The organism is Microterricola pindariensis (assembly GCF_002936985.1).
Lineage (GTDB): Bacteria > Actinomycetota > Actinomycetes > Actinomycetales > Microbacteriaceae > Microterricola > Microterricola pindariensis.
Map to the genome: position 1 here is coordinate 1 of NZ_MPZN01000021.1, position 57,671 is coordinate 57,671.

47 protein-coding genes and 3 tRNA genes (1 of these 50 running past the window's edge) are annotated in these 57,671 nt (G+C 70.3%); 15 read left to right on the plus strand and 35 right to left on the minus strand.

The genetic code is table 11. The annotated features are described in order from the left end of the window. From GY24_RS08040 to GY24_RS08065, 6 genes are all read right to left on the minus strand, one after another. Positions 1-1,880: transglutaminase family protein (locus GY24_RS08040; protein ID WP_133161147.1), on the minus strand; the 1,880-nt coding region annotated here is incomplete at its 3' end. Then, positions 1,870-3,243 carry a DUF58 domain-containing protein gene (locus GY24_RS08045; protein WP_133161148.1) on the minus strand — a complete coding sequence of 458 codons (1,374 nt, stop codon included), beginning with the start codon at positions 3,241-3,243 and terminating at the stop codon, positions 1,870-1,872. The genes GY24_RS08040 and GY24_RS08045, both read right to left, overlap by 11 nt. A gap of 13 nt (positions 3,244-3,256) precedes the next feature. Further along, the gene (locus GY24_RS08050; protein ID WP_104475205.1) at positions 3,257-4,231 is read right to left on the minus strand and encodes an AAA family ATPase; all 975 of its coding nucleotides are present in this window, start codon (positions 4,229-4,231) and stop codon (positions 3,257-3,259) included. A gap of 77 nt (positions 4,232-4,308) precedes the next feature. Next, on the minus strand, positions 4,309-4,797 hold the full coding sequence (gene coaD, locus GY24_RS08055) for a pantetheine-phosphate adenylyltransferase (RefSeq protein WP_083363566.1): 489 nt from the start codon (positions 4,795-4,797) through the stop codon (positions 4,309-4,311). Positions 4,798-4,847: 50 nt separating this feature from the next. Then, positions 4,848-7,094 carry an ATP-dependent DNA helicase RecG gene (locus tag GY24_RS08060; protein WP_104475171.1) on the minus strand — a complete coding sequence of 749 codons (2,247 nt, stop codon included), beginning with the start codon at positions 7,092-7,094 and terminating at the stop codon, positions 4,848-4,850. After that, complete coding sequence (locus GY24_RS08065; RefSeq protein ID WP_104475172.1) at positions 7,091-7,870, minus strand: tetratricopeptide repeat protein; 780 nt, start codon at positions 7,868-7,870, stop codon at positions 7,091-7,093. Before GY24_RS08065 ends, GY24_RS08060 begins: the two co-directional genes overlap by 4 nt. 52 nt (positions 7,871-7,922) lie before the next feature. Here GY24_RS08065 and rsmD point away from each other — a divergent pair, with 52 nt between their 5' ends. From rsmD to GY24_RS08080, 3 genes are read left to right on the plus strand one after another with little or no spacing between them, the layout of a single operon-like run. Beyond that, a complete protein-coding gene (rsmD, locus tag GY24_RS08070; protein WP_104475173.1) occupies positions 7,923-8,495 on the plus strand; it encodes a 16S rRNA (guanine(966)-N(2))-methyltransferase RsmD in 573 nt (190 codons plus the stop codon). Positions 8,496-8,548: 53 nt separating this feature from the next. Beyond that, positions 8,549-9,988: an ATP-binding protein gene (locus tag GY24_RS08075; protein WP_233279266.1), complete on the plus strand. Its 1,440-nt coding sequence runs from the start codon at positions 8,549-8,551 to the stop codon at positions 9,986-9,988. Continuing rightward, positions 9,985-10,716 (plus strand): potassium channel family protein, encoded by a 732-nt coding sequence (locus GY24_RS08080; protein WP_104475174.1) that lies wholly within the window; start codon positions 9,985-9,987, stop codon positions 10,714-10,716. The genes GY24_RS08075 and GY24_RS08080 overlap by 4 nt, the downstream gene beginning before the upstream one ends. On the opposite strand, the gene thiL is transcribed toward GY24_RS08080, so the two are convergent. Further along, positions 10,717-11,784 (minus strand): thiamine-phosphate kinase, encoded by a 1,068-nt coding sequence (thiL, locus tag GY24_RS08085; RefSeq protein ID WP_104475175.1) that lies wholly within the window; start codon positions 11,782-11,784, stop codon positions 10,717-10,719. A gap of 24 nt (positions 11,785-11,808) precedes the next feature. Here thiL and GY24_RS08090 point away from each other — a divergent pair, with 24 nt between their 5' ends. Together GY24_RS08090 and GY24_RS08095 are read left to right on the plus strand one after the other, a co-directional pair. Next, complete coding sequence (locus GY24_RS08090; RefSeq protein ID WP_104475176.1) at positions 11,809-12,294, plus strand: DUF3515 family protein; 486 nt, start codon at positions 11,809-11,811, stop codon at positions 12,292-12,294. A 154-nt stretch (positions 12,295-12,448) separates the two neighbouring features. After that, positions 12,449-13,366 carry a hypothetical protein gene (locus GY24_RS08095; protein WP_145958840.1) on the plus strand — a complete coding sequence of 306 codons (918 nt, stop codon included), beginning with the start codon at positions 12,449-12,451 and terminating at the stop codon, positions 13,364-13,366. Between the two features lie 84 nt (positions 13,367-13,450). Here GY24_RS08095 and GY24_RS08100 read toward each other — a convergent pair whose 3' ends face one another. From GY24_RS08100 to GY24_RS08135, 8 genes are all read right to left on the minus strand, one after another. Beyond that, positions 13,451-14,539, minus strand: coding sequence for a D-alanine--D-alanine ligase family protein (locus tag GY24_RS08100; protein WP_104475178.1), 1,089 nt, complete (start codon positions 14,537-14,539; stop codon positions 13,451-13,453). Continuing rightward, positions 14,442-15,587 (minus strand): NAD(P)H-dependent glycerol-3-phosphate dehydrogenase, encoded by a 1,146-nt coding sequence (locus tag GY24_RS08105; protein WP_231919397.1) that lies wholly within the window; start codon positions 15,585-15,587, stop codon positions 14,442-14,444. Before GY24_RS08105 ends, GY24_RS08100 begins: the two co-directional genes overlap by 98 nt. Continuing rightward, a complete protein-coding gene (locus GY24_RS08110; protein ID WP_233279267.1) occupies positions 15,577-16,341 on the minus strand; it encodes a lysophospholipid acyltransferase family protein in 765 nt (254 codons plus the stop codon). Before GY24_RS08110 ends, GY24_RS08105 begins: the two co-directional genes overlap by 11 nt. A 23-nt stretch (positions 16,342-16,364) precedes the next feature. After that, positions 16,365-17,735: a UDP-N-acetylglucosamine 1-carboxyvinyltransferase gene (gene murA / locus GY24_RS08115; RefSeq protein WP_104475179.1), complete on the minus strand. Its 1,371-nt coding sequence runs from the start codon at positions 17,733-17,735 to the stop codon at positions 16,365-16,367. Positions 17,736-17,773: 38 nt separating this feature from the next. Further along, complete coding sequence (gene leuD, locus GY24_RS08120; protein ID WP_083363555.1) at positions 17,774-18,370, minus strand: 3-isopropylmalate dehydratase small subunit; 597 nt, start codon at positions 18,368-18,370, stop codon at positions 17,774-17,776. 2 nt (positions 18,371-18,372) lie between these two features. After that, positions 18,373-19,842 carry a 3-isopropylmalate dehydratase large subunit gene (gene leuC / locus GY24_RS08125; RefSeq protein ID WP_104475180.1) on the minus strand — a complete coding sequence of 490 codons (1,470 nt, stop codon included), beginning with the start codon at positions 19,840-19,842 and terminating at the stop codon, positions 18,373-18,375. 146 nt (positions 19,843-19,988) lie between these two features. Further along, on the minus strand, positions 19,989-20,786 hold the full coding sequence (locus tag GY24_RS08130) for a PP2C family protein-serine/threonine phosphatase (RefSeq protein WP_233279268.1): 798 nt from the start codon (positions 20,784-20,786) through the stop codon (positions 19,989-19,991). Positions 20,787-21,033: 247 nt separating this feature from the next. Beyond that, positions 21,034-22,056 (minus strand): TerC family protein, encoded by a 1,023-nt coding sequence (locus tag GY24_RS08135; RefSeq protein WP_202972929.1) that lies wholly within the window; start codon positions 22,054-22,056, stop codon positions 21,034-21,036. A gap of 301 nt (positions 22,057-22,357) precedes the next feature. On the opposite strand from GY24_RS08135, the gene GY24_RS08140 reads away from it, so the two are divergent. The 3 genes from GY24_RS08140 to GY24_RS08150 all read left to right on the plus strand — a co-directional run bounded on the left by GY24_RS08140 (position 22,358) and on the right by GY24_RS08150 (position 25,380). Next, complete coding sequence (locus tag GY24_RS08140; RefSeq protein WP_233279269.1) at positions 22,358-23,047, plus strand: TIGR00645 family protein; 690 nt, start codon at positions 22,358-22,360, stop codon at positions 23,045-23,047. A gap of 80 nt (positions 23,048-23,127) precedes the next feature. Continuing rightward, entirely contained in the window at positions 23,128-24,180 is a 1,053-nt protein-coding gene (gene tdh / locus GY24_RS08145) for an L-threonine 3-dehydrogenase (RefSeq protein ID WP_104475183.1), read from the plus strand. Between the two features lie 9 nt (positions 24,181-24,189). Next, complete coding sequence (locus tag GY24_RS08150; protein WP_104475184.1) at positions 24,190-25,380, plus strand: glycine C-acetyltransferase; 1,191 nt, start codon at positions 24,190-24,192, stop codon at positions 25,378-25,380. Here the strand turns inward: GY24_RS08150 and GY24_RS08155 are convergent. The 6 genes from GY24_RS08155 to GY24_RS08180 all read right to left on the minus strand — a co-directional run bounded on the left by GY24_RS08155 (position 25,377) and on the right by GY24_RS08180 (position 30,213). After that, the gene (locus GY24_RS08155; protein WP_104475185.1) at positions 25,377-26,732 is read right to left on the minus strand and encodes an MFS transporter; all 1,356 of its coding nucleotides are present in this window, start codon (positions 26,730-26,732) and stop codon (positions 25,377-25,379) included. The genes GY24_RS08150 and GY24_RS08155 overlap by 4 nt on opposite strands. A gap of 2 nt (positions 26,733-26,734) precedes the next feature. Beyond that, complete coding sequence (locus GY24_RS08160; RefSeq protein ID WP_104475186.1) at positions 26,735-27,583, minus strand: cytochrome c biogenesis CcdA family protein; 849 nt, start codon at positions 27,581-27,583, stop codon at positions 26,735-26,737. Between the two features lie 11 nt (positions 27,584-27,594). After that, entirely contained in the window at positions 27,595-28,341 is a 747-nt protein-coding gene (locus GY24_RS08165; RefSeq protein ID WP_104475187.1) for a DsbA family protein, read from the minus strand. 98 nt (positions 28,342-28,439) lie between these two features. Then, a tRNA-Glu gene (locus GY24_RS08170) sits at positions 28,440-28,512 on the minus strand. Between the two features lie 638 nt (positions 28,513-29,150). Further along, positions 29,151-29,223, minus strand: a tRNA-Glu gene (locus GY24_RS08175). Between the two features lie 87 nt (positions 29,224-29,310). Next, complete coding sequence (locus GY24_RS08180) at positions 29,311-30,213, minus strand: diacylglycerol/lipid kinase family protein (RefSeq protein ID WP_104475188.1); 903 nt, start codon at positions 30,211-30,213, stop codon at positions 29,311-29,313. 87 nt (positions 30,214-30,300) lie between these two features. Here GY24_RS08180 and GY24_RS08185 point away from each other — a divergent pair, with 87 nt between their 5' ends. Further along, a complete protein-coding gene (locus GY24_RS08185; protein ID WP_104475209.1) occupies positions 30,301-30,945 on the plus strand; it encodes an MBL fold metallo-hydrolase in 645 nt (214 codons plus the stop codon). On the opposite strand, the gene GY24_RS08190 is transcribed toward GY24_RS08185, so the two are convergent. From GY24_RS08190 to GY24_RS08225, 8 genes are all read right to left on the minus strand, one after another. Beyond that, the gene (locus GY24_RS08190) at positions 30,942-33,062 is read right to left on the minus strand and encodes a transglycosylase domain-containing protein (protein ID WP_161498709.1); all 2,121 of its coding nucleotides are present in this window, start codon (positions 33,060-33,062) and stop codon (positions 30,942-30,944) included. The genes GY24_RS08185 and GY24_RS08190 overlap by 4 nt on opposite strands. Before the next feature lie 170 nt (positions 33,063-33,232). Next, a complete protein-coding gene (locus GY24_RS08195) occupies positions 33,233-34,516 on the minus strand; it encodes an APC family permease (protein WP_104475190.1) in 1,284 nt (427 codons plus the stop codon). Positions 34,517-34,553: 37 nt separating this feature from the next. Continuing rightward, positions 34,554-35,909 carry a M20/M25/M40 family metallo-hydrolase gene (locus GY24_RS08200; protein ID WP_104475191.1) on the minus strand — a complete coding sequence of 452 codons (1,356 nt, stop codon included), beginning with the start codon at positions 35,907-35,909 and terminating at the stop codon, positions 34,554-34,556. 47 nt (positions 35,910-35,956) lie between these two features. After that, a complete protein-coding gene (locus GY24_RS08205; RefSeq protein WP_104475192.1) occupies positions 35,957-37,414 on the minus strand; it encodes an anaerobic C4-dicarboxylate transporter family protein in 1,458 nt (485 codons plus the stop codon). 189 nt (positions 37,415-37,603) lie between these two features. After that, positions 37,604-37,675: transfer RNA gene (locus tag GY24_RS08210), tRNA-Gln, on the minus strand. A 122-nt stretch (positions 37,676-37,797) separates the two neighbouring features. Beyond that, on the minus strand, positions 37,798-38,715 hold the full coding sequence (locus tag GY24_RS08215; protein ID WP_104475193.1) for an NAD(P)/FAD-dependent oxidoreductase: 918 nt from the start codon (positions 38,713-38,715) through the stop codon (positions 37,798-37,800). 15 nt (positions 38,716-38,730) lie between these two features. Continuing rightward, entirely contained in the window at positions 38,731-40,248 is a 1,518-nt protein-coding gene (gene gltX, locus GY24_RS08220; protein ID WP_104475210.1) for a glutamate--tRNA ligase, read from the minus strand. Positions 40,249-40,304: 56 nt separating this feature from the next. Continuing rightward, positions 40,305-41,267 carry a LysR family transcriptional regulator gene (locus GY24_RS08225; RefSeq protein WP_104475194.1) on the minus strand — a complete coding sequence of 321 codons (963 nt, stop codon included), beginning with the start codon at positions 41,265-41,267 and terminating at the stop codon, positions 40,305-40,307. An 81-nt stretch (positions 41,268-41,348) separates the two neighbouring features. Between GY24_RS08225 and GY24_RS08230 the strand changes: the two genes are divergently transcribed. Continuing rightward, complete coding sequence (locus tag GY24_RS08230) at positions 41,349-42,422, plus strand: aminotransferase class V-fold PLP-dependent enzyme (protein WP_193953541.1); 1,074 nt, start codon at positions 41,349-41,351, stop codon at positions 42,420-42,422. Positions 42,423-43,649: 1,227 nt separating this feature from the next. On the opposite strand, the gene GY24_RS08235 is transcribed toward GY24_RS08230, so the two are convergent. From GY24_RS08235 to GY24_RS08250, 4 genes are all read right to left on the minus strand, one after another. Then, positions 43,650-44,432 (minus strand): fumarylacetoacetate hydrolase family protein, encoded by a 783-nt coding sequence (locus GY24_RS08235; protein WP_104475195.1) that lies wholly within the window; start codon positions 44,430-44,432, stop codon positions 43,650-43,652. A gap of 37 nt (positions 44,433-44,469) precedes the next feature. Continuing rightward, positions 44,470-45,579, minus strand: a complete 1,110-nt coding sequence (locus GY24_RS08240; protein ID WP_104475196.1) for a branched-chain amino acid aminotransferase — start codon at positions 45,577-45,579, stop codon at positions 44,470-44,472. A gap of 8 nt (positions 45,580-45,587) precedes the next feature. Further along, positions 45,588-46,646 carry a 3-isopropylmalate dehydrogenase gene (locus GY24_RS08245; RefSeq protein WP_104475197.1) on the minus strand — a complete coding sequence of 353 codons (1,059 nt, stop codon included), beginning with the start codon at positions 46,644-46,646 and terminating at the stop codon, positions 45,588-45,590. Between the two features lie 87 nt (positions 46,647-46,733). Continuing rightward, on the minus strand, positions 46,734-48,242 hold the full coding sequence (locus tag GY24_RS08250) for an MFS transporter (RefSeq protein WP_233279270.1): 1,509 nt from the start codon (positions 48,240-48,242) through the stop codon (positions 46,734-46,736). Positions 48,243-48,395: 153 nt separating this feature from the next. Here GY24_RS08250 and GY24_RS08255 point away from each other — a divergent pair, with 153 nt between their 5' ends. Then, positions 48,396-48,953: a TetR/AcrR family transcriptional regulator gene (locus GY24_RS08255; RefSeq protein ID WP_233279271.1), complete on the plus strand. Its 558-nt coding sequence runs from the start codon at positions 48,396-48,398 to the stop codon at positions 48,951-48,953. A 14-nt stretch (positions 48,954-48,967) separates the two neighbouring features. Here the strand turns inward: GY24_RS08255 and GY24_RS08260 are convergent, their stop codons facing one another. Continuing rightward, positions 48,968-50,182, minus strand: a complete 1,215-nt coding sequence (locus GY24_RS08260; RefSeq protein WP_104475199.1) for a ferrochelatase — start codon at positions 50,180-50,182, stop codon at positions 48,968-48,970. Between the two features lie 96 nt (positions 50,183-50,278). On the opposite strand from GY24_RS08260, the gene GY24_RS08265 reads away from it, so the two are divergent. Further along, positions 50,279-51,772, plus strand: a complete 1,494-nt coding sequence (locus GY24_RS08265) for an SDR family oxidoreductase (protein WP_104475200.1) — start codon at positions 50,279-50,281, stop codon at positions 51,770-51,772. Between the two features lie 58 nt (positions 51,773-51,830). On the opposite strand, the gene GY24_RS08270 is transcribed toward GY24_RS08265, so the two are convergent. Beyond that, complete coding sequence (locus GY24_RS08270; protein WP_104475201.1) at positions 51,831-53,606, minus strand: proline--tRNA ligase; 1,776 nt, start codon at positions 53,604-53,606, stop codon at positions 51,831-51,833. A gap of 59 nt (positions 53,607-53,665) precedes the next feature. Between GY24_RS08270 and GY24_RS08275 the strand changes: the two genes are divergently transcribed. The 3 genes from GY24_RS08275 to GY24_RS08290 all read left to right on the plus strand — a co-directional run. Beyond that, positions 53,666-55,147: an RNB domain-containing ribonuclease gene (locus GY24_RS08275; RefSeq protein WP_104475202.1), complete on the plus strand. Its 1,482-nt coding sequence runs from the start codon at positions 53,666-53,668 to the stop codon at positions 55,145-55,147. Positions 55,148-55,191: 44 nt separating this feature from the next. Continuing rightward, positions 55,192-55,851, plus strand: a complete 660-nt coding sequence (locus GY24_RS08280) for a hypothetical protein (protein ID WP_104475203.1) — start codon at positions 55,192-55,194, stop codon at positions 55,849-55,851. Between the two features lie 1,565 nt (positions 55,852-57,416). After that, positions 57,417-57,671: part of a bifunctional transcriptional activator/DNA repair enzyme AdaA coding region (locus GY24_RS08290; RefSeq protein WP_233279272.1), annotated on the plus strand (this coding region is incomplete at its 3' end). Its footprint extends 231 nt past the window's final position; the window shows 255 of its 486 annotated nt.

Here is a 57,671-nt window from a genome sequence, read left to right on the forward strand (position 1 = left end):
TGCTGCTCGTCCAGCGCCCGCAGGTCGCGCCCGGGCGCCGCCGCACCGGTGGAGCCGGGGGTGGGCGTGAGCGGCGCCGTCACGGCGGCGCTCGGCAGCGAGTAGGACGGCACGGAGCCGCGGCCGGGCGTCGGCTCGAATGGCACCCACCCGACGTTCTCGAAGTAGAGCTCCGGCCACGCGTGCAGGTCCGAGCTCTGCACGTCGTAGCGCGCCTCCCCGTCCAGCCGCTCCCGGCTGCGCTGCCCGGGTGCGTAGCCGAGGGAGATGCGGGAGGGGATGTCCAGGGATCTGGCCATCACCGCCATGGCCGAGGCGAAGTGGATGCAGTAGCCCGAGCGCTTGATGAGGAACTGCTCGATGGCGCGGAGCCCCCCGCCGTCGAACCCGCTCTCGACGGGGGACTGCTCCGAATAGCTGAAGTCGCGCCCGCGCAGGAACTTCTGAATCGCCGCGGCCTTCAGGTACGGCGTCCCGGCCTCCGCTGTCACGGCGAGCGCCGTCTCGCGGATCAGTTCCGGCGTGTCGGATGGCAGCTCAACGTAACTGGCGATCTCGGCCGGGTATGCGCCGCCGGACGCGGCCAGGTCCTCCTGCGTCGGGGCCAGCTCCAGGGCGTTGACGACGTAGTTCTGGCCGGCGATGGAGGAGTGCGTGGTGGCCACCGTCAGAGCGGAGCTGTCCCAGTACCACTGCCCCCGCAGGCCCTCGATGCTCGTGGCCGGGTAGGGCACGGGCAGCCATTCGCTGCGCACATTCGCGATCTGCACGTTGGTGCGCACTTGCAGGGTGGACACCTGATCGCCGAGCCCGGGCGGAGCGGGGAAGGCATCCACGGTGTTCGACTGGTTGAACGCACTGTGCCCGGCCACCCAGCTCTCCCCGGCGAACGAGTCCAGCGTGAGCATTTTCAGGTAGACGGGGCGGTTGCCGTCCGAGCTGTACGAGAGGGCGGGCACGGATGTCGGCCGGCGCAGGTCCTGGCCGAGATCGATGAGCGGGTTCACCGCTCCCCCGAACAGCGAACTGCTCGGCGGACCGACGCCGAGCTGGGCGCCGAGCGAGACCAGCGGTGTGGCGGCCGTCAGGAACAGGGCGGCGACGATGCCGAACGCCCCCACGCCGACGGCGCCGCCGAGCGGCCCGAGGCCGGGCTGCTTCGTCGCCGCCACGACCCGCGGTCCCCCGCGGCTGCCGCCCTCCAGAGCGGCGCTGGCCTGCTCCTCGAAGCGCCGCGTCCGCACGTCCACCCGGAGCAGCAGCAGGTACGCGCCGGCGGCGAACACGAGCACCCAGAGCTGCTCCGGCTGCCGCAACACCACCGTCGGCACCATCAGCAGCACCGCCACCGGGATCCCCGCGAGCGCGGGCAGCCGCACCGCAATGCCGAGGGCGTCCATCAGCAGGACGAGGATGCCGCCGCCGATCGCCAGCAGGAACACGATGCCCGGCGTCGCCTCGGCCGGCACGGCCTGCGTCTGAATCGACAGCTGCCCCTCGGCCAGCAGTGAGCCGAACACCGCGAAGGTGTCCGGCGTCGGGAGCAGGAGCAGCAGCCCCGTGCCGGCACCGAATGTGAGCGTCAAGACGACGAGCATGCACGCGCTGGCGAGCACCGGCACGAGGGCAGGCGGAACGCGCCAACCCCGCAGCACCGCGGAGGCGCAGCCGACGACCCCGATCATGGCCGCGCTCGCCCACCACCAGTCAAATCTGGCCAGCAGCGGCGCGATGGCGAGAATGCCGGTCGCCGCCAGCAGCATCACCGCCCCAGCCAGCAGCCAGTAAGGCTCGCCGCGCAGGGCGAAGCGCTGGGACGACGGCCGCCGGAGCGACGGCCGCTGGAGCGCGGGGCGCTGCGCGGCGCGTTCACGCGACATCCTGCACCCGGCCCCTCTGCGCCTCTGCCCAGGCGTCGGGCAGTTGCTCGGGGCCCCGCAACTCGATGCAGTGCCAACCGGCGTCAACGAGACGCTCGATGGCGGATCGGCGCATCGTGTTCAGCACGAACGCGACCGCGGGCTCGCAATAGGGGCGGAGCGCCGCCAACTCCTCGGTCTCCCGGTCGTCGATGTCGATGAGCACGGCCAGGGCGGGCAGGTGGGCACTGGAGTTGCGCAGCACGCTCCCGGCGGATTGCTCCTCCGTCGCGCGCAGTCCGGGCGATGGCACCTGCAGATTCGCGAGGCCCTCCAGCAGCCCGCGGTCCCCGCCCGGCGCGCGGAAGGAGCTCGGGGCGTCCCCGCGCAGGCCGCCGCGGCCGCTCTCGCCGCCCGGTTGGCCCGGCGCCAGTTGGCTCGGCCCCGTCTCGACCACGTCCAGCCGAAACCCGGCGGCCAGGAGGTGCGTGCCGATGGAGGCCACGGCCTCCATCCCCAGTTCCACCGCGGCGTCGAGACGTCCGTAGCGCTGGCGCACTCCGGTTCGCTCCGCGGCCGATGCGCCGGACAGGGTGGTGTCCACGATGATCCGCGCCTCCGGGTTGCTGCGCTGCTCCTCCTGGCGAACCATCAGCTCGTCCCGTTTGGCCGTCGCCGCCCAGTGCACCCGGCGCAGCGGGTCGCCCGGCCGGTACTCGCGGGCGATGAGCTCGTCCGAGTTCGGGTTCGTGTGGCGCAGCAGTTCGTGCACCGCCCCCGTGCCGGAGCTCAGCGAGCGCCCCCTGTCCGGCAGCGCGCTCACCCGTGGCGTGACGATCAGGTCGTGCGGCTCGCCGACCGGCCGCTCGGCGTAGGCCAGGCCGAAGGGGTCCACCATCCCGAGCACGAGGGGTCCGATGTCGTACACGCCGCGCCGCCGGGGCCGGAGCGTGTACTCGAGTCTGGCGGTGTCCTCTCCGCCGCCCTGACCCGGCTGGTAGCGGCCGAGGGCAGGCAGGAGCGCGCCGTCCGGCACCTGGATGCCGTCGTCGGCCTGATCGCGCCAGCGCGCGCCGAAGCTGGCGCGCCGGCCGATGTTGCGCACGGTGAGCGACACGACCGCCTCGCCGCCCGCCGCGACGATCCCCGGGGCGAACACCCGTGTCACGTGCACGCGCGCCCCGCGCAGGGCGACGTAGCAGAGCGCGACGATCGGCACGGCGATCAGCACGAAGGCGATGAAGAGGAACTCCCGCCGGCTGAACAGCAGCGCCCCCGCCACGAGCGAGACGCCGACGATGAGGAACGCCCAGCCGCGCCGGCTGAGCCGCGGCCACCAGTCACGCCGCGGCAGAAGCCCGCCGTTCGCTGATCCCGCGCTCATGGCTCCCGCCCCGCTAACCGCGCTGAGTCGAGCCGACGGGTACGGGCGTGGCCGCGACGATGCGCCTGACCACTTCTTCGATCAGCGGTGCGCTGTCCTGGTGGTGGTGCCCGAGCGCCCGGCTGGTCGGCACCAGCCGGTGGCCGAGCACGGCAACGACGAGTTCGTCGATGTCGTCCGGCAGCACGAAGTCGCGCCCGTGCAGCGCGGCGTGGGCCTTGGCGGCGCGCACCAGCTGGAGGGTGGCCCGCGGGCTGGCCCCGAGCCGCAGGTCCCTGTCCTCGCGGCTCGCCCTGGCGATGCTCACGGCATACTCCTTGATCCCGGGCGAGGCGTACACGGTGCGAGCCGTCTGCATCATGGCGCGCAGCTCGTCGCCGCTGACGACGGCGCCGATGCGCGCGAGCGGGCTGGACGTGTCGCGCGCGTCGAGCATCGCCAGCTCGCTCTCGGTGTCGGGGTAGCCCATCGAGATGCGGGCCATGAACCGGTCCCGCTGGGCCTCGGGCAGCGCGTAGGTGCCTTCCATCTCGATCGGGTTCTGGGTGGCGACGACCGTGAACGGGCTGGCCAGCGCATAGGTGGTGCCGTCGACGGTCACCTGGCGCTCCTCCATGCACTCCAGCAGCGCCGACTGCGTCTTCGGGCTGGCCCGGTTGATCTCGTCGCCGATGACGATGTTGGCGAAGACGGCGCCCGGCTTGAACTCGAACCGGCGCTCGGCCTGGTTGAAGATCGACACGCCGGTGACGTCGCTCGGCAGGAGGTCTGGCGTGAATTGGATGCGGCTCACCGTGCAGTCGACAGAGGTGGCGAGTGCCTTGGCCAGCATGGTCTTGCCGACGCCGGGGACGTCCTCGATGAGCAGGTGTCCCCCGGCCAGCAGCACGGTCAGTGCCGTGCGCACGGCGAGGTGCTTCCCGTCGATCACCGATTCGACGTTCGCCATGATCTGGGCCCCGCGGGAGGCGAGTTCTGCCAGCGGCATGCCGGCGACGGCATCCGCCCCCTGCTGCGCTCGCGCCGTGCGCGGCACGGCCGTCGCGGTCTCCACCGGCAGCCCGTTCACACCAGGCTCCCCTGCAGGAAGTCAGAGACGGCGGGGGGCACGTAGGGCGACACGTCACCGCCGAGCGCCGATACCTGGCGCACCAGCGAGCTGGAGACGTGACCGTGTGCCGGGTTCGGCAGCAGGAACACGGTCTCGACGCCGGCGAGGTGGCGGTTGACGATGGCCATCGGGGTCTCGTAGGCGACGTCGATCTGCGAGCGGATGCCCTTGACGAGCACCGACGCCCCGACCTCGGTGCAGTAGTCGACCAGCAGGCCGACGGTCCACGAGGAGACGACGACGTTCTCCGCCGCGAAGGATTCGGCGATGGCCTGCTCGATCAGCGAGACGCGCTGCGCGATCGGCAGCAGGGCGGATTTGTCTGGGTTGTGCACGACGAGCACATGCAGCTCGTCGTAGAGCCCGGCCGCCCGCTCGATCACATCGAGGTGACCGAGGGTGACGGGGTCAAAGGAACCAGGGACGACGGCGATCCTGCGCATAGCTCTCACACTAGTGCCAGAAGCACGGGAACAACCCGGCAGCCGGATGCTCAGTTCTTGCTCAGGAAGTCCCGGCTGGCGTCGTCGAGCCTGCGCTCGACCGCGGCCGAGAGATCCGGGTGCATGGCGAGTTCCGGATCCTCGTCGATGATGACCTCCGCCGCCCGGCGCGCATCGAGGATCACCTCGCCGTCGGTGGCCACCCGGAGCAGCCGGAGCGAGGAGCGGCCGCCGGATTGCAGCCCGCCGAGCACGTTGCCCTCGCGCCGCAGCTCCAGGTCGACCTGGGCGAGCTCGAAGCCGTCGAGCGTCGCCGCGACGGCCTCGACCCTGGCCAGGCCGACGCTGTCCGGCACAGCCCTGGTCACCAGCAGGCAGACGCCGGGAACGCCGCCGCGGCCGATGCGCCCGCGCAGCTGGTGCAGCTGGGACACGCCGAAGCGGTCGGCGTCCAGCACCACCATCATCGACGCGTTCGGCACGTCGACGCCGACCTCGATGACGGTCGTTGCCACGAGCACGTCGATCTGGCCGGCGGCGAAGGCGAGCATCGTCGACTCCTTCTCCTCGCTGCTCATCCGGCCGTGCAGCGGCTCGATGCGGCGCCCGGCGAGCGCAGCGTGCGCGCGGAGCTCCCCGAGCACGGTCGCCACCGTCGCCATCGGCGCCGCCCCGGGCTCGGCGTCGTTCTCGTTCTCGAGCTGCTCGCCGTCCTCCAACTGCTTGGGCTCGATCGCCGGGCAGACCACGAAGCCCTGCCTGCCCTGCGCCAGTTCCTCGGTGAGCCTGCGCCAGATCTGCGGCTCCCACGCCGGTTTCAGCGCCAGTGGCACCGTGAAGCTCTCGATGCCGGGGCGGCCGGCCGGCAGCTCGCTGATCACGCTGACATCGAGGTCGCCGAACACCGTCATCGCCACGGTGCGCGGGATCGGGGTGGCGGTGAGCACGAGCACGTGCGGCTGGCGGCCCTTCAGCCGCAGCGCCTCGCGCTGGTCGACGCCGAAGCGGTGCTGCTCGTCGACGACGACGAGACCCAGGTCGTAGAACGCGACGGCATCGCCGAGCAGCGCGTGGGTGCCGACGACGATGCGCGCCTGCCCCGACACGGCCCGCAGTGTGGCCCTGCGCCGCTCGGCGACGGGCTGCTGGCCGGTGAGCAGGGTGGGCACCAGTTCCGCGGCCAGCTCGGGACCGAGCGCGCGCACGATCGAGCGCAGGTGCTGGGAGGCCAGCACCTCCGTCGGCGCCAGCATGGCCGACTGCCCGCCGGAGTCGGCAACGGCGAGCATCGCCCGCAGCGCGACGATCGTCTTGCCCGAGCCCACCTCGCCCTGCACGAGGCGGTTCATCGGCGAGGCGACGGCGAGGTCGGCCGCGATCTCCGCGCCGACCGTCAGCTGGTCGTTCGTGAGCGTGAAGGGAAGGGCGGCGTCGAAGCGCTCGAGCAACCCGCCCGGCTTCGGCACCCGGGGTGTTGCCGCCTCGGCCCGGGACCGGGCGCGTTGCTGGAGCAGGGCCGCCTGCAGCACGAAGGCCTCCGTGTAGCGCAGGGTGCGCCGGGCCCCGATCCAGTCGGCGTCCTTCTCCGGCCGGTGGATCGCGGTGAGGGCCCTGCCCTGGTCGAGCAGCGACTTCTCCCGCCGCACCGCGGGCGGCACCGGGTCGGGCACCAGCCCGAGCGTGTCGAGCGCGGTGCGCATGATGGTGGTCAGCTCCGCGCTGGTCACCTGATTGCTGGCCGGGTAGATGGGGATGGGCGCCTCGGCCCAGCGCCGCGCCCGCTCCTCGTCGGCCGCATCCGCCTCGTCGTCGTCTGGATGCTCCTCGAACGGGGCGAAGTGCGGGTGCGCCAGCTGCAGCGTGCCCCGGTAGTCGGTGATCTTGCCGGCGAAGATGCCGCGCACGCCGGGGCGCAGTGTCTCCAGCCGCCAGCGCTGGTTGAAGAAGGTGAGGCCGACCAGGCCCCCCTTGCCGTCGCTGATCTTGATCTCCACGATCGAGCCGCGCCGGGTCTTCATGGTGCGCTCGCGCGCCTCGATCACCTGGCCGACGATCGTGACGTTCTCGCCGATGGGCAGCTCGCTGAGCGCCGTCAGCTCCCCCCGCTTGGCGTAGCGCCGCGGGTAGTGCGCGAGCAGGTCGCCCATGGTGAGCATGCCGAACGACTTCTGCAGGGCGGATGCCGTGCGCCCGCCGAGCACGCCGGCGATCTTGTCGTCGAGGGAGGCCAGCCCCGGGGCGATCGTCGGCGGTGAACCGCCGCGCCGCGCGGACGCGGAGTCTGGCTGCTCGGTCATTCTTCGATCGTAGGCGTTTGCTCCGACACGTCCTCCGGCGGCGCGAGCAACACGGCGATCTCGGCGGCGACGTAGGGGTCGTCCGGTCGTTGCACGGCCAGCACGCGCTGCAGTTCCAGCGCCTCCCCGGTGCGCCCGAGGGTGCGCAGGCAGCGCGCGATCCCCCAGCGGGCGAGGAAGCGCTGGTCGGCGGTGCCGACCGACGTGGCGAAGTCCAGCGCGCGCTCGAAGTAGGGCAAAGCCTCCTCCGGTCGTCCGTTGTCGTGCAGGTGCCAGGCCAGGTTGTTGTTCAGCGCCACCCCCCAGCGCTGGGTGCGCGCCTGGGTGGCCGTGGCCAGGAGCTCGAGCCCGTCGGCGGCCCACTCCTCTTCTTGGCCGGCATCCGTCAGCGCCAGCATGTGCACGGCATCGAGCACCAGGAAGGTGACGCCGCCGGCCGCCGCGTCACGGGCGGCCTTGGTGAACAGCGGGATGGCCTCTTCCGGGACGCCCTCCGCGACGCGCAGCCGCCCCCGCTCCAGGGCGATGCGCGCGGCCACGATCGGGCTGTCGCTGTCGATAGCGTTCAGCACCGCGTCGCCGTCGTCGTACTGGCCGGCCAGGCCGAGGGCACGCGCGAGCTGGGTCGCAAGCTCCGACCTCGCCTCGTCGCTGTACTCGGGGTCGTCGCTGGCACGCCGGAACCGCTCAGCCGAGAGCTGCGGATCGGCGAAGTTCCACAGCTGGTCGAGCACCGTCTGGTCAATGGTCTTCGGTGACAAGTTGAGATCTGACACACACCCATCTTCACAGAGTTGGCCCCCGTCTGCGGGCTAGGCTCGAAGCACAATGACACGAATCGTTTCCGGTTTCGCCGGCTCGCTCTCCCTGAAGGTCCCCAAGCAGGGCACCCGCCCCACCAGCGACCGGGTGCGCGAGGCCATCTTCTCGGCGCTCGAGGCCCGCGACGCCATCGCCGGGCTGCGCGTGCTCGACCTGTACGCAGGCTCCGGCTCCCTCGGTTTGGAGGCGGCCAGCCGCGGCGCCCGCATCGTCACGCTGGTGGAGAAGAACCCGCAGGCGGCCGCGCTGTGCCGGGCCAACGCCACCGCCGTCACGCGCGCGGCGCCCGGGCGCAGCGCCCCGCAGATCACCGTCTCCGGCCAGAGCGTGCAGTCCTTCCTCGACGGCACGGATGCCGGTTTCGACCTCGTCTTCATCGACCCGCCGTACGAGCTCGGTGACGCTGAGCTCGCCCAGAACCTGCTCTCCCTCGCGCCGAAGCTGCACGAGGAGGCCGTCGTCATGGTGGAGCGCAGCTCCCGCTCACCGGAGCCGATCTGGCCGGACGGGCTGGAGCTGGACCGCCGCAAGGACTACGGCGACACCACCCTGTGGTGGGCCGCGCCCAGCGAGCGCTGAGCGGCCGCCGGCGGCTCTTCCCCTCGGCGTGAGCGCTATGCAAGACTCTGTGCGTGAAGAGCAGCCAGGTAGAGCTTCCCGCAGCGGACACCTCGTACGCGCTGTCGCTCGACGGCCGCCGATTCACGTTCGGGGCCGTCATGAGCGGCGCGGCCGACCACGGGCAGTTCGTCACCCTGCTCAGCCCTGACGGCCGCAGACAACTGGGCCAGGTCGACACCGTGACCGCCGAACCCGGCGGCACTGTCAGCGGTGAGGGCGCGCTGCTCGGCGCGATCGGCGAGTCTGGCCTCGACGCACGCGGCACCTTCCCGTTCGGCTCCGCCGAGATCGTCACCGCGGAGCCGTCGATGATCGAGCTCGTGTACGCGACCGCCGGGGCCACGCTCAATGTCGGCTCCGTGCTTGGTGCGGATGCCGTCACCGCCCGCCTCATCCCGCAGCGCTTCAACCGGCACACCTTCTGGTGCGGGCAGAGCGGCTCGGGCAAGAGCTACGCGCTGGGCGTGCTCATCGAGCAGCTCCTCGTGCGCACCCGGCTGCCGATGGTGATCTTCGACCCCAACGCCGACTTCGTGCGGCTCGGTGAGCTGAGCGCCCACGGCGAGGAGGCAGAGTCGGCCGAGGAGGCCGCACTGCTGCAGAGCCGCGACATCCGCGTGCTGCGCCCGGCCGGAGACTCCGCCGACCCGCTGCTGGTGCGCTTCACCGAGCTGTCCATGCCCTCCAAGGCGGCGGTGCTGCGCCTGGACCCACTGGCCGACCGCGCCGAGTACAACGAGCTGCTGCACTTCGAGCGCACCATCGGCAGCCGCAGCCCGGAGGAGATCATCCCGCGGCTGCTGCGGAGCGAGAGCCCGGCCGCCCGCACGTTGGCGGCCCGGATCGACAACCTCCGGCTGATCGACTGGGAGCTGTGGGCGGGCGACCGGCCGGCCGTGACCGACATCATCCGGGAGCGGCCGGACGCCACGGTGCTGGACCTCGGCGGCTTCAACCACCCGGACGAGTACTTGGTCGTCGCCCTCGCCGTGCTCGACGAGCTCTGGGCGCGGCGGGAGGAGCGCCGGCCCATCCTCATCGTCATCGACGAGGCGCACAATCTGTGCTCGCCGGAGAACGACGGGCCGCTCGAGGTCGCCGTGCGGGAGCGGATCACCCAGATTGCCGCGGAGGGGCGCAAGTTCGGGCTGTGGCTGTTGCTCTCGACCCAGCGCCCGTCGAAGGTGGCCTCCGGAATCCTCTCCCAGTGCGACAACGTCGCCGTGATGCGGATGAGCTCGCCGGCCGACCTCACCGAGCTCGCCGTGCGGTTCGGCTTCGCGCCGGCGGCCATGCTGGCGCGGACGACCGGGTTCCGGCAGGGCGAGGCGTTCTTCGCCGGCGGCTTCGTGCCGGCCCCGACGTTGGCCTCGATGCGCACTCGGCTCACCGTCGAGGGCGGAGTCGACGTGCGCGTGCCGCTGCGGGCGGAGGGCGCGCGCCCGCGATGAGCCAGGAGCGCCCGCTGTCGGCATCCGCTCTCCACCGGGAAGAGGTGCGGGGCCGTTGGGAGCGGGCGACGCGCTGGCCGTTGATCGTGCTCTCGATCGGGTTCCTCGTGGCGTACAGCCTGGTGACGATCCGGCCAAGCTGGACGCGGGACGAGCAGATACTCATCGTCGTGGTGCTGGGCGCGGCCTGGCTGGCCTTCATCATCGACCCCGTCGTGCGGCTGATCCTGACGGCGCCGCATCGGCGCGCCGCCTACGTGCGCACGTACAAAGTCGAGTTCTGGGCGGCCCTGCTGCCGATCCTGCGCCCGTTCTCGCTGCTGCGGCACCTGGACTCGACGCCCGGCTTCATCGGCAACGGCGGCAACGCCCTGCGCTCACGCGTGCTCGCCGTGGCCGCCGCCTACGCCGGCATGTACGTGTACGTCATCGCGATCACCGTGCTGCAGGTCGAGCGGAATGCGCCCGGCGCGACGATCGTGACCTTCGGCGAGGCGATCTGGTGGGCCTTCGTGACGCTGGCGACGGTCGGCTACGGCGACTACGTGCCGATCACCCCGTTCGGCCGCACCCTGGCCGTCATGCTGATGGCCGGTGGCGTCGTGATCATCGGCACGGCCAGCGCGCTCATCGTCTCCTACCTCTCCGAGCGCATCACCACGCGTGAGCCGGGTGCTGCGGCCCCGCGCAAGCCCAGGCCGCGGCAGGGAGACGAGGAAGAGGACTAGTCAGCCGGCGTGGCCGTCCCAACCGCGGTACGGGTCCCAGCCGCCGGGCAGGTGCGGCGCGCCGTCCACGGTGATGCCGGCCGGCTCCCCCGCCGGCAGCTCGAGGACCCGCCCGATCGGCCGGAACCCGGTGGGCAGTTCCGCACCTGCCGGGAAGCAGGCCAGCAGGGAGTGGTCCTCTCCCCCGCCGAGCGCGCTCTCCGGGTGTTCGCCGAGCGCGGCGGAGTCGAAGTCGATCAGCACGCCGCTGGCGCGGGCGATGCGTGTGGCGTCGAGGGCGAGGCCGTCCGAGACGTCGAGCATGGCAGTTGCCCCGGATGCCGCGGCGGCCGCCCCGGCGGGGATCGGCGGCGACGGGCGCAGCTGGGCGCCCAGCAGGCGCGGGTACGCGGTGCGGAGGGCGTCGGCGGCGGCGGCATCCGGGGCCCCCTCCGCGTCGATGCCGCGGGTGAACAGCAGCGCCAGGCCGCGGCCGGCCTCGCCGAGCGTGTTGCCGCCCTCGGCGACGGCGACGGTGTCGCCGGGCCGTGCGCCGGAGCGGAGCACGGGGGCGCGGCCCTCCAAGTCGCCGAAGGCGGTGACGGCCAGCGTCAGCGTGTCGGAGGCGGAGAGGTCGCCGCCGACGACGCCGCAGCCGGGGGCGAGGGCGGCGCAGGCCTCGCGCAGGCCGTCGCTGATGCCCTCGAGCACGCTGACCGGCAGGTGCTGCGGGGCGGCGATCGCCACGACGAGCGCGGTCGGGCGGGCTCCCATCGCGGCGACGTCGGAGAGGTTGGTGGCGGCCGCCTTCCAGCCGAGGTCCGCGGGGCGCGACCAGGCCAGGCGGAAGTCCGGGCCATGGATCATCATGTCGGTGGTGACGACGAAGCGGCGGTCCGGCGCGGCGAGGACGGCGGCGTCGTCGCCGGGGCCGAGCAGGGTGGCGTCCGACTCGGGCAGGCGCGGGAAGATCCGCTGCAGCACCGCAATCTCGCTGAGCTCGGCCAGGGTCGGGTCTGCGGGAGCGGCAGGTGCCGGGCCGGCCTGTGCGGGGTCCGCTCCGGCGGGGGTCGATTCAGCGCGCGTCATACTCTCAAGGTAGCCTGAGGAGCGATGCTCTCCCGTACTCTGACCCGCCCGCTGGCCGCCATCGGCACGGCGCTGCTCATCACCGCGACACTCGCCGGCTGTGCCGCCGCCGTTGCGCTGGAACCCGCCGCCGATGCCACGAACCCCGGCTGCGCCGAGATCGTGGTGCGGCTGCCCGAGGCCCTCGGCGAGCAGAAGCTGCGCGAGACCAACGCGCAGGGCACCGGCGCCTGGGGCGACCCGGCCACGATCCTGCTGCGCTGCGGCGTCGAGGTGCCCGGGCCGACAACGCAGCAGTGCGTCGCCGTCGGCGGCATCGACTGGATCGTCGACGACAGCAACAAGCCGATCTTCCGCTTCGTGACGTACGGACGCACCCCCGCGACGGAGGTCATCGTCGACTACGACAAGGCCTCAGCCAGCGCCCTCATCGACCTGGAAGGCGCGATCTCGGTGATCCCCGCCGAGAACGCCTGCGTCGACGTCACCGACGTGCTCCCCGCCGGCTAGCCGAGAAAACTCGCCGCCGAGCGGGAGCTTCTGCACACTGCTCGCCTGCCGCACTGTGCGCACTCCCACGCTCGATCACGTGCCTGTTCTGCACAGGGCGCGCATGCCGCGAGGTATCGCACACCCGTGCACGCAGCCCGCTGGGGCTGCCCACGTGCTGGCACGCTCGGTGCACATGACACGTCGCCGCCCACTCCCGTTCCGCCTCCAACTCGCCCCGTTCAGCATCCACGAGGGAGCCGCCCAAGGCGTCAGCCGCAATCGGCTTCGCGCGAGCGATCTGAGCGCGCCGTTCCGCGGCACCCGCGCGCAGGCGGGCGATTCCGGTCTGCGCACCCGCTGCGAGGCGTTCAGCCTCGTCATGGGGCCGCACCAGCTGTTTGCCGGCCCGACCGCTGCACAGCTGTGGGGAATCCCGGTTCCGCCGCGGCTCGCTCGGGACGTCCGCCTCCACGTTCTGACCGTCGGGCACGACTGGGCGTCAATCGCACAGGGCATTATCGGCAGCAGGACGGCTCTGCCCGTCACTCCGGAGGTGATGCACGGACTCAGGCTGACCGATGCCGCATCCACCTGGTGCGCTCTCGCGGGCCTTCTGAGCGTCGACGAGCTGATCGAGGCCGGCGATCGGTTGCTCGGGCGCCCCATGCCACTCTCGAGCAGTGAGCAGATCGATGCCGCGATCGCAGCCCATGGCTCGCGCCGGGGCATCCGGCGGCTGCGCGAAGCCCGCCCGCAGTTGCGCGCGGGGTCGGAGTCCCCGCGGGAGACACGCTTGCGGTTAGTCGTGGTGCGGGGCGGGTTGCCGGAGCCCGAGCCGAACGGCGTCATCGCGTTGCGGGGCGGGCGCTCCACCCACGGCGACCTCGTCTTCCGCGCGTACAAGGTACTGCTCGAGTACGACGGCCAGCACCACCGCGAGGACGCCGAGCAGTGGGCGCGGGATGTGGTGCGGCTGAACGACCTCGCCGAGGCCGGGTGGCTCGTCATCCGCATCACCAAGGACACGCCGCGAGCCGAGATCCTCGCGCGGACCGAACGCGCCCTGCGCAATCGCGGATGGCGTCCCTGAATGCGCGAACGAGCGGGGGCTTCCGCACAGTGTCAGCGGGTGTCACTGTGCAGAAGCCCCCGCTCGATGTTCGCGGGCGCGGCGCTACCTCGCCAGGGCCAGGGCGATCAGCTCGTCGATCAGCTCCGGGTAGCTGAGCCCGGAGTTCTGCCAGCAGGTCGGGAACATCGAGATCGGCGTGAACCCGGGCATCGTGTTGATCTCGTTGACGACGAAGCCGTCCGCGGTCAGAAAGAAGTCGACGCGGGCCAGGCCCGCGCAACCGATCGCCTCGAAGGTGCGCACGGCGAGCTCGCGCATCTCGGCCAGCTCGGCGTCGCTCAGCACGGCCGGGCAGACCAGTTCGATGCCGTCGGCACCCATGTACTTGGCGTCGAAATCGTAGAAGTCGCGGCCGCTGACCACGACCTCGCCGGCAACGGATGCCCGCGGCGCCTGCCCGGGGCGTCCGCCCAGAACTCCGATCTCGACCTCGCGGCCGATGATCGTGGCCTCGATGAGCACCTTGTCGTCCTCGGCCAGGGCAACCGCCATGGCGCCGGCAAGCTGGTCCAGCGAGGACACCTTGCTCACGCCGACGCTGGAGCCGGCGCGGGCCGGCTTGATGAAGACGGGCAGCCCAAGCTCGGCAACGGCGGCCTCGACCCCGGCGACATCCGTCGCCCAGTCGCGGGCGCTGACCGTGTGCCACGGGGCGACGGCGATGCCGGCCTGGCGCAGCACGGTCTTCGTGTAGTGCTTGTCCATGCCGAGCGCGCTGGCGAGCACGCCGGAGCCGACGAACGGCAGACCGGCCAGCTCGAGCAGGCCCTGCACCGTGCCGTCCTCGCCGAATGGGCCGTGCAGGATCGGGAAGACGACGTCGACGGCGCCGAGCGAGCGGCTGGTGCCGTCGGCCTCCGTCACGCTCAGCTCGCGGGACGCCGTGCTCTCCGGCCAGCGCACGCGCGTGCCGTTTTCGACGACCTGCGGCATGGCCGCCGGGTTCAAGGTGAACAGGGCGGCGTCGTCCGGCTGCAGGGTGAATGCGCCGTCGCGCGTCATGCCGATCGGAATGACGGTGAAGCGCTCGCGGTCAATCGCCGAGAGCACCCCGCCCGCCGTGGCGCAGCTGATCGAATGTTCGCTTGACCGTCCCCCAAAGAGCAGCGCCACCGTGAGCTTGTGCGTCATCGAGAGTCCTTTCGCCTTGCGGCTCGTCCGAGTCTGTTGTGAGGTGCGGTGCGATGTCGCGCGGGTTCAGCGTGCCGGCCAGAACCTGGCGCACCTGCTCGACGATCGGCATCTCGACACCCTTGGCCTTGGCCAATTCGAGGATGGGGCCGACGGATGCCAGGCCCTCAGTTGTCTGTTGCATCTGCTTGACCACGTCGGCCTGGCTGTAGCCCTGGCCGAGCAGGCGCCCGGCCGTGTTGTTGCGCGACAGCGGCGACTGGCAGGTGGCGATCAGGTCGCCGAGGCCGGCGAGGCCGGAGAGCGTCTCCGGGTGGGCGCCGTAGGCGACCGCGAAGTCGGTCATCTCGACGAGGCCGCGGGTGATGATCGAGGCCTTCGTGTTCTCGCCGTAGCCGACGCCGTCGACGATGCCGATGGCGACGGCGATGAGGTTCTTCAGCACGCCTCCGAACTCGGTGCCGATGACGTCGGTGTTGACGAAGGAGCGGAAGTAGCTGTTGCGGGCGAGCAGGGCGACGGCCTGGGCCGTCTCCAGGCTGGTGGAGGAGACGACGGCGGCCGTCGGCTGCTGCCTGGCGATCTCCAGCGCCAGGTTCGGGCCGGAGATGGCGGCGATCCTGTCGGGGCTGACCGGCAGCACCTGCTCGATGACCTCGCTCATGCGCAGGCCGGTGGAGCGCTCCACGCCCTTCATCAGCGAGACGATGATGGCGTTCGCGCCCAGGTGCGGCTCTGCGGTGATCAGGTTCTCGCGCAGGGACTGGCTCGGCACCGACACAAAGACCTGCTCGGCGCCGGCCAGGGCCAGGTCGAGCCGCGAGGTGGCGCGGAGGGTGTTCGGAAGGTTGATGCCGGGCAGGTAGTCGCTGTTGCGCTTGGCCTCCTGGATCTCGCGGGCGAGCTCCGGCCGGCGGGCCCAGAGCACGACATCCGCGCCGCCATCGGCCAAGATTTTGGCGAAGGTGGTGCCCCAGCTCCCGGCGCCGAGCACGGCGACGCGGGTTCCCGGCTTCACGGTGGGGGTCTTGGTGGCCCTAGGAGTCAAAACGACCCGTCTCCTTCTGGTCATGTGCGGCGGGGTTCCACCGCTGGGCTGGTGCCTTCTCGCCGCGGAGGTCCTCGAGCAGCAGGGTGATGGCATCCATCACGAGTGCGGTCGCCGCGGTGAGATTGGCCGTGTCGAGGGGCTTGCCGCGGAACGCGTCCAGGTCGACGGGGTCGCCGACCTTGACCATGATGTGCTTGCGCGGGAAGATGCTGATCTTCTTGGAGTAGCGGGCCATGAGCTGCTGGCTGCCCCAGTGCGCGACGGGGATGACGGGGATGCCGCGCTCGAGCGCGATGCGCACCGCGCCGGTCTTGCCCCGCATCGGCCAGAGGTCGGGGTCGCGGGTGAGCGAGCCCTCCGGGTAGACGACGACCATGCGGCCCTTCTCCACCAGCTCCTCCGCTGCGCGGATCGCCGAGTGCGAGTTGTTGCCGGAGCGCTCGACGGGGATCTGGCCGGAGGTGCGCAGCGCCCAGCCGAGGACGGGCACCTTGAACACGGAGGCCTTGGCCAGGAAGCGCGGGTAGCGCCCCAGCTTCCAGGCGACGACGCCGACCACGACGGGGTCGATCTCGCTGTAGTGGTTCGGGGCCAGCACGTAGGCGCCGTGCCGCGGCATCTTGTCGCCGTCGCGGATCTCGAAGCGCGCGGCGAGGTTCATCAGCGGCACCGCGAGCGCTGCGAACACCCAGAAGATCGAGGGTTGACTCTTCTCGGAGCGCGGGCGACGGCCGGGGATGTTCTCAGGCATCCCCCCATTATCCTTCGACGGCATCAGTCTTCGAGAACGAAGTCAGCGCCGAGGATCTGCAGCTTGCTGATGAAGTTCTCGTAGCCGCGCGCAATGATGCCGACGTTGCTCACCGTGGAGGTGCCCTCCGCGCTCAGCGCGGCGACGAGGTGGCTGAAGCCACCGCGCAGGTCCGGGACCTCGACGTCGGCGCCGTGCAGCTGGGTCGGCCCGGTGATCACGGCGGAGTGGTTGAAGTTGCGCTGCCCGAAACGGCAGGCGTGCCCGCCGAGGCACTCCTTGTGGATCTGGATGGTCGCACCCATGTCGACGAGCGCGTCGACGAAGCCGAAACGCTGCTCGTAGACCGTCTCGTGCACGATCGAGACGCCCTTGGCCTTGGTGAGGGCCACGACGAGCGGCTGCTGCCAGTCGGTCATGAATCCGGGGTGCACGCCGGTCTCGATGATGACCGGGTTGAGGTCACCGCCCGGGTGGTAGAAGCGGATGCCGTCTTCGAGGATGTCGAAGGCGCCGCCGACCTTGCGGAAGACGTTGAGGAACGTGAGCATCTCGGCCTGGCGCGCGCCGCCGACGGTGATGTCGCCCTCGGTGGCCAGCGCGGCGGCGGCCCAGCTGGCCGCCTCGTTGCGGTCGAACAGCGAGCGGTGGGTGTATCCGCGCAGCTGCTTGACGCCCTCGATGCGGATGACGCGGTCGGTGTCGACAGAGATCGTCGCGCCCATCTTCTGCAGGATGTTGATGAGATCCATGATCTCCGGCTCGATCGCCGCACCCTTCAGCTCGGTGATGCCCTCCGCGCGCACGGCGGTGAGCAGAACCTGCTCGGTCGCGCCGACGCTCGGGTAGGGCAGCTCGACCTTGGCTCCGTGCAGGCCGTTCGGTGCCGACATCCGGATGCCGCTCGGCAGCTTCTCGACGACGGCACCGAAGGTGCGCAGCACGTCCAGGTGGAAGTCGATCGGCCGGTCGCCGATGCGGCATCCGCCGAGGTCGGGGATGAAGGCCTCGCCGAGGCGGTGCAGCAGCGGCCCGCAGAACAGGATCGGGATGCGGCTGGAGCCGGCGTGTGCGTCGATGGCGGCGAAGTGGGCCACCTCGACGTTGCTCGGGTCGAGGATGAGCTCGCCCTCTTCCTCGCCCTCTGTGACCGTGACGCCGTGCACCTCGAGCAGGCCGCGCACGATGCGCACGTCGCTGATGTTGGGCACGTCCTTCAGAACGCTGGGGGTCTCCCCGAGCAGCGCCGCGACCATCGCCTTGGTGACGAGGTTCTTGGCACCCTTCAGTTCGATGCGACCGACCAGTGGCTTGCCACCGTGGATGGTGATCTTGTCGACCGAGAGGCCGACGGCTTCGCCGTGGTTCTTTGCATCTTCGCCGAGAGTATTCAAATGTTTTCCGCCTGCACGTTCTGCCTCGCTGGGAGGGGCTACTTTACTGGGAGAGTCTGGGGTCGCCAGCTCTCGCGGGTGGCCTCGAATTCTGAGATCAACGCTTCGTCGCGCAGGGTGAGCCCGATGTCGTCCAGACCTTCGAGCAACCTCCATCGAGTGTAATCGTCCACCTCGAAGGAAACCTGAAGGTCCCCGATGGTGGCGGTGCGCGCCACCAGGTCGACGGTCATCTCAGTGCCGGGATTCGCCTCGATGGCGGCCCACAACGCCTCGACCTCGTCCTCGGTGATCGCCGCGGCGAGCAGGCCCTGCTTGCCTGAGTTCCCGCGGAAGATGTCGCCGAAGCGCGGGCTCAGCACGACGTCGAAACCGAAGTCGCGGAGCGCCCAGACGGCGTGCTCGCGGGAGGAGCCGGTGCCGAAGTCTGCGCCGGCCACGAGAATTCGCGCACCCTGAAACTCGGGCTTGTTGAGCACGAATTCCGGGTCCTGGCGCCAGCCGTGGAACAGTGCGTCCTCGAAGCCGGTCTTGGTGACCCTCTTGAGGAAGACGGCGGGGATGATCTGGTCGGTGTCGACGTTGGAGCGGCGCAGCGGGGCCGCGACTCCGGTGACGGTGGTGAACTTCTCCATGGCTACTTCGCCTCTCCGCTGGTGACGGTCAAATCGCTGCTGTGCTCGAGGTCCCACGGGCTCGAGAGGGTTCCGCGGATGGCGGTGGCCGCCGCCACGAGCGGCGAGACGAGGTGGGTGCGGCCGCCCTTGCCCTGGCGCCCCTCGAAGTTGCGGTTCGAGGTCGACGCGCAGCGCTCCCCCGGGGCCAGCTGGTCCGGGTTCATGCCGAGGCACATCGAGCAGCCGGCGAAACGCCATTCGGCGCCGAAGTCGGTGATGATCTTGTCCAGGCCCTCTGCCTCGGCCTCGATGCGCACCCGGGCGGAGCCGGGGACGACCATGACGCGCACGCCGTCGGCCTTCTTCTGGCCCTGGATGATGCTGGCGAATGCCCGCAGGTCCTCGATCCGGCTGTTCGTGCAGGAGCCCATGAAGACGGCGTCGACGGCCACCTCCTTGAGCGGGGTGCCGGCGGTGAGGTCCATGTACTCGAGCGCGCGCTCGGCCGCGGCACGCTCGTTTGCGTCGGCGAAGTCGTTCGGGTTCGGCACGCTGTCGCTGAGCGATGCACCCTGACCGGGGTTGGTGCCCCAGGTGACGAAGGGCTCGAGCGTGTCGGCGTCGATCGTGACCTCGGCGTCGAAGGCAGCGCCCTCGTCGGTGGCCAGCGTGTCCCAGTAGGCGACGGCGTCGTCCCAGTCCTGGCCCTCCGGCGCATGGGCGCGGCCCTTGAGGTACTCGTAGGTGGTGGCATCCGGTGCCACCATGCCGGCGCGGGCGCCCGCCTCGATCGACATGTTGCAGATGGTCATGCGGCCATCCATCGACAGTGCGCGGATGGCGCTGCCGCGGTACTCGAGCACGTAGCCCTGGCCGCCGCCGGTGCCGATCTTGGTAATCACGGCGAGGATGATGTCCTTGGCGGTGACGCCGGGGCGCAGCGTTCCCTCGACGGTGATGGCCATCGTCTTGAACGGCTTCAGCGGCAGGGTCTGCGTGGCCATGACGTGCTCGACCTCGCTGGTGCCGATGCCGAACGCCATCGCGCCGAATGCGCCGTGGGTGGAGGTGTGCGAGTCGCCGCAGACCACGGTGATGCCGGGCTGGGTGAGGCCGAGCTGCGGCCCGACGACGTGCACGATGCCCTGCTCGATGTCACCGAGCGAGTGCAGGCGCACGCCGAACTCCTCGCAGTTGCGGCGCAGCGTCTCGATCTGGGTGCGGCTGGTGAGGTCGGCGATGGGCTTGTCGATGGCCAGCGTCGGGGTGTTGTGGTCTTCCGTGGCGATCGTCAGATCGGGGCGGCGGAGCGGGCGACCGGCCAGGCGCAGGCCGTCGAAGGCCTGGGGGCTCGTGACCTCGTGGACGAGGTGCAGGTCGATGTAGATGAGGTCCGGCGTGCCGTCCTCACCCTTCTTCACCAGGTGGGCATCCCAGACCTTTTCGGCCAGGGTGCGGGGGCGTGCAGCAGTGCGTGATTCGCTAGTCATGTGTGAGCGTCTTCCTCAGTGAATGGTTCTCAGCCAACGGTCTGGGCCAACGGCGAACTCCGCGACGAGGGAGGCCTGGAAACTAGGACTCGTCGCGGCACAGAAGAAGTCGACCGTACAACACGTCTACAGGCTAGCACTGCGCATCAGGGGGTCACCGCACGCACGACAACCACCGACACATTGTCGCTCCCGCCGGCTTCCAGCGCGGCCTCGACGAGCTCGTCGGCGATACCGGTGAAGTCGCCCTGGGCCTCGTGCCTGGCGAAGATCGCCGAGATCTCGCTGCGCTCCAACTCCTTGCTGAGCCCGTCGGAGCAGACCAGGTAGGTGCCGTACTCGCGAGGCTGGTTCAGCCAGACGTCGACATCGACGCTGTCCTCCGCGCCGAGGGCGCGGGTGATGACGTTGCGCTCCGGATGCTGCTCGGCGTCCTCCGCGCTGATCAGGCCGGCATCCACCATCTCCTGCACGGCCGAGTGGTCGACGCTCTGCTGACGGAGCACGCGGCCGTCCCAGCCGTAGACGCGGGAGTCGCCGACGTTGAAGACCATCCAGCGGTAGCTCTCCCCCTCCTCGTCCGGCCCGGCGTCGACGAGGGCGACGCCGGTGAGGGTCGTGCCGGCCACCGCGGTGCCGGAGTCGCCGACCGTGCTGAGATCGCGCACGGCGTCGTTGGCGGAGTGGATCGCGTCGAGCACCTGCTCCGGGGTGGTGAGCACGCCCGGGGCGATGTGCTCGGCGAAGACCTGGACGACGGCCTGGCTGGCCGCGTCGCCCTTGGCATGCCCGCCCATGCCGTCGGCGACGAGGAACACGGGCGCCGCCGCCAGCAGCGAGTCCTCGTTCACTTTGCGCACCGCCCCGACGTCGCCCCGCGCCTCCACGAAGAGGTCGAGCGTTCCGCTCGGCAGCGCGAAGGGGCTCGGCTGGTCAATTGCCACGTGTATCTCCCGGATGACGGCGATGACGGCACTGCGCCGTACGAACGCTCCAAGTTACCAAAGCTGGCAGTGCCCCAGCGCACGTTCGTGCAGGGCGGAATCCGCCGGCGGCAACGAGGAAACCCCCGCCGGGTGAGCCGTCGGGGTTACGACAGGCTCACCCAGCGGGGGTTTCTCAACCGGCGGGGGTTTCGCGGTCAGCGCGGGTCACGCGGCGGGGCTCCCGCTCCGCGCGGGCCGCCGATGATTAGTCCTCTGTGAAGTGCGGGACCTCTTCGAGCAGCGTGTGACCGCGCTTCTTGGCATCCGCGCGCGCCTTGATCAGGCTGGCGATGGTGGCGATCGCCATGGAGCCGATGATCACGCCCAGCGAGGTCCAGGTGTCGATCTCGGGCGCCCAGGCGATGCCCTCTCCGCCGTTGATGAACGGCAGCTCGTTGGTGTGCATGGCGTGGAAGACGAGCTTGACGCCGATGAAGAACAGGATGAACGCGATGCCGTACTTGAGGTACTCGAGGCGCTCCAGCAGCCCGCCGAGCAGGAAGTAGAGCTGGCGGAGGCCCATCAGCGCGAAGACGTTCGCGGTGAACACGATGAACGGGCTCTGCGTGATGCCGAAGATGGCCGGGATCGAGTCGAGCGCGAAGATCAGGTCCGTCGTGCCGATGGCGATGAAGACGATGATCATCGGGGTGAGCACCTTGCGGCCGTCGATGACGGTGCGGACCTTGGCGCCGTCGTACTCGTCGCTGATTGTGACGCGGCGGCGCAGCCAGCGGATGAGGCCGTTCTCGCCGTCGCCCTCCTCCTCCTTGCCGAATGCCTGCTTGATGGCGGTGAAGAGCAGGAAGGCGCCGAAGATGTAGAAGACCCAGCTGAAGCTCTCGATGAGCTGGGCGCCGAGCAGGATGAAGACTCCGCGCAGCACGAGGGCGATGATGATGCCCACCATCAGCACCTCTTGCTGGTACTTCCTGGGCACGCTGAAGCGGGCCATGATGATGACGAACACGAAGAGGTTGTCTATCGACAGGCTGTACTCGGTGAGCCAACCGGCCAGGAACTGGCCCGCGAACTCGCCGCCGGCGAAGAGCAGCATCAGCCCGGCGAAGATGAGGGCGAGCACGACGTAGAAGGCGACCCACAGCGAGGCTTCCTTCATGGAGGGCACGTGGGGGCGCTTGAAGACGATCAGCAGGTCTGCGACGAGGATGAGCGTCAGCAGGATCAGCGATCCGACTTCGAATGCGATGGGCAGATCGGGGTGCACGGGGGCCTTTCGGAAGGGGCTCCCACTCGCGAAAGTGGGTAGCACGAGGCTCGAAAGTCTCTCCCGCATTCTGCTCTCATCGGTGTGAGAACGAAATGCCCCGAGCCCGGAGTGCCGACTGCGGCGCCCGTATTGACGGATTCGAGGTGGGCCGATGGCCCGGTGGGATACTCCCCTTCGCTCTGCAGAGTCTAACGGATGCCGCGGGGCGCCCTTCACAGCGGGAGCCGTGTTTCCTTCCCCTAGTATTTTCCTGCGCACCCGCCCTGCGCAGCATTCCACCCCCAACTCTGGAGACTGTGTGAGCCTCGTCACGCCCCCGCCCGCCCGCGAATTCCGCAAGAGCCCGGCCTCGGCCGCCCTCGGATACACGATCTTCTTCAGCCGCTGGCTGCAGGCGCCGCTCTACCTCGGCCTCATCGTCGCGCAGGGCGTGTACGTCGTCCTGTTCATGAAGGAGCTCTGGCACCTGATCTCGGACTTCGGCGAGATGGACGAGACCAAGATCATGATGCTCGTGCTCGGCCTGATCGACGTCGTGATGATCGCGAACCTCCTGATCATGGTGATCATCGGCGGCTACGAGACCTTCGTCTCCAAGATCAACCTGGACGGCCACCCCGACCAGCCGGAGTGGCTCAGCCATGTCAACGCCAACGTGCTCAAGGTCAAGCTGGCGATGGCCATCGTCGGAATCTCCTCGATTCACCTGCTCAAGACCTTCATCGAGGTGGGCGGCATCGGCGGCCCGAAGGACAAGGCGCTGTACACCAGTGAGGGCGTGCTCTGGCAGGTCGTCATCCACTGCGTGTTCATCCTCTCCGCCATCGCCCTGGCCTGGATCGACAAGATGTCCCAGCACGCCCACGTGGAGGCGGCTCAGGCGGCGCACGCGCACGCCCCCGCCCCCGCCCCCGCCGTTGCGCATGCAGCGGCGCCCGCCCCCGCGCCGGCACCCGCCCCGCACCGCGATCTGGTCGACTCCCTCTGATCGCACGCCTCTCGCTCGTCTACAGTTGCGGATGACGGCACACCCGTCGTCACGTTCAACGACGAGCGAGAGGCGTTTGCGTGCTGGCACTATTCAAGCCACACGGCGCTCCCGGACTGGAACTGGCCCACCGGCCGGAACCGGTCCCGGGCGACCGAGAAGTCAAGATCCGCGTGCTGCGAACCGGCATCTGCGGAACAGACCTGCATATTGAGAGCTGGGATGCCTGGGCGGCGAAAACCATCGTGCCGCCCCTCATCCCCGGCCATGAGTTCTTCGGCGAGGTCGTCGAGATCGGCCGCGAGGTGCGCGACGTCGCCGTCGGCGCCCGGGTCTCCGGCGAAGGCCACATCGTCTGCGGCAACTGCCGCAATTGCCGCGCCGGGCGCAGGCAGATGTGCATCCGCACGCTCAGCGTCGGCGTCAACCGCGACGGCGCGTTCGCCGAGTACATCGTCATCCCGGAGAGCAACGTCTGGGTGCACCACGACGACGTCTCCCCCGACCTCGGCGCCCTCTTCGACCCGTTCGGCAACGCCGTGCACACGGCGCTCAGCTTCCCGCTGGTCGGCGAGGACGTGCTGATCACCGGGGCGGGGCCGATCGGCCTGATGTCCGCGGCCGTCGCCCGGCACATCGGGGCGCGCTTCATCGTCGTCACCGACGTCTCCGCGCCGCGGCTCGAGCTGGCCAGGCAGGTCGGCGCCGACGTCACCGTGAACGTCGCCGAGCGGCGCATCGCCGACGCGCAGCGCGAACTCGGCATGCGCGAGGGCTTCGACGTCGGCTTCGAGATGAGCGGGCACCCCGGCGCGCTGCCGGAGATGATCGAGAACCTCAACCACGGCGGGCGGGTGGCCATGCTCGGCCTGCCGAGCGCGCCGATCGAGGTGGACTGGGCGAAGGTCGTCACGCACATGCTCACCATCAAGGGCATCTACGGACGCGAGATGTACGAGTCGTGGAACGCGATGAGCGCCATGCTGCAATCGAGCAACGCGCTCCGCGACGCGCTGGCGGCGGTCGTCACCGACCGCTTCGCCGCGCAGGAGTGGGAGGCGGGCTTCGCGGCGGCCCGCGAGGCGCACGGCGGCAAGGTCGTGCTGGATTGGAGCGGGGTCGGCGATGAATAGGAGCACCGAATGTACGGAACGATGAAGCAGCAGGCCCAGGAGACGCTCGACGAGATCGCGGCGGCAGGCCTGTTCAAACACGAGCGCCGCATCAGCTCGGCCCAGTCGGCGCACATCTCCGCCAACGGCGGAGATGTGCTGAACTTCTGCGCCAACAACTACCTCGGCCTCGCCGACCACCCCGTGATCGTGGCCGCCGCGCAGGAGGCGATGGACGACTGGGGCTTCGGCCTGGCCAGCGTCCGATTCATCTGCGGCACGCAGGACCTGCACATCGAGTTGGAGCGACGCGTCTCCGAGTTCCTCGGCACCGACGACACGATCCTGTTCTCCAGCTGTTTCGACGCAAACGGCGGCGTCTTCGAGGGCCTGTTCGGCCCGGATGACGCCATCATCAGCGACGCGTTGAACCACGCGTCGATCATCGACGGCATCCGGCTCTGCAAGGCGGCCAGGTACCGCTACGCCAACCGCGACATGGTCGAGCTGGAGGCGCAGCTGCTGGCGGCATCCGGGGCCCGGCAACGCCTGATCGTGACCGACGGCGTGTTCTCGATGGACGGCTCGCTCGCTCCGCTGGCCGAGATCTGCGATCTGGCGGAGCGCCACAACGCGCTCGTCATGGTCGACGACTCGCATGCGGTCGGCTTCGTCGGCGAGCACGGCCGCGGCACCCCGGAACTGGCCGGGGTGGAGCGCCGCGTCGACCTGTACACGGGCACGTTCGGCAAGGCGCTCGGCGGTGCGTCCGGTGGTTACGTCGCGGGCCACGCCGAGCTGATCGCGCTGCTCCGGCAGCGCGCCCGGCCCTACCTGTTCTCGAACACCGTCGCCCCGGCCGTCGTCGCCGGTACCCTGGCCGCACTCGACCTCGTCGCCGGCAGCGGCGCCGACAGGGAGCGGCTGCGCCGGAACGCCGCGCACTTCCGGGCGCGGATGACCGCGGAGGGATTCGAGCTGATCCCGGGCGAGCACCCGATCGTGCCCGTCATGTTCGGCGACGCCGCCCTGGCGGCGCGCATCGCCGACCACATGCTCGGCGACGGCGTCTACGTGATCGCGTTCAGTTACCCGGTCGTGCCGCGGGGCACCGCCCGGATCCGGGTGCAGCTGTCGGCCGCGCACAGCGAGGCCGACATCGAGAAGGCCGTCGACGCCTTCGTGCGCGCGAGGGACGCGGAGCGGGCGGTGTCCGCCTAGAGCGTCCCCTCCAGGCGCGGGCCTGGCTCCCACGGCGGGGCGTCGGCGATGAGCTCGACCGCGTCGGCGCCGTCGCCGAGCGGGTGAGCGATCTCGTCCTTCGGCAGCCGGGCCCAGACGATGGCGATCACCGCGAAGACGAGCGGCAGCACGCCGGCAATGACGAAGGTCGGGGCGAGGCCGATCGCCTCTCCCACCGGGCCGGCCAGCGCCATCGAGATCGGCATGAACGCCAGGGAGACGAAGAAGTCGAGGCTGGACACCCGGCCCAGCATGTGCGGCGGAACGCGGCGCTGCAGCAGGGTGCCCCAGATCACCCCGCCGATCGAGAAGCTGAATCCGACGATGAACACGGCGAGCCCCATCAGCCACACCTGGTCGGTGAAGCCGATGACGGCCAGGGGAAGGCTGCCGAGCCCCCAGGCGAGCGTCAGAACGGTGAGGTAGCGCCGCGGCATCCGCCTCGAGGAGATGAACAGGGCGCCCAGCACACTGCCCACCCCGAATGCGGCCAGCACGAGCGCGTACTCGGTGGCGCCGCCGCCCGCGGAGTCGCGCACGGCGAAGGGGGCCAGCACGTCGATCGGGCCCATGATGACGAGCACGAAGGCCATCGAGAAGAGCAGGGTCGCGAGCAGCCAGGGCGTCGAGAACATGTAGCGGAAGCCCTCGGCGAGGTCGCCGAGCGCCGCGCGCAGGGGGTGCCTGGCCACCTCGGCCTCCAGGTTGCGCCGGAGCGGGACGGGTCGCAGCACGACGAGCGCCACGACCGCGACCACCTGCAGGGCGCCCACGATGACGAACGCGAGGGCCGGGGACGCCGCGGCCACGGCGGCGCTGGCCAGTGCGGGCCCGGCGGCCTGCATCGCGGCGGGGCGCAGCATGCCCTCGAAGCCGTTCGCGGCCAGCAGGTCGTCGCCGGGCAGGATCGAGGGCAGCATGGCGCTGTAGGCCGGGTAGAAGAAGCCCTCCCCCACACCGATCACGAGGGCCGCGATCATGAGGTGCCAGATCTCCAGGGTCTCGGCCAGCGCCAGCCAGGCGATCGCGCCGATCACGATGATCTTCGAGGCCTCGACGACGAGCAGGATGCGCTTCTGCACCACCCGGTCGGCGACCACGCCGCCGACCAGCACGACGGCGACCAGGCCGATGGCGCTCATCGTGGCGACGAGGGAGAGTTGGGCCGGGCCGCCGCCGAGCTCCATGACCTGCCAGACGACGGCGACGAACCACATCCCGGAGCCCAGCAGCGACAGCGTGAGCGCGGCCGCGAGGATGCGGTACTGGCGGGTGCGGAACGGGCGGAGCGCGCGCGGCAGCTGCGCCCTCGCTTGCGCCGACTCGCTCATCGCTACTCCCCGGTGTCTGCTGTCTGAGACGCGTGCAACGGCGCCGCCGTCAATTCTCTCCGACGACGCAGCCGGAGTGCCACCATCAGGCCCACAAAGATGGCGAGGCCAAGGAGCAGCATCGGCACCCAGGCGGCGCCCGGCCCGCTCGCCCACAGTTCGAGATCGAACTGCTGCTGAATGGTGAGGATGCCGCCGAGGCCGGCGGTGCCGTCCGTGGCGATCAGCAGCACGCCGACGCCGATCATCAGCAGGGCGGAGACGACCTCGATCCAGGTGGAGCGCCAGCGGCCGATCCGCACGACGCGCGGGCGCAGCCAGCCGCGGCTGCCGATGTCGAACGCCTCCCAGGCCAGGGCCAGCAGGAACAGCGGCACGACCATGCCGAGGGCGTAGACGGTGAGCAGGGCGCCGCCGAACAGGGCGTCGCCGCGGAGCGCCGCGATGGTGAGAATGGAGCCGAGCACCGGGCCGGAGCAGCTGCCGGCGACGCCGAACGCGATTCCGAGGATGTAGACCGAGAGCGCCCCGGAGCCACCGCCGTGCTGCACCTGCGGCAGCCGCATCCGCACCCCGGCCAGGCTCAGCACGCCGGCGAGGATGACCAGGCCGCCGGCGATCGTGACGATGAGCCCGCGGTGCCCGGTGATCAGCGCGCCGAGGGTGCTGGCGAAGATGCCGATCGGCAGCAGCATGGTGAGCAGGCCGAGGAAGAACACGGCCGTGCGGGCGAGGAGCTGCGTGCGCGAACTGAACGCGTAGGCGAAGAAGGAGGGCAGCAGCAGCGCCGAACACGGGCTCAGCAGGGTGACGAGGCCGCCGAGGAAGGCGGCGGCGAGCCCGATCTCCATGACGGGGCCCGTTACGGGCGCGCGGCTTGGCGCTCGATGACGGCCTGGAACGTCTCCAGCGGGTGGGCGCCGGCAATGCCCTCGTCACCGATGAGGAACAGCGGTGTGCTCGTCGCGCCGATGGACTGCGCCTCCTGCAGGTCCGCCTGCACGGCGGCACGGTGCGTCTCGGAGTCGAGCCCCAGCTCGAACGCGGCCAGGTCGGGCACGCCGACCTGCTCGGCGAAGCCGATCAGCATCGCCCGGTCGATGTCGGGGTGGCCGCGCTCCGGGGCCGCGGCGGCGACGGCCGCGTTGTACTCCCAGAACAGCCCCTGATCGCCGGCCGCGCGGGCGGCGATGGCGGTCTGGACCGACTGCTCGCCGAAGATCGGCAGGTCGCGCCACTCGATGCGCAGGGTGCCGTCGGCGAGGTACTGCTCCATGATCTTCGGCATCGTGTCGCGGGTGAACAGGCTGCAGAACGGGCAGCGGTAGTCGGCGTACTCGATCATCACGACGGGGGCGTCGACGGCGCCGAGGGCGGTCGGGTCGCCGTCGATGCGGCGGGCCAGGTCTGGCACGCCGGATGCCGTCTGCTGCTGCTCGGCGCCGGGCTCTGCCTGGCCGGGGGCCGTCTGGCCGGGAGTCGCGGACGCGTTTCCGCCGAGCGGGGAGTTCATCACGATGGCGGTGCCGAGCCCGCCGAGGAGCGCGGATCCGAGGGCGATGACGATCACGCTGGAGAGGCGAAACCGCCGTTGTGAGTTCGCGGCCATGTCTCGTTCTCCCCTGTTTCGTACCCGTATATGCCCAGTTTCGTACCGGTATATGCAGAGAAGGCCTCCGGAGAACCGGAGGCCTTCTACCTGTGTTGTGACCCCAACCGGATTTGAACCGGTGCTGCCGCCGTGAGAGGGCGGTGTCCTAGGCCGCTAAACGATGGGGCCGTTTTTGCAACTCGTCAATTATGCCACAGCTTTCGGTGCCACTCTGACACGGACGGCCATCGACCCGCACCAACACTGGGCTCTCGCGGGCCGGCCGCCGCGCGGCCCGGGCGGGTCGCGGCCCTTCGCCGCGGCTGTTGGCTTCGGTCGCCGGCGCTCCCCCGAGCCAACGCGGAGATGCACGTCGGCTTGAGCGAGGAACGAGCGAAGCCCCGCAGCCCACCCGATCGGGCCGCAGCCGGGGCGTGGCTGTTGGCTTCGGTCGCTGGCGCTCCCTCGAGCCGGCGTGGGGATGCACGTCGGCTTGAGCGAGGAACGAGCGAAGCCCCGCAGCCGACCCGATCGGGTCGCAGCCGGGGAGTGGCTGTTGGCTTCGGTCGCTGGCGCTCCCTCGAGCCGGCGTGGAGATGCACGTCGGCTTGAGCGAGGAACGAGCGAAGCCCCGCAGCCGACCCGATCGGGTCGCAGCCGGGGAGTGACTGTTGGCTTCGGTCGCCGGCGCTCCCTCGAGCCAACGGGGGGCGGGCGGGGCGACAGGCTCGACCAGCGGGAGCTCCCCCGCGTGCGCCTGGAGCCGGCGCGAAACTGCGCCGGAAACACAGAAAGCCTCCGGATTACCGGAGGCTTTCTGACGTGTGTGACCCCAACCGGATTTGAACCGGTGCTGCCGCCGTGAGAGGGCGGTGTCCTAGGCCGCTAAACGATGGGGCCGTTTTTGCAACTTGAAAAGTATGTCACACGGTGTGGGGGCATTCCAAATTGATGCAGTCCCGGGCGTTTTGCCCGGCCCGTGAGCGCTCAGACCAGCATTCTCAGGGCGCCGGGAACGACCGCCACCTCAAGCGGCAGCGGGCCGACCCGCTCCCCGTCGGCGTAGGCGACGACGTCGGCCGCGGCCAGCGTCACGGTGCGCACCCGCGTGATCTCGACCTCCGGCTCGCCCACGTGCTCCCCCGCGAAGACGCGCGGGAAGAGTCTCAGGAACCGCGGCTTGGAGAGCGCGCTGACGATGAGCAGGTCCAGCTCGCCGTCGTCGAGCTCGGCGTCCGGGGTGATCTTCATGCCGCCGCCGATCGACACCCCGTTGGACACCGCAATGAGCATCGCGCTGACCTCGCGGGCGACGCCATCGACGACCAGCGAATAGCGGATCGGCTTGAAGCTGACCAGCTCGCGCACCATCGCGATGGTGTACCGGCTCGGCCCGCGCGGGCGCGTCATCCGGTTGGCGCGCTCGTTCACCCGCGCGTCGAAGCCGGCGGAGAGGGCCCCGCAGAACCAGGTGGTGAGGCCGCCGTGCCGCACCCGGGCCGCGTCGATGACGCGCGGCTCCCGCTGCAGCGCCGCGAGCAGCAGGTCGATGCCCGCCTCCGCGTCGTCGATGGGCAGGCCGAGCGCCCTGGCCATGTCGTTGCCGGTTCCGGATGCCACGATGCCCAGTGGCGTCGCCGTGCCGGCCACCAGATTGGCGCCGAGCGACACCATTCCGTCGCCGCCGACGACGATCAGCGCGTCGGTGCCGAGGGCGACGGCATCCTCTGCCTCCCGGCGGAGCAGTTCGAGGTTGGGCTCGCGCAGCATCGCCACCTGGTGGCCGGCCTCGGCCAACCGCTCGGCGACCCGCGGGCCGACGTCGCGGCGGCGCCCGAAGGAGGCATTCGGGTTGATCGCCACGGTCAGGCGCAGAGGAGCAGACAGCATAGGCCGATTATGGGGGTGATCGGCGGGCCGGCACCAATTGGGCGCTGCGTGTTGCGGCCGGGGGTGACACGGTGTTTGCTCGAGGGCATGCGCATCACGAAACTGGAACACGCGGCGGTCATCATCGAGAACGCGGGCGAGACGCTCATCATCGACCCGGGCAAGTTCACCCGCCCGATCGAGCCGGACGCCTCGGTCGTCGCCGTCGTGATCACCCATCTGCACGATGACCACTGGACGCCGGAGCAGCTGGAGCGCATCCGCGCCGCCAGCCCCGGGGTCACCCTGTTCGGCCCGGCCGGTGTCGTGGCCGCTGCCGCCACGGCCGGCATCCCTGTGCAGCCGGTCGCAGCCGGCGACAGCGTCGTCGTCGGCGGCTTCGAGCTGCGCTTCTTCGGCGGCACGCATGCGCTCATCCACCGCTCGATCCCGCTGATCGACAATGTCGGTGTGCTGGTCAACGGGTGCTTCTACTACGGCGGCGACTCCTTCGACGCTCCGGCCGACACGGTCGTCGAGGTGCTGGCCGTGCCGGCCGCCGCCCCCTGGATGAAGCTGTCGGAGGCGATGGACTACGTCGAGGCGGTCGCGCCGAGGCACAGCTTCCCGACGCACGAGATGCTGCTCTCGGACGCCGGCAAGGCGCTCTCCAACGCCAGGCTCGCGTGGAGCACGGAACAGGCCGGCGGGCAGTTCAGCCCGCTCACGCCGGGCGAGTCCATCGAGATTTAGCCACTCGGCCGGAGCGCCGTCGACGGCGAGATGGTGGTGAACGGATTGCCGCCGTACTTCGCGTTCGCCACCGACATCACGGCCGACCACATGCGGTGCCTGGCCGTGGAGGCCAGCCCGCTGTCGAAGTAGGTCGCCCGCTGGTTGGCCTCCCCCGTCACACTGACGACGGCCGCAACGGTGGCGACCTCGCTGCTCGCCCCGTTCATCCAGGTGTCCTTGTTGCCGTCGGTCGTGCCGGTCTTGCCGATCATGGGCACGCGGGGCGACGTCGACGTCCACGACTGCGTGGCAGTGCCGCTGGTCAGCACCCCTTGCAGGGCGAAGTGCATGGCGGCGGCGACATCCGGCGACACCGACTGTTGGCAGACCGACTGTGGCACAGGCAGCTCAGCGCCGCTCGAGTCGACGATGCGATCGATCGCGACGGCGCTGCAGGTCACGCCGTTGTTCGCGATGCCGGCGAACGCGACTGCCATGCTGAGCGGCGCGACCTCGTTGATGCCGATGACCGCCGATGCGCTCTGCACGAGTGGCTCGCCGTCGGCCCTGTGCATGTCGAATGCCTCCGCCGTCTTGCGGATGCCGCAGAGATCGAGCTTCTTGGCCATGCCGATGTAACCGGTGTTGATCGACTGCAGCGTCGACTGCAGCGCCGTGTAGTTGGCGCCGGCCTCATTGGCGTCGTTCTTCGGACTCCAGTGCTCGCTGTCGTAGTTCTGCGGCCCCAGGCAGCTGTCTTTGAAGGTGCCCCAGCTCGCCTTCGGCCGGGAGTCGACCCGCTCGTTCAACGAATGCCCCTCCTTCAACCACTGGGCCAGCGTGAACACCTTGTACCCCGAACCCGGCTGGAACCCACCGGAACCGCCCTGGTTGTAGTCGGTGTTGTAGTTGAGCGCGGTGTACGTGGGGTCAGCGCCGGCGACCGCCGGGTCTTGGGTGTACGCCTTGTTCTGCACCATCGCGAGCACCCGGCCGCTGCCGACCTCCACACTCGAGATGACGCCTCCGACGTCCCACCCCGGGTAGCTCAGCGGCACGTTCTCGCCCATGGCGCGCGTCGCCGCATTCTGCAGGTCCATGTCGAGCGTGGTGTACACGTTGTAGCCGCCGCGGCGGAAGTTGAGCAGGCGGGTGTCGGCATCGGCCCCGAAGACGGGGTCCGTCTGCAGCACCGCGCTGACGTAGTCGCAGAAGAACGCGGAGGGGCCAGCCGTCTGGCAGCCAGTGCTCGGCTCCGTGATCTGGGGCTCGATGGGGGCGGCGACAGCCTCGTCGTGCTGCTGCTGGGTGATCTTGTCGTAGCGCAGCATCTGGTCGAGGATGTAGTCGCGCCTGGTGCGATTGGCCGCGTAGCCGTTGGCGGCGCCGTTCGAGAAGCTGTCCGGGTTGTCCAGCTGGAACTTCACCGGGTTGTTGACGATGGCCATCAGGCTGGCCGACTGGGAGAGGGTCAGTGCGGATGCCGAGGTGTTGAAGTAGTAGTTGGCTGCCGCTTCGATGCCATACACCCGGCCGCCGAATCCGGCGATGTTCAGGTAGCCGAGAAGCACCTGATCTTTGGTGTACCGCTTCTCCACCCCGAGCGCCAGGCGCATCTCCTTGAGCTTGCGCGACGCAGACGTCGCGGTCGCCTCGTCGTAGCAGCTCATCCGCTTCGCCTCTGTGGCCTCGAGCTCGCAGGTCTGCACGCGCACATTCTTGACGTACTGCTGGGCGATCGAGGAGCCGCCCTGAATCTGGTCGCCGAGCACCGTCATCGCCACGGCGCGCAGCGTGCCCTGGGCGTCGATGCCGTTGTGCTCGTAGTAGCGCGGGTCCTCGCCGGCGATCGTCGCATCCTTGACGAACTGGCCCACCTGGTCCCAGCCCACCTCGACGCGGTTCTGGTCGTAGAACGAGGCGAGCAGGATCGGCGTGCCATCGGTCTGCATCGCGTAGATGTTGCTCTTCTGGGAGAGCGGGGTGATGGCGAGGTATTCGGGGAGACCCTCGAAGTAGGCCATCGAGTTGCTCGCGGCCAGACCGCCCAGGGCGACGACGGGGGTGACAGCGCCGGCCACGAGCACCCCGCAGGCGATGGCGGCGGCCACGAGGCCGAGCAGCCCGCCGATCACTCCCCCCGGGCTTCGCGTCTCGGTGAAGGAGGGCTTCTGAGGTTTCTTTCGGCCCACTGGATCACACCCGTCCTGCACACTCATCAACCCAACCGGAGTTCAATGGAACAACATCGAATCGTCGAAGTCCAGAGATTCCAGCCAGAAAATGAGCCGTCCTCGGCTAATTTTCAGGCCCTGGAACGGCGGGCGCTGGCCTTCCAGACGAAGTCGATGATGATGGACAGGGCGATGATGCCGACGAGTGCGATGGCGCTCGTCGGCTCCTCGGCGAGGGTCGTGGTGCAGAACACGATGAAGGTGCCCAACGTCGTGATGAGGGCGATCACCAGCACGACGATGCTGGCGCCGGTGATGCGGAACAGCCGGAAGTGCGCGACCGTGACGGCGGAGAAAACCAGCAGGGCGACCGCGCTGCCGATGGAGGCGATCTTGTTCACGTCGAAGCCGACGACCAGCGTGATCGCGAGTGCCGCCATGACGAGCAGTCCGACCGGGAACCGCCCGACCGAGCGGCCGAAGACGGGCGGGAACTGTCCGACCGAGGCGAGGTGGGCCGTCATCCCGATCGACGGGTAGAGCCCGGCGTTGACGGCGCCCGTCGTCGAGAAGAGCGCCGTGATCACCATGAGCACGTAGCCGGCCTGGCCCAGCACCGGCTTCGCCGCCTCGGCGAGCGCGGTGCTGCCGTACTCGACGACCTGGTCGGCGGTGAGAGTGCCGAAGACGCCCAGGGAGACGGCGACGTAGATCGTCGTGGCGATGGCGATGGCCAGGTAGATGGCCGTGGGCAACTGGCGGGCCGGGTTGGGGAGGTCCTTGGCGGTGAAGGTGATCACACCGAAGCCGAGGAAGGCGAAGAAGGTGAGTGCGACGCTGGCAACGATCTCCTGGACCCCCGGGTAGCCAGACGGCGCGAGCAGCGCCGGGTTCCAGGTGGCGATGGTGACCGCCGCGAAGACGACCAGGATGCCGAGCACCACGATCACGATGACCGATTGCACGCGGGCGACGGCTGTCGGGCCGACCGCGTTCAGCCCCGTCATGACGAGCACCAGCGCCACAGCCAGCGCCTTCGCCCAGAACGGGTCTCCGTCGGCGACGACCGAGCTGGCGTAGCTGCCGAAGGAGGAGGCGATCATGGCGACGACGATGGACCCGGCGGAGAAGAACAGCCACGAACCGATGCCGGTCAGGTGGCCCTCCCCGAACCCGCGGCTGAGGAAGGTGAGGATGCCGCCGCCGGAGGGATACTGGGCGCCGAGTTTGGCGAACGAGTAGCCCTGCAGTGCGGCGATGATCCCGGCGATGAGGAACGACAGCCAGACGGCCGACCCCGCCACCGCGCCCGCCGCGCCCAGCAGGGCGAAGATCCCGGCGCCGACCATCGAGCCGACGCCGATGAACGTCGCCTGGAGGACGGTCATCCTCTTCGTGCCCGTTGGAGCGGACATCTCACCCTCCCGCGAAATCGAGGTGGCCGGCGCGTGCTCAGCCGCGGGCGGCCTCGGCCAAGTTGAGGATGAACAGCGTCTGCGCGGCGATCATCCGCTCGATCTCGCCCGGGTCGACGGACTCGTCCGAGGCGTGGATGCGGGACTGCGCCGTGTCCTCCGCGCCCCACAGGATGATCGCCCCCTGCGGCGCCACCTTCTGCAGTGAGGCCACCAGAGGGATCGACGCCCCGCTGCCGATCGACTCGACGGGCGCACCGTAGGCGTCGGTGAGCGCGGTGGAGGCGGCGACGATCGCCGGGTGCGACTCGTCCACGGCGAAGGCGTGGCCCACCTTGACCTTCTCCACCTCGACCTGGCAGTTCCAGGGGCGCTGTGCGCGCAGGTGCGCCATCAGCGCCTCGAGCTGGGCGTCGCCGTCCGAGCCGGGCACGATCCGCATCGAGAGCTTCGCCGTGACCTCCGGCAGCAGCACGTTGGAGGCCTCCGCCGTGTTCGGCAGGTCCATGCCGAGCACCGTGACTGACGGCTTGGCCCAGATCCGGTCGGAGAGCGTTCCGGTGCCGAGGTACTCGACGTCGGGCAGGATGGCGGAGCCCTCCCGGTAGACGTCCTCCTCCATGGCCGCGCCGCTCCAGCTACTGCTGTCGACGCCGGGGATGACGGTGTCGCCGTTCTCGTCGTGCAGCGTGTCGAGGATCCGGATCATGGCGGTCAGCGCGTCGGGCGCCGCCCCGCCGAACATGCCGGAGTGCACCGGGTTGGCGAGGGTGCGCACCGTGACGGTGCAGGCGACATCACCGCGGAGCGCGGTCGTGAGCCCGGGCCGCCCGACCCGCTGCGGGCCGATGTCGGCAATCACGTAGGCGTCCGCCGTGAACAGCTCGGGGTTGGCCTCCACGAACGCCTCCAGGTGCGAGATCGTCTCCTCCTCCCCCTCGACCAGGATCTTGAGGTTGCACGGCAGCTGCGCGCCGAGCAGCTTGAGCGTTCCGTAGTGGATGATGAGGCCGGACTTGTCGTCGGCCGCGCCGCGCCCGTAGATGCGGCCGTCGGGCTTCGTGATGGGCTCGAACGGCTCACTCGACCAGCCCTGGCTGGGCGGCGCGGGCTGCACGTCGTAGTGCGCGTACAGCAGCACGGTCGGCGAGCCGGCCGGGCCGGGGATGTCGGCGTACACGCACGGGTAGCCGTCTGGCACATCGAGCAGGCTCACGCCCGTCACCCCGGCATCCGTGAACAGCTCGACGACGGCCGCGCCCATCGCGTGCACCGGTTCGGGATCGAAGCCGGGGAAGGCGATGGAGGGGATGCGCACGAGACGCTCGAGGCGCTCCAGCACCTCGGGCATGAGCTCTGCGGCTGCGGCGGCGATGCGGCTGGGGTCGGACATGGGTTCCTCCTCGACGGGCTGGGTTCTTGTGCGGTGGTGGGGGGCGCTCACGCAGGAATCGCGAGCTGTATCAACAGGCCGGCCGCGACGACCGCGGCCCACGACACCAGCATCGGGATCGTGAACGAGTGCCAGACGGGCACCTGGGTCAGCTTGGTCGACCCCGTGAGGTCCGTTTCGACGGCGGCGATCTGCGAGCCGTTCGCCGGGAACAGCCAGACGCCGATGAGGGACGGCCACATGGCGGTGATGATTCCCGGTGCCAGGCCGGCGGCCAAGGCGATGGGGATCATGGTGTTCGTCGTCGCCGACTGGCTGGTCGTCAGACCACAGACGATGAACAGGGCGACCGCGAGCAGGAGCGGGTTGGCCTCGATCATCGCGCCGAGCGGTTCGATGATCGTCTCCTGGTTGGCCGAGATGAAGGTGTCGGCCATCCACGCGATACCGAAGAGGGCGACCGCGGCGACGAAGCCGGACTTGAGCAGCGGCTGCTCGACGACGGTGGACGGCTTAACCCGGCGGGCCAGGATGATGACGAGGGCCACGCTGAACATGATCATCTCGATGACCGTCGACATGCCGATCGGCACCAGTTCGCCCTCCTCGTCCGGGAAGGCCGGGCGGAGACCGGGGAACAGGCCGAGCAGCACGATCAGCAGGGTCCCGGAGACGAAGATCATCGCGGCGGTCATGCCGCCCGGGGGGACGGGGTGCTCGATCATCACGGCCTTCGCGGGCGGCCGCTCCGCGTCGCTGCCACCGGAGGCGCCCCCGGAGGGGCCGCCCGAGGCGGCGTCGGCGGCCGGCACCGGGCTCGTGCCCATCTTCGCCGCGTACCGCTCGGCCAGGACCGCCGGCACCTCCACCGTGCCCTCTTCGACCCTCCTGAGGAACACCGGGTCGTCGAGCAGGTCCTTGCCGAGGCGCTGCTGCACGAAGGAGGCCACGATACAGGCGACGACGGCGGCCGGTACGGTGATGAGCAGGATCTGGGGAAGCCCGTACCCCGTGCCCTCCATGAGCACGAGGTAGGCGGCCATGGCCGCCGAGACCGGGCTCGCCGTGATCCCGAGGCCCGAGGTGACCGTTGAGGCCGCGAGGGCACGCTCCGGGCGCTGCCCGTTGCGGTACGAGGTCTCGTAGATGACGGGGATGAGGGCGAAGAAGATGTTCGACGTTCCCGAGAGCACGGTGAACACGAACGCGACGAGCGGTGCCACGTAGGTCAGCCGCTTCGGGTTCGCCTGGATGATCTTCGAGGCGATCGAGACCAGGTAGTCGATGCCGCCGGCGGCCTGCATCGCGGAGGATGCCGTGATCACCGCGATGATGATGAAGAACGCGTCGACCGGGATGGAGCCGGGCGGCAGCTGGAAGGCGAAGACCAGGACGACGGTGCCGACGACGCCCCAGAGCCCGAGGCCCAGGCCCCCGGTCCGGACGCCGAGCACGATGGCCCCGATGACGACACACGCTTGCAAGACCACGAGCACGATTTCCATCGCCACTCCATCCGTTGGCAGTGATCCGACGAGCACGCCCTCGCCGGCGGTGGCCCAGCGTAACCCGCACGCAGGGAGAGGGCCATCATGCTGCGAGGGTGATAAGTCGGCGGGCCAGCGGATGCCGCGAATGGGCCGTTAAACGACGAAAACCCGGGAGATCACTCCCGGGTTCGTACTGTTTTATTGCTGGGGTACCTGGACTCGAACCAAGAACAAAGGTACCAGAAACCTCCGTGTTGCCAATTACACCATACCCCAATGCCCTACCGGGCCGGTGACCCGGAAGCGAACCTCGGGCCGAAAAGAACTCTAACCCATGCGGCGAGCTAGGGCAAAACCGGAGCTGAATCCCGCGCGTGCCGCACCCGTTTTCGGGGCTGTCAGAGCAGCGGTCCGAGCAGGTCCCGGTTCAGCGCAGCCGCCACCTGGGCGCCGTGCCCGGCCGCGATGATGAGCTGCTCCGGACCGGGGGCCGTTGAGTCGCCTGCGGCGTACACGCCGACGACGCTGGTGCGGCCGAGGCCGTCCACGGCGATCAGGCCCGAGTCGTCCAGCCGCACCCCGATGCCGTCGAGGTAGTCGATGGCGGGGGTCCACTCCGGGCGCACGAAGCCGGCTTCGCGCGGGATCGTCTCGCCGTCCTCGAGCAGGACGCCCGTCATCCGGCCGCGCTCCCCCACGACGTCGGCGATGGCGCGCCGCTCGACTTGCACGCCGCGCCGGGCCAACGCGGCCTGCTCCGCCGGGGTCACGGCGGCGGAGCCGTTCGTGAACACGATCAGGTCGCTCGACCACTGGCTGATCAGCAGGGCCCGCTCGGCGAGGTCGCCGGACTCGCCGATCAGGGCGAGGGCGGCGTCGCGCTTCTCGTAGCCGTCACACTCGATGCAGCTGTGCAGGTCGGTCCCGTACCAGGCACGCAGGCTCGGCACGGATGGCAACTTCTCGATCAGGCCCGTCGCCACGACGATGTTGCCGACCGTGGCCTCCAGGTCGCTCGAACCGCGGATGCCGCGCACGCTGAGCCGGAAGCCGTCCGCGTCGTGCTGCACGCGCTGAACGAGCCCGGCATGGAAGTTCGCGCCGGGGTACCCCTCGAACTCCTCACGGCCGAGCTTGCGCAGCTCCAGCGGCGGCACGCCGTCGCGGGTGAGGAAGCCGTGCGAGCGCAGCGTCGCCGCATTCCTCGGCCGGTTGCTGTCGACCAGCAGGACGGTTCGGCGGGACCGCACGAGGCCCAGCGCGGCGCTCAGCCCCGCCGGGCCCGCACCGATGACGGCGACGTCGAAATCGCTCACGACACCCTCCCGAAACTAGGCCTGCAGCGAGGCGGCCAGGCGGTTCAGACGCGCGAGGGCGTCGTCCTTGCCGAGGATCTGCATCGACTCGAACAGCGGCGGGGACACCTTGCGCCCGGAGACCGCAACGCGCAGCGGCCCGTAGGCGATGCGGGGCTTCAGCTCGAGGCCGGTGATGAGCGCGGCGCTGAGCGCCTCCTGCACCTGCTCGTGGGTCCATTCCGCTGCGGGAATACGATCGAGCGCGTCCACGGAGGCGGCGAGCACCTCTCCGGCGTTCGCGGGCAGCGAGGCGAGTGCCGCCTCGTCGTACTGCAGGCCCGCGGCATCCGTGAAAAGGAAGCCGAGCATGCCGGGCGCCTCGCCGAGCAGGGTGATGCGCTCCTGCACGAGCGGGGCGGCCTCGGCCAGCGTCGCGGCCTGGCTCGGGGTGAGCGGGGCGGTGAGGATGCCGGCAGCCTCGAGGTAGGGCACGGTGCGCGCCGCGAAGTCGACGACGTCGAGCATGCGGATGTGGTCGCCGTTGATCGACTCGGCCTTCTTCAGGTCGAAGCGAGCCGGGTTCGGGTTGACGTCCTCGATGTCGAAGGCGGCGATGAGCTCCGCGATGGAGAATACGTCGCGGTCGTGCGAGAGCGACCAGCCGAGCAGGGAGAGATAGTTGACCAGGCCCTCCGGGATGAAGCCGCGCTCCCGGTGGTGGAACAGGTTCGACTCCGGGTCGCGCTTGGAGAGCTTCTTGTTGCCGTCGCCCATGACGTAGGGCATGTGACCGAAGAGCGGCACGAAGGTCGTCACGCCGATGTCGATCAGCGCGTGGTAGAGCGCGATCTGACGCGGGGTGGAGGAGAGCAGGTCCTCGCCGCGGAGCACGTGCGTCACTCCCATCAGCGCGTCGTCGACGGGGTTGACCAGCGTGTAGAGCGGGGCGCCGTTCGGGCGCACCACGACGAAGTCGGTGAAGGAGCCGGCCGGGAAGGTGATCTCGCCGCGGACCAGGTCGGTGAAGGAGAGGTCGGTGTCCGGCACCCGCAGGCGCAGGGCGGGCTCGCGGCCCTCGGCGCGGAAGGCGGCGCGCTGCTCCTCGGTGAGGGTGCGGTCGAAGTTGTCGTAGCCGTGCTGGCGGGCGCGGCCGGCCGCGTCGTTGCGGGCGTCGATCTCCTCGGCGTTCGAGAAAGACTCGTAGACGTGGCCGGAGACCTTGAGCTTCTGGATCACCTCGAGGTAGAGGGAGGTGCGCTCCGACTGCCGGTACGGCTCGTGCGGGCCGCCGACGTTGACGCCCTCGTCCCAGTCGAGGTTCAGCCAGGTGAGCGCGTCAACGAGCTGGTGGAAGCTCTCCTCGCTGTCGCGGGCGGCATCCGTGTCCTCGATGCGGAAGATCAGCTTGCCGCCGGTGTGGCGCGCGTAGGCCCAGTTGAACAGGGCAGTGCGGACCATGCCGACGTGCGGCGTTCCGGTGGGCGAGGGGCAGAAGCGCACACGAACGTCGCTGCCGGTGGCGGTGGACCAGGGGTGATTTGCGTCAGACATCATGTCGATCTTAGCCGTCGTCGGCTGCAATATCCGTGGTCAGGGACCGACGCGGGTCAGGCGCGCACACTTTCCGGGTTTCGGCCGGTCGTCAGCTCGGCGAGCATCTGCAGGGTGGCCGCGATCGCCGGCACCTGCCGGGCCCCCGGGGTGCCGACCACGTGGATCGTGCGGAAGTTGCGCTTGCTCGTCGGCCGCACCACGACGCCGGCCGGCACCCCGGCCGACTCGATGGCGAGGGTCGGCAGCACGGCGACGCCGAGCCCGGCCGCAACCATGCTCATCACGGCGAGGAAGTTGTCGGTCTCGTAGCCGATCCGCGGCGTGAAGCCGCTGTCGTCGCAGAGCTCGAGCAGGTGGCCGCGGCAGCGCGGGCAGCCGGCGATCCACGCCTCGCCGGAGAGCTGGGAGACGTCGACGGTTCCGGATGCCGCGAGCGGGTGCCCGGCCGGCAGCACCAGCATCATCTCCTCCCGGCTGAGCGCCCGCACCGAGAGGCCGTGCGCGCTCTCGGTGTGCGGGTCGCCCCGGTCGCCCGGGTAGCTGAACGTGAGGGCGAGGTCGGCCCGGCTCTCGCGGACCGCTGCGACGGCCTCGGGCGGCTCGGCCTCGATGTAGCTGATGTTGATGCCGGGGTGCCGCTCGTTCATCGCGGCGAGCAGCCGCGGCACGATCGTCGGCGAGGCAGAGGGGAAGGCGGCCAGGCGCACCCGGCCGGAGCGGAGCCCGCTGAGCTCGGCGAGCTCGCCGGCCGCGGCGTCCAGCGCGCTGATCACGGGCAGGGCGTAGCGGGCCAGCACCTGGCCGGCCTCCGTGAGCCGCACCCCGCGGCCGACGCGCTCGATCGCCGGCATGCCGATGCGCGCCTCCAGCCGCTTGAGGTGCTGGCTGATCGCGGGCTGGCTGTAGCCGAGCGCCTCGGCCGCCGCGGTGATCGAACCGTGTTCGGCGATCGCGTTGACGACGCGCAGCGAGTGGGAGTCGAGGTCGAGGTCGTGCTCGAGTTCTGGTGGCCGCATGCGCTAATCATAATCCATCGTTATTGTTTGCATTGAATCACGCGCCTTGTTCAATATGTCGGGATCGATCAGGCTGGATGCATGCACAGCACGACCCTCGAAAACCCGACAACACTCGCCGAGGCGAGCGCGCTCTTCCGCGGCGGCCGGGGCTACCTCGGGGCGTGCACGATGGGGCTGCCGAGCAGCGACACCATTACCGCGACCCTCATCGACGCCGAGCGCTGGGCGCGCGGCGAGGCCACCGTCGGCGGCTACGCCGAGACGGTCGAGCGGGTGCGCGCCGGCTACGCGGGACTCGTCGGGGTGGGCGTCGACCGCGTGGCGATCGGAGCACAGGCCTCCGTGTTCACCGGCATGGTCGCGGCCGGGCTGCCGGACGGCGCCGAGGTGCTCTGCGTCGACGGCGACTTCAGCTCCATGGTCTTCCCGTTCCTCGGCCAGGAGCACCGCGGCGTGCGGGTGCGCCACGTCCCACTGGCCGAGCTGGCCGAGAGCGTGCGCCCGGGCACCGCGCTCGTCGTCTTCTCCCTGGTGCAGTCGGCATCCGGCGCCATCGCCGACGTCGCCGCCATCGCCGCCGCCGCACGGCGGCACGGTGCCCGCACGCTCTGCGACACCACGCAGGCGGCGGGATGGATGCCGGTGGATGCCGGCGCCTTCGACGCGACGATCTGCCACAGCTACAAGTGGCTCTGCGCCCCGCGCGGCGTGGCCTTCTTCACCGTCTCGGCGGCGTTCCAGAGCGAGCTGCGCCCCCTGCACACCGGCTGGTACGCCGGCGAGGACCCCCTCGCCGCCTGCTACGGCCCCACCATGGAGCTCGCTGCCAGTGCGCGCCGCTTCGACGCCTCCCCCGCCTGGCAGGCCTGGGTCGGCGCGGAGCCGGCGATCGAGCTGTTCCGCCGGCTCGACCTGGCGGCCGTGCGCGACCATGCCGTCGGGCTCGCCGACGCCTTCTGCGCCGGGCTCGGCATCGAGCCGCGCGGCCAGGCCATCGTGGCGTGGCCGGATGCCGACGGCGCCGCGCTCGGCGCCCTGACGGCGGCCGGGATTACCGCGTCCGGCCGTGCCGGCTGCGCGCGCGTCGCGTTCCACCTCTGGAACGACGGGGACGACGTCGCCGACGCGCTGCGCGCCCTCGGCCGGCTGTAGCCGAGCGCTCGACCACCCTCCTGCGCCGTAGCCGGTCAGCGGATGCGGTGCGGAATCCGTCCCGGTTCGGCCCGGATTCGCGGCGTGTCGGCCGCGGCATCCGCTGCCACACCCATGCCCGCCGCACCCGCGCCCGCCGGTGTCCGTCGCCGCCCGGTGCCGCCGACTGGCGCCCGCATTCGCGTCGCGGCACGCGAAAAGTCTCGCGGCCCTCGGTATATCGGGGGCCGCGGGACTTTTCGGGGGCCGCGAGAGCAGCGCGTCGAGCGGGAGAGCAGCGGGGCCGGGGTCGCTCCGGCCGCCGGTCCTCCCCGGTCCGAGAGGGCGACGCGAACCACACCCCGCGACAAGGTGCGCCCTCTCGCCAACTGCGCCGAGCAGAGGCGGGTCCAAGCGCTGGAGCGCAGCTACGCTGACCGCGTGCGGGCATACATTCACGGCACTGGGCGCCGAGGGCGCTCCGCGTGGCCGTTGGCCGCGGCCGAGGACTCAGTCTTCACTGAGCTCGACCCAACCGCTCCGCACGAAAGTGCGGCGGCTCTGTCTGTTCAGACCCCTGAAGGCTCCGCCCTGGTGGCGCACTCGACCGGCGCTGTTCCAGCCGTGCTTGCCGTCTCTCAGCGCCGGGTATCGATCGACGCTCTGGTGCTTGTGGAGCCCGCACTGTACGACGTGGCTCGTGGCGTTCCCGCGATCGAACGTCGCAACGAGGCGGTGACCCGAGCACGTGCCCTCGCGGCGGCAGGGGACCTGTTCGGATTCTGGTCGATTGTGCGCCCGATAATGCTCCGCGGGCTGGCAGAACGAACGGAGTGGGAATCAGAGCGGGCAGTGGCCGTGTGTCTTGCGTCGCTGGAACCGCCCTGGGGGCGCGCCATCTCCGGAGGCATGATCTCGGGAGTGCCCACCCTCGTCGTCACGGGCGGCTGGAACGTCGAGTATGAGGCCATCGCCTCACCACTGGTTGCGCACGGCGCAGAACATCGGCAGCTCAGAGGCTATGAGCATCGGCCGCAGGATCATCCGGACTTTGAAACGGTCGTGGAAGATTTCCTGAGTAGGCAACCGCGACGCCTGGGGGCTCCGGTCGATCGCGACAACTGGCTGCGGAAGCGATCCGCCCGCCGGCATCCGCATTCACGTCGCGGCACGCGAAAAGTCCCGCGGCCCTGGGCATATCGGGGGCCGCGGGACTTTTCGGGGGCCGCGAGCAGCGCGACCGAGGCGTTAGCCGAGCCGGATGACGGGGTTGCTCAGCGAGCCGATGCCCTCGACGGTGACGGTGGCGCGGTCTCCGTCTCGCACCGGGAAGGAGCGGCCGAGGCCGCCGGTGAGGATGACGTCGCCGGGCAGCAGTGTGAAGCAGCGGGAGAGGAACGCGACGGTCTCGGCCGCCGAGTGCCGCAGCAGCGCGGTGTCGCCGCTCTGCGCGAGCTCGCCGTTGACGCTGCCGCTGACCTCGACGCCCTCCATGTCGAACTCGGTCTCGATCACGGGCCCGAGCGGGCAGAATCCGTCGAAGCTCTTGGCCCTGGCGCTGTGGTCGTCGCTCTTCAGCAGGTCGACCGCGGTGAGGTCGTTGGCGACCGTGTAACCGAAGATCTTCGACTCGGCGTCCTCGACCGCCACGTTCTTGGCGATCTTGCCGATCACGATCGCGATCTCGGCCTCGCCGTGCACGTCGGTCGACGCGGCGGGCAACACGACGCGGTCGTTCGGCCCGACCACGGTCGTGTTCGGCTTGAGGAAGAACTGCGGCTCCAGGCGGCGGTCGAGGCCGCCCTCCTGGTCCTCCTTCTCCGACTCGCTCAGGTAGTAGCCCCGGCTCATGCCGATGACCTTGGACCTCGGGATGACGGGGGCCAGCAGCACGGCGTCGGCCAGCGGCACCCGCTCCCCCGTCGTGTCGAGGCCGCCGTACATGGGGTCGGCGGCGAGCACGACGAGGTCGCCCTCGTCGAGGATGCCGTAGGCGATGCGGGAGTCGTGGCTGAAGCGGGCGATCTTCACGAGGAGGACCTTTCGTGCGGTGGAGCGGGCGGCGCGACTACGCGTCGAGGCGGGTGAGCCAGCCGTGCTTGTCTGGGCGGCGGCCGTACTGGATGTCGGTGAGCTCCTCGCGCAGCGACATGGTCAGCTCTCCGGCGGGCGCGTCAGCGTCGCCGATCGTGACCTCGTTGTTGCGCAGCTGGGCGATCGGGGTGATCACCGCGGCGGTGCCGCAGGCAAACACCTCGGTGATGTCGCCGGATGCGACGCCCTCCTGCCATTCCGCGAGGGTGACGCGGCGCTGCTCCACCTGGAGCCCGCGGTCGCGGGCCAGCTGCAGCACCGAGTCGAGGGTGATGCCCTCGAGGATGCTGGGCGACTCCGGGGTGACGACGCGGCCGTCCTTGTACACGAGCACGACGTTCATGCCGCCGAGCTCCTCGAGGTACTTGCCCTCGGAGGAGTCGAGGAAGAGCACCTGGGCGCAGCCCTGCTTGTAGGCCTCGGCCTGCGGCAGCAGGCTGGAGGCGTAGTTGCCACCGGTCTTGGCTGCACCGGTTCCGCCGCGGCCGGCGCGGGCGTAGTCGGTGGAGAGCCAGATCGAGATCGGCTTGACGCCGCCGGGGAAGTAGGCGCCGGCCGGGCTGGCGATGACGTAGTAGGCGACCTTCTCGGCCGCGCGCACGCCGAGGAAGGCCTCCTTGGCGAACATGAACGGACGGATGTAGAGGCTCTCGTCCTCCTCCGACGGCACCCAGGCGGCATCCACGGCGATGAGCTGCCTGAGCGACTCGATGAAGTACTCGGTCGGCAGCTCGGGCAGGGCCAGGCGCCGGGCGGAGCGCTGCATGCGCGCCGCGTTGGCCTCGGGGCGGAACGTCCAGATGGAGCCGTCCTCGTGCCGGTAGGCCTTCATGCCCTCGAAGATGGTCTGCGAGTAGTGCAGCACGGCGGCGGCCGGGTCCAGCGGGATCGGGCCGTACGGCTGCACGCGCGGCCGGTGCCAGCCGCCCTTGACCGACCAACAGATGTCGACCATGTGGTCGGTGAAGTGGTTGCCGAAGCCGGGGTCCGCGAGGATATCGGCGCGGGCGGCATCCGAGGCACCCACGAGGTTGCGGGTCACGGCGAAGTCGAGCGGGGCTGCGGTGCTTTCGGTGTTGGTCATCGTTCGTCCTAGTCGATGGAGAGGGTGCTGACGATAGCGTCGCCGATGGCAGCGGTGGCGCGGGCCTCGCCCGTGCGTGCTGCGATGTCGGCGACGACCGCGCGGTTGACGTTCTCGGCTGCCGCGTCGAGGCCGAGGTGGGCCAGGAGGAGCGCGACGGAGAGGATCGCTGCGGTGGGGTCTGCCAGTTGCTTGCCGGCGATGTCCGGGGCCGATCCGTGGACCGGTTCGAACATGCTGGGGAACTGGCCGCTCGGGTTGATGTTGCCCGAGGCAGCGAGGCCGATGCCGCCGCTGATAGCTGCAGCCAGATCGGTGAGGATGTCGCCGAAGAGATTGTCTGTGACGATGACGTCAAATCTAGCAGGGTTCGAGACCAGGAAGATGGTGGCGGCGTCCACGTGCAGGTAGTCGACGGCCACGTCGGGGTACTCGGCGGCGACGGCGTTGACGGTGCGCTGCCAGAGCGAGCCGGCGAAGACCAGGACGTTGGTCTTGTGCACGAGGGTGAGCTTCTTGCGCGGGCGGGCGGATGCCACGGCGAAGGCGTGGCGCACGACGCGCTCGACGCCGAACGCGGTGTTGACCGAGACCTCGTTGGCGACCTCGTGCGGGGTGCCCTGGCGGATCGCGCCGCCGTTGCCGACGTACGGGCCCTCCGTGCCCTCGCGCACGACGACGAAATCGACGGCGCCGGGCTCGGCCAGCGGGCTGGCCACGCCGGGGTAGAGCACGCTCGGGCGGAGGTTCACGTAGTGGTCGAGGCTGAAGCGCAGCTTCAGCAGCAGCCCGCGCTCGATGTTGGCATTCGCCAGGCGCGGGTCGCCGGGAACGCCGCCGACGGCGCCGAGCAGGATCGCGTCGTGCTCCTTGATGCGCTCGAGGTCGGCGTCCGTCAGAACGTCGCCGGTCTCCAGGAACCGCGCGGCGCCGAGCGAGAAGTGCGTGGTGTCGAGTGTGACGTCGCTGCCGGCCGTTGCGGCATCCAGAACCTTGAGCGCCTCGGCGATGACCTCTGGACCAATCCCGTCACCGGGGATGACAGCAAGTTTCACGACACGGGACATTGCACTCCTTGACTAGGGCGAGGTGGGCCTTGCGGCACGACGACTGTTCCCAGCGTAGTACCGAGGCCCACCCCGATTGCGCCGTCGTCAACGCGCTTTGCGCAACATGACCAGGCCGATCACGGCCGCGGCCAGCACCAGCCCGGCGCCGATCCACGCGGCCAGGCCGACGCCGCTGTCGAAGGCGGCGCGGGCCGAGTCAAGCAGCGCCTGGCTGATGTCGACCGGCAGCTGCCCGGCGACGGCGACGGCGCCGCCCAGCGTCTCCCCCGCCGCAGCTTGCTGCGCGGCGGTGAGCCCGAGCGGCAGTTCGACGGCCGCCCGGTAGGAGGCGGTGAGGATGGTGCCGAGGATGGCGGTTCCGAGCACGGCGCCCAGCTCGTAGGCGGTCTCCGAGACGGCGGATGCCGCGCCGGCCTTGTTGGCGGGGACGCTCGTGAGGATCAGCTCGTTCGAGACGGTCTCCGCCGCGCCGATGCCGAGGCCCAGCGCGGTGAACGTGATGGCGATGCCGAGCGCGGAGATCTGCCCGCCGCTCAGCGCGATGGCCGCGTAGCCGCCGACGGAGATGAGCAGCGCGGCGGGAACCAGGCGCGACGGGCGCACCCGCTTGGCGATCGGCACGACGGCGAGGCCGGCGATGATCATCACGACGAGGCCGGGCACGAGGATCAGGCCGGCGTTCATCGGGGAGAGGCCGAGCACGAGCTGCAGGTGCTGGGAGACGAAGAACAGGCCGCCGACGAGGGCGATGACGCTGAACAGGTTGATCAGCACCGCGCCGCTGAACGCGCCGTGGCGGAACAGCTCTGGATCGAGCATGGGCGTCTCGAGCCGCTTCTGCCTGCGCACGAACAGGATGCCGGCTGCGAGGCCGATGAGCACGGCGGCGACGCCGATCAGGTCGAAGCCGCCCTCGGCGACGCGCTTGATGCCGAGCACGATGGGGAGCATGGTGAACAGCGAGAGCAGGATGCTGGGCACGTCGATCTTGCCCGGGTGCGGGTCGCGGGACTCCGGCACCAGCAGCGGCACGAGGATCAGCAGCGGCAGCAGCAGCGGCACGGCGATCAGGAACACGGAGCCCCAGTGGAAGTGCTCCAGCAGGAAGCCGCCGACGATCGGGCCGAGCGCACTGCCGGCCGCGAACCCGCTGGCCCAGATGGCGACCGCCAGCCGGCGCTGCTCGCGGTCGGTGAAGACCGAGCGGAGCAGCGAGAGAGTCGAGGGCATCAGCATGGCGCCGAAGAAGCCGAGCAGGGCGCGCGCGGCGATGAGGTACTCGATGCTCGGCGCGAATGCGGCCAGCACCGAGACGATGCCGAAGCCGGCCGAGCCGATCAGCAGCAGTTTGCGGCGGCCGATCCGGTCGCCGAGGCTGCCCATGGCGACGAGCAGGCCGGCCAGCATCAGCGGGTAGATGTCAATCATCCAGAGCAGCTGGGTGCCGCTCGGCTGAAGGGCCTCCGAGATGGCCGGCAGCGCGAAGTTCAGCACGGTGTTGTCGATCGAGACGAGGAGCACCGGCAGCATGAGCACGGCGAGCGCGACCCATTGCCGACGACTGCTGCGCGCGGGCTGCAGTGCAGTGGGCACAGATTGTGTGGCGGTGGGCGAAGTCACAGCTATCAACTCTTTCGGTGAGCGCGCGGCATCCGCGCACGGTCGTTCATTCAGGACTCGTACACTATACCGTCCAGCCGGTATAGTGACAACATGCCTCTCGACGACTCTCGCTACGCTGGAGCGGTGACCACCCCCTCCCCGACCCGCGACCGCCTGCTCGACGCCTTCGAAGCGCTCCTGATCGAGCAGGGCGAGAAGGCGGCGACCCTGGATGCCGTCGCGGCCCGGGCCGGGGTCTCCAAGGGCGGGCTGCTCTACCACTTCGGCTCCAAGGACGCCCTGGTCGACGGCCAGCTCGCCCGGATGGCCGCACTCGCCACCACCGACGTGGAGAACATCAGGAACGCGCCGGCGGGGCCCGTCGACTATCTGATCCGCACCTCGGTGAATGCGGGCACCCCGCTGGACCGGGCGATCATCGCCGCGGCCTGCCTGGCCCAGGGCACCCACCCGTCCGCGAACGAGGCGATTGCGGCGATGCGGGCACAGTGGCTCGCCGTGATCGAGGAGGCCGTCGGCGACCCGGATGTCGCCGAGGCGATCCTCCTGGTCAGCGACGGCCTCTACTACAACTCGGCCCTGGCCAACCCGATGCCCGCCGAGGCGCACGACCCGCACTCTCCCGAGTCGACGCAACAGATGGACCGGCTGCTCGCGGTGATCGCCAAGCTGCTGAAGTAGCGCCCGGCGTCCGCCTACGGGGCGATGCCGGCGAGCGCCGGCCGGAAGCCGAGGCGCGCGTTCTCGCAGCAGGCGGGCCGGCAGACGTCGAACCACGGGCCGACCGCGGTCATCGCCGGGCGCTCCGCCGCCGGGACGCCGTCTCGGCGCTCGAGCACGAGGTCGACGAGCCCGGAGACGTACGCGCGATGCGTTCCCGGGGTCGCCACCCGGATCATGCGCAGGCCGTTCTCAGCGGCCGTCTCGCGCGCCTCGTTGTCGAGATCCCACATGACCTCCATGTGGTCGCTGACGAAGCCGAGGGGCACCACGATCACCGCGCGGCGCCCCGCCGATGGCAGGTCGGCGATGGCGTCGTTGATGTCCGGCTCCAGCCACGGCGTGCTGGGGGCGCCGGAGCGGGACTGGTAGACGAGCTGCCACGGGATCGGGGCGGACGGCGCCCCCGCGGAGCGCTCGGCCCTGCGCTGTTCGACCGCGAGCATCACGACCTCCGCGACGGCATTGTGCTGGGCGGCGTAGGCGCCGCCGTGGCCGTAGTCGCGATCCCGCGGGCCGGAGCGCTCGGCATCCGCCGTGGGGATCGAGTGCGTGGCGAACAGCACCTCGACGCGCCCACCGAGGCCGGCCGTGCCGAGCTCGGCCTCGAGAGTGTCGACCGCCTCGTCGACGCCCTCGATGAATGGCGTGACGAACCCCGGGTGGTCGAAGAACTGCCGCACCTTGTCGATGGTGATCTCCCCGTGGGTTCCGCTGGCGTCGAGTGCGCCCCAGAGGTCCTCGCGATACTGGCGGCAGCTGGAGTAGGACGAGTAGGCGCTGGTGGCGATCGCGATCAAGGAGGTGAAACCGCGCTCCTTCGCCTCGTCGAGGGCCTCGCCGAGATAGGGGGTCCAGTTACGGTTGCCCCAGAGCACGGGCAGATCGATGCCGCGGCGGTCGAGCTCTTCCTCGAGTGCGGCCTTCAGTTGGCGGTTGTGGTCGTTGATCGGGCTGACGCCGCCGAAGTGGCGGTAGTGCGTCGCGACTTCTTCCAGTCGTTCCTCCGGGATTCCGCGGCCTCTGGTGACGTTGCGCAGGAAGGGGATGACGTCGTCCTGGCCCTCCGGCCCGCCGAAGCCCGCCAGCAGGATCGCGTCGTAGCGCACCGGTGCCTCGACATGTTCCGCCCCGCCCGCTGCCGCTGCGCTCGCGCCGATCACCGGAGGGGTGTGCTCACTGTTTTCCATTTGCGTCTCCATCACACTCAACGAATTATCTAGCTTGGCTAGTAAATAACGTAACATGGAGAGTGGGCGGAAAAGGTCCGTCCGCGAGAGGCAGCCATGCAGGAGCAGCGCAGCGTTCTGGTGTTGGGCGGGACGGGGTATATCGGCGGGCGACTGGTTCCCCGACTCCTCGAGCACGGCCACCGGGTGCGAGTGCTCGCCCGCTCGGCGGGCAAGCTCGCCGAGGTGCCCTGGCGTGAGGACGTCGAGGTGGTGGAGGGCGATCTGCTGAGCCCCGCCGACGTCGCGGCGGCCTGTGCGGGCATCGACGTCGTCGTCTACCTGGTGCACTCCCTCTCGGCCAGCGGCTCGTTCGAGCAGACCGAGTTGCAGACGGCCGGCAACGTGGCACGGGCGGCACGGGCGGCCGGCGTTCAACGCATCGTGTACCTCGGCGGGCTGCACCCCGATTCCGCGGAGTTGTCGAGGCACCTGGCCTCGCGCAAGGCCGTCGGCGATCTGTTCCTGGCATCCGGGGTGCCGACCATCGCGCTGCAGGCCGGCATCGTGATCGGCTCCGGCTCGGCCTCCTTCGAGATGATCCGGCACCTGACCGAGGTGCTGCCGTACATGCCGGCCCCGCGCTGGGTGCGCAACAAGGTGCAGCCGATCGCCGTGCGCGACGTGCTGCACTACCTGCTCGGCGCGGTCGAGGTCGCCGGCGCGATCAACCGCACGTTCGACATCGGCGGCCCGGACGTGCTGCGCTACGGGCAGATGATGAACGGCTACGCGGTGGAGGCCGGGCTGCCGCAGCGGCCGATCGCGGCCCTGCCCGTGTTCACACCGTGGCTCGCCTCGCAGTGGGTGAACCTGGTGACGCCGATCCCGCGTCGCCTGGCCGTGCCCATCATCGAGTCGCTGCAGTACGACTGCGTCGTGCGCGAGCACGACATCGACGCGCTCATCCCGCCGCCGCCCGGCGGGCTCACCGGCTACCGGCAGGCGGTGCGACTCGCGCTGGCGAAGATGCGGGCGGGCGAGGTGGAGACCTCCTGGCACGGGGCCAGCTTGGATGACGCGCCGGCGGACGCGCTGCCGAGCGACCCGGACTGGGCCGGCCACACCGTGTTCATTGATGAGAAGAGCCGGGAGACGTCCGCGGGCATCGACGACCTCTGGTCGGTGATCGAGGGCATCGGCGGCGAGAACGGCTGGTACTCCTTCCCGCTGGCGTGGGCGGTGCGCGGCTGGCTGGACAAGCTCGTCGGCGGCGTCGGCCTGAGCCGCGGGCGGCGCGACACGGCGCGGCTGCAGACCGGCGAGGCCCTGGACTTCTGGCGGGTGGAGCACATCGAGCGCGGCCGCCGGCTGCGCCTGCGCGCCGAGATGCGGATGCCGGGCCGGGGCTGGCTCGAGCTGGAGACGGCGGATGACGGCGGACGCCGCCGCTACCGGCAGCGGGCCGTCTACTTCCCGCAGGGCCTGGCCGGGCGTCTGTACTGGTACGCCCTCGTGCCCTTCCACGGCGCGATCTTCTCCGGAATGGCCAACCGAATCGTGCTGGAGGCCGAGGCGCGCACCCGCAGACGCACGGAACACCGCTCCTGAAACGAGCATGGCCGGGGGCGTGAAGCCCCCGGCCATGCTCGGATGATGCGGAGTCGGACTAGCCGAGCGCCTCGACGACCTCGGAGATGGCGACGGGGGTGCGCTCCCCCGTGCGGCGGTCCCAGATCTCGACGACGCCCTCGGCGACGCCGCGGCCGGCGATGATGATGGTCGGCACGCCGATCAGCTCGGCGTCGCCGAACTTCACGCCGGGCGAGACCTTGGGCCGGTCGTCGAAGAGGACGTCCTTGCCGGCGGCCTCGAGCGCCGCGGCGACGGTCTCCGCCGCTTCGAACACGGCGGCGTCGCGGCCTGTGGCCACGACGTGCACGTCGAACGGTGCGACCGTCTTCGGCCAGATCAGGCCGTTCTCGTCGTTGTTGAGCTCGGCGATGATCGCGAGGATGCGGGTGACGCCGATGCCGTAGGAGCCCATCGTGACGGTGACGAGCTTGCCGTTCTCGTCGAGCACCTTGAGGCCGAGGGCCTCCGCGTACTTGCGGCCGAGCTGGAAGACGTGGCCGATCTCCATGCCGCGGGCGAGCTCGACCGGGCCGGAGCCGTCCGGTGCCGGGTCGCCGGCGAGAACCTCTGCGGCCTCGACGGTGCCGTCGGCGGTGAAGTCGCGCCCGGCGACGAGGCCGAAGACGTGGTGGCCGTGCTCGTTGGCGCCGGTGATCCAGCCGCTGCCGCTGACGACGCGGGGGTCGAGCAGGTAGCGGATGCCGGTGCTGCTCGGATTCTCCTCGTCCGCGCCGAGCACGGGGCCGGCGGCCGACCACGGGCCGATGTACCCCTTGACCAGGCCCGGGTTGGCCTTGAAGTCATCCTCGTTGGCGGGCTCGACCTCGGCCGGGGCGAAGGCCGCCTCCGCGCGCTTCTGGTCGACCTCGCGGTCGCCGGGCAGGCCGACGACGACGAGCTCGCGGGTGCCGTCCGGGTAGCGGAGGGCCAGCACGACGTTCTTCAGGGTGTCGGCGGCCGTCCACAGGCGGCCGTCCGGGCGCGGGTGGTTCGCGTTCGCGCTGTCCACCAGCGTCTGAATGGTGGCGGTGTCCGGCGTCGGCAGCACCTCTGCGGGGGTCAGTCCCTCGAAGGAGCGGGGCTCGGGGGCCAGCGTCGTGAACGCCTCGACGTTGGCGGCGTAGCCGCCGGCCGAGCGCACGAAGGTGTCCTCGCCGATCGGGGTCGGGTGCAGGAACTCCTCGCTCTTGGAGCCGCCCATCGCGCCGGCATCCGCCTTCACGATGACGTACTCGAGGCCGAGCCGGGTGAAGATGCGCTCGTAGGCGTCGCGCTGAGCCTGGTAGCTCTTGTCGAGGCCGGCATCCGTGTAGTCGAAGGAGTAGGCGTCCTTCATGGTGAACTCGCGGCCGCGCAGCAGGCCGGCACGGGGGCGTGCCTCGTCGCGGTACTTGTCCTGGATCTGGTACAGCGAGAGCGGCAGGTCCTTGTAGGAGTTGTAGAGGTCCTTCACGAGCAGCGTGAACGCCTCCTCGTGGGTGGGCGCGAGGAGCATGTCGGAGCCCTTGCGGTCCTTGAGGCGGAACAGCCCGTCGCCGTACTCCTCCCAGCGGCCGGTGATCTCAAACGGCTCGCGCGGCAGCAGCGCGGGGAAGTGCACCTCGTGCGCCCCGGCGTTGTTCATCTCCTCGCGGATGATGCGCTCGATCTTCTCCTTGACGCGCAGGCCCAGCGGCAGCCACGCGAACACTCCTGGCGCCTGTCGGCGAATGTAGCCGGCCCGCACGAGGAGGCGGTGGCTGGTGACCTCTGCGTCAGAGGGGTCTTCGCGAAGGGTTCGGAGGAAATAGTTCGAGAGGCGTGTAATCACAGCGTCTACTTTATCGCCCGGGCCCCGGGCGCGTGTCCCGACAGCCCTAGGCTGGGCGCATGCCGGCCCGCCGCCCCCACATTGCCGCATCCGCCGCCCAGACGGAGCTCGCCTCCTCCCTGGCGGCGCTGCGGGTCGCCCTCGAGCTGCCTGGCGCGTTTCCCGCGGATGCCACGGCCGAGGCGGAGCGGGCTGCGGCGAGCGCCGCACTGCGGCTTGCTCCCCCGGGTGTTGTCGACCTGACGGCGGTTCTCGACCTGACCGCGGTCGAGTTCGTCACGATCGACCCGCCGGGCACGACCGACCTCGACCAGGCGCTGCACATCGGGCGCTCCCCCGACGCCGACGCCGGCTGGCGGGTGCGCTACGCGATCGCGGACCTGCCCGCGCTCGTCTCCCCCGGCGGCGCCGTCGATCGGGAGGCGCGCCGCCGCGGCCAGACGCTCTACGCCGCCGACGGCCGCATCCCCCTGCACCCGCCGGCGATCAGCGAGGGCGCCGGATCGCTGCTGCCGGATGCAACCCGCACCGCCTTCGTCTGGGACTTCACGCTCGACGGGCACGGCGAGGTGCAGCGCGTGAGCGTGGGGCGGGCGCTCGTGCGCTCCCGCGCCCGGCTGAGCTACGCGGAGGCGCAGGCCGCCATCGACGCCGGCACCGCGCCGGAATCGCTGGCGCTGCTTCCGGGTGTCGGCCGCGCCCGCCTCGAGCTGGAGCGGCTGCGCGGCGGCGCCAGCCTGAATTCTCCGGACGAGGAGATCGTGCTCGGCCCGGACGGGTACCGGGTGGAACGGCGCCGGCCGCTGCCGGTCGAGGAGTGGAACGCGCAGCTCTCGCTGATGACGGGCATGGCCGCGGCCAACATCATGGTGCAGGGCGGGGTCGGCATCCTGCGCACCATGCCGGCGCCGGGCGAGGAGGATTTCGCGGACTTCCGGCGGCAGACCGCCGCGCTCGGGCTGCCCTGGCCGGCGGGGCAGCACTACGGCGACTACCTGCGGGGCCTGGCACGGGAGAACCCGGCCGCGCTGGCCGTGTTGCAGGCCGCGACCAGCCTGTTCCGCGGTGCCGGCTACCTGCCATTCGACGTCGAACGCGGGATGCCGGCCCCGGCAGACCCGGTGCAGGCGGCGATCGCAGCGCCCTATGCGCACGCGACGGCGCCGCTCCGCCGCCTCGTCGACCGGTGGAGCCTCGTCATCTGCGCCGCGCTCTCGGCCGGCGAGCCGGTGCCGGACTGGGCCAGGGAGTCGCTCGCGCAGCTGCCGGCCATCATGGGAGCCAGCGCTCGGCTCGCCGCCGAGCTGGACGCCGCCTCGCTGAACCGGGTGGAGGCGGCCATGCTCCGCGGCAGCGTCGGAGAGCGCTTCCCGGCGACGGTGCTCTCGCTCCGCGGCGAGCGCGCCCGCATCCAGCTGACCGAACCCGTCGTGACGGCGGAGTGCGCGGCGCCGCGGCATCCGTCGCCCGGCTCGGTCATCACCGTCGTGCTGCGCTCGGCGGACATCGCCACGGGCAGCGTGGCCTTCGAAGCGGTGTGACGCCGCTCCTCGACCTGCGGGCGGCGGCTCGCTAGGCTCTGGCCATGACCGAGACGCAGAGCAGCGTTCGACCCGCCACCGATGTGCGCCGTGCCTGGACGATCGGCGGGTCGTTGCTCATCGCCGCCACGCTGTTTAGTCTCGCCTGGTGGCCCGTGCTGCTGCCGGGCGAGGCCGTCGGTCCGATCAGCACGGCCGCACACGCCCTCGCGCTGCTGATCTTCGCCTTCGGCCTCGGCGGCACAGGCAGCGTCACGGCGCGGCGACCGCTCGGCACGGCTGCCCTGGCGGCGTTCGCGGTGTTGCTGGTTGCCTCCCAGGTGTTCTGGCGCACCCTCGGCACGGGCAACGACCTCGCCGGGCTGTGGATGGAGCTGCGCCTCGTCGACTCCTTCGTCCAGTTCGTGGTGGCCGCCATCGCCGTCATCCAGATCGCCCGGGCCGGTGTCGTGCCGCGGCCGTGGAGTTGGGCCCCGGGCTGGGTGCTCGCGGCTCTCGCCGCCGTGTGGCTGCTCAGCCAGCTCATCCTCGTGAACATCGGCGCCGGGCGCGGCCCCAATCCGGACGCGCAGACGATCGCGCTGATGCTCAGCTCGCTGGACGCGCTCCTCCGCGCCGTCGGCCCCGTCTTCCTCGGTGTTGTCGCGATCGTGCTCGGCGATCGCTCGGCCCGACCGACGCACACGGTGATGCCCGAATCGTGACGCCGACGACCAGCCGGCTTTCGGGCCGCGCCCACTGCTGGCAACCCCTTATTTGCTGCCCCACTCGACGCGGATCTCGTTGTCTGGCGACGATGTGATCTGACGACGATCCGTCCCGTCAGACCGGGACGTGTGTAGATGTCTGCCGTGAAACCGGAGCTGGTGCCGGAATATGCGACGTGACTGCCATCGGGCGACCACACCGGACCGAAGAGGAATGTGCCATCCTGCTCGATGCTCGCACCCTCTTTCCCGGCGGAGTCCAGCATGACGATGCGCCCGCCTGCCGACGTCAAGATGGTCATCCCGTCGGGAGAGTAGCGACCGGGGTCTTCGACATCGAGATCCGAGAAGGGCGTCGCATCACCGCCAGCGGTCGGCACCACCAGCAAGGGTCCGGGGTTCTCTTCCGTGGTGCGCTTGAACACGAACTCGGCGCCATCGGGCGAGTAGTCGCCCACCAGATCAGACAGGCCCGCTGGCGTGCTGGTCAGACGAACCAGCCCTCCGCCATCCGACGAATTGACGGTGTAAAGGCCGTTCCTCGAGGCGTCCGCGTCGTCCCACCCCTCGCAAGCCAGCCGCGCGTCGTCGGGCGACCACACCGTGCACGCCATGTTCAGGCTGGGGTCGGGGATGTCGAGGATCCGCTCGACGGTGCCATCGGGGGCGAGTATCGCGCTCCCGATCCGGCCATCCGGCAGCACGATCGTGACGGCGATATCGTCGCCGGACCTCGACCATCGGCCGCCACCCTCACTGCCCTGCATGGGAATCGTCGTCTCCTTGCTGCCGTCTGGCCGAGAGGTGTGGGTGCTGAGGAATGTGTGGGAAGCCTCGTCGAAGCGCGAGAACAGAAGATGACCGGACAGCGTCGAGTCTCCAGTCGCCGACACGACCGGGCTGTGCGGTGACGCCTCCGTCGTGGGGCCTCCCTCGCCCACCGGGTTCGCGTCACCCGAACTGCCTGAGGAACAGCCCGTCAGAACACACAGGCTGCACAAGCTCACCACGATGTACCTGCGACGAAAGCCCATGAGTGCACGCCCTCTCAGTCAGGCTGGTCAGCGGCGACCGCTGGACGCAACCCATCGGCGTCCCGAGAATGCCCGCACGACAAGGGACCGGCATTGCTCACGTCACCTGAATTCCATCGTCCGCCGCCGTGCGCACGTTGTCCAGCGCACGTTGTCCAGCGCGGGCGAGACGGTGGGAGTCTCGCTTCTCGCCGCCCGGCTGCTCGGCCTCGTCCGGGGGTCGGTGCTGCTTCCGGAGGCCCCGGACGGCCTCCGTGGCAAGGCACTGTTCTCCGCTGCTGTTCATCTGCGCGTGCGGCGTGGGCGCTCGCATCGCCGACCCCTCTTCCTCGAGGTTGTCGCTGTCGTGCTCGGCGACTACTCGGCCCGCACCGCTCGCACGGCAATGTCCGAATCCCGCTAACCGGGAGGCGCGAAACGTGTCACGCTAGAGGCATGACACAGGCGGCGGCACTGCGAGAGACGGCGCGGGAGACAACGCGGGAGACAACGCGGGAGACGGCGCTCTTCGCCGAGCGCTACCGCGCCATGAGCGCGCGGGACGCCCGCTTCGACGGTCAGTTCATCACCGGCGTGCACTCCACCGGCATCTACTGCCGGCCGAGCTGCCCGGCGACGACGCCGAAGGCCGTGAACGTCTCCTTCTACCTGACGGCCGCCGCTGCCCACGAGGCCGGCTTGCGCGCCTGCAAGCGGTGCCTGCCGGATGCCGTGCCCGGCTCCCCGGAGTGGAATGTGCGCGACGACCTCGCCGCCCGCGCCATGCGCCTGATCGCGGACGGA

Bases quoted from the DNA above. Each gene is read 5' to 3' on its own strand.
- GY24_RS08045 (WP_133161148.1), bottom strand. From the start codon at position 3,243: ATGAGCGCGGGATCAGCGAACGGCGGGCTTCTGCCGCGGCGTGACTGG.
- GY24_RS08050 (WP_104475205.1), bottom strand. From the start codon at position 4,231: ATGCCGCTGGCAGAACTCGCCTCCCGCGGGGCCCAGATCATGGCGAAC.
- coaD (WP_083363566.1), bottom strand. From the start codon at position 4,797: ATGCGCAGGATCGCCGTCGTCCCTGGTTCCTTTGACCCCGTCACCCTC.
- GY24_RS08060 (WP_104475171.1), bottom strand. From the start codon at position 7,094: ATGACCGAGCAGCCAGACTCCGCGTCCGCGCGGCGCGGCGGTTCACCG.
- rsmD (WP_104475173.1), top strand. From the start codon at position 7,923: ATGACACGAATCGTTTCCGGTTTCGCCGGCTCGCTCTCCCTGAAGGTC.
- GY24_RS08080 (WP_104475174.1), top strand. From the start codon at position 9,985: ATGAGCCAGGAGCGCCCGCTGTCGGCATCCGCTCTCCACCGGGAAGAG.
- thiL (WP_104475175.1), bottom strand. From the start codon at position 11,784: ATGACGCGCGCTGAATCGACCCCCGCCGGAGCGGACCCCGCACAGGCC.
- GY24_RS08090 (WP_104475176.1), top strand. From the start codon at position 11,809: ATGCTCTCCCGTACTCTGACCCGCCCGCTGGCCGCCATCGGCACGGCG.
- GY24_RS08100 (WP_104475178.1), bottom strand. From the start codon at position 14,539: ATGACGCACAAGCTCACGGTGGCGCTGCTCTTTGGGGGACGGTCAAGC.
- GY24_RS08110 (WP_233279267.1), bottom strand. From the start codon at position 16,341: ATGCCTGAGAACATCCCCGGCCGTCGCCCGCGCTCCGAGAAGAGTCAA.
- leuD (WP_083363555.1), bottom strand. From the start codon at position 18,370: ATGGAGAAGTTCACCACCGTCACCGGAGTCGCGGCCCCGCTGCGCCGC.
- leuC (WP_104475180.1), bottom strand. From the start codon at position 19,842: ATGACTAGCGAATCACGCACTGCTGCACGCCCCCGCACCCTGGCCGAA.
- GY24_RS08150 (WP_104475184.1), top strand. From the start codon at position 24,190: ATGTACGGAACGATGAAGCAGCAGGCCCAGGAGACGCTCGACGAGATC.
- GY24_RS08155 (WP_104475185.1), bottom strand. From the start codon at position 26,732: ATGAGCGAGTCGGCGCAAGCGAGGGCGCAGCTGCCGCGCGCGCTCCGC.
- GY24_RS08160 (WP_104475186.1), bottom strand. From the start codon at position 27,583: ATGGAGATCGGGCTCGCCGCCGCCTTCCTCGGCGGCCTCGTCACCCTG.
- GY24_RS08165 (WP_104475187.1), bottom strand. From the start codon at position 28,341: ATGGCCGCGAACTCACAACGGCGGTTTCGCCTCTCCAGCGTGATCGTC.
- GY24_RS08180 (WP_104475188.1), bottom strand. From the start codon at position 30,213: ATGCTGTCTGCTCCTCTGCGCCTGACCGTGGCGATCAACCCGAATGCC.
- GY24_RS08185 (WP_104475209.1), top strand. From the start codon at position 30,301: ATGCGCATCACGAAACTGGAACACGCGGCGGTCATCATCGAGAACGCG.
- GY24_RS08195 (WP_104475190.1), bottom strand. From the start codon at position 34,516: ATGTCCGCTCCAACGGGCACGAAGAGGATGACCGTCCTCCAGGCGACG.
- GY24_RS08200 (WP_104475191.1), bottom strand. From the start codon at position 35,909: ATGTCCGACCCCAGCCGCATCGCCGCCGCAGCCGCAGAGCTCATGCCC.
- GY24_RS08205 (WP_104475192.1), bottom strand. From the start codon at position 37,414: ATGGAAATCGTGCTCGTGGTCTTGCAAGCGTGTGTCGTCATCGGGGCC.
- gltX (WP_104475210.1), bottom strand. From the start codon at position 40,248: ATGTCTGACGCAAATCACCCCTGGTCCACCGCCACCGGCAGCGACGTT.
- GY24_RS08225 (WP_104475194.1), bottom strand. From the start codon at position 41,267: ATGCGGCCACCAGAACTCGAGCACGACCTCGACCTCGACTCCCACTCG.
- GY24_RS08230 (WP_193953541.1), top strand. From the start codon at position 41,349: ATGCACAGCACGACCCTCGAAAACCCGACAACACTCGCCGAGGCGAGC.
- GY24_RS08240 (WP_104475196.1), bottom strand. From the start codon at position 45,579: ATGACCAACACCGAAAGCACCGCAGCCCCGCTCGACTTCGCCGTGACC.
- GY24_RS08245 (WP_104475197.1), bottom strand. From the start codon at position 46,646: ATGTCCCGTGTCGTGAAACTTGCTGTCATCCCCGGTGACGGGATTGGT.
- GY24_RS08260 (WP_104475199.1), bottom strand. From the start codon at position 50,182: ATGGAAAACAGTGAGCACACCCCTCCGGTGATCGGCGCGAGCGCAGCG.
- GY24_RS08265 (WP_104475200.1), top strand. From the start codon at position 50,279: ATGCAGGAGCAGCGCAGCGTTCTGGTGTTGGGCGGGACGGGGTATATC.
- GY24_RS08275 (WP_104475202.1), top strand. From the start codon at position 53,666: ATGCCGGCCCGCCGCCCCCACATTGCCGCATCCGCCGCCCAGACGGAG.
- GY24_RS08280 (WP_104475203.1), top strand. From the start codon at position 55,192: ATGACCGAGACGCAGAGCAGCGTTCGACCCGCCACCGATGTGCGCCGT.